Source organism: Pseudomonas sp. PS02290, assembly GCF_029960075.1.
In the GTDB taxonomy this organism is placed as follows: domain Bacteria; phylum Pseudomonadota; class Gammaproteobacteria; order Pseudomonadales; family Pseudomonadaceae; genus Aquipseudomonas.
In genome coordinates this window covers 1-49,051 of the sequence record NZ_JASCOY010000036.1, presented here as the reverse complement: position 1 = coordinate 49,051, position 49,051 = coordinate 1, and the positions used below count along the sequence as shown (strand labels likewise).

Annotated in this window: 44 protein-coding genes and 1 pseudogene; 28 read left to right on the top strand and 17 right to left on the bottom strand. The window is 59.0% G+C overall.

Annotated features, from left to right (window positions below; genetic code table 11):
- The first annotated feature begins 236 nt into the window (after positions 1-236).
- Positions 237-623, top strand: coding sequence for an MAPEG family protein (locus QMX88_RS16625; RefSeq protein ID WP_192173204.1), 387 nt, complete (start codon positions 237-239; stop codon positions 621-623).
- A gap of 186 nt (positions 624-809) precedes the next feature.
- Here the strand turns inward: QMX88_RS16625 and QMX88_RS16620 are convergent, their stop codons facing one another.
- Positions 810-1,229 (bottom strand): DUF1090 domain-containing protein, encoded by a 420-nt coding sequence (locus QMX88_RS16620; RefSeq protein WP_282371228.1) that lies wholly within the window; start codon positions 1,227-1,229, stop codon positions 810-812.
- A 59-nt stretch (positions 1,230-1,288) separates the two neighbouring features.
- On the bottom strand, positions 1,289-2,974 hold the full coding sequence (gene ligB / locus QMX88_RS16615) for an NAD-dependent DNA ligase LigB (protein ID WP_282371226.1): 1,686 nt from the start codon (positions 2,972-2,974) through the stop codon (positions 1,289-1,291).
- A gap of 189 nt (positions 2,975-3,163) precedes the next feature.
- On the opposite strand from ligB, the gene QMX88_RS16610 reads away from it, so the two are divergent.
- A complete protein-coding gene (locus QMX88_RS16610; RefSeq protein WP_282371224.1) occupies positions 3,164-3,784 on the top strand; it encodes a LysE family translocator in 621 nt (206 codons plus the stop codon).
- 99 nt (positions 3,785-3,883) lie between these two features.
- Here the strand turns inward: QMX88_RS16610 and metK are convergent, their stop codons facing one another.
- Both metK and QMX88_RS16600 read right to left on the bottom strand, forming a co-directional pair.
- Entirely contained in the window at positions 3,884-5,074 is a 1,191-nt protein-coding gene (metK, locus tag QMX88_RS16605) for a methionine adenosyltransferase (protein WP_065991235.1), read from the bottom strand.
- A gap of 17 nt (positions 5,075-5,091) precedes the next feature.
- Complete coding sequence (locus QMX88_RS16600; protein WP_282371219.1) at positions 5,092-6,090, bottom strand: ArsR/SmtB family transcription factor; 999 nt, start codon at positions 6,088-6,090, stop codon at positions 5,092-5,094.
- A 258-nt stretch (positions 6,091-6,348) separates the two neighbouring features.
- Between QMX88_RS16600 and tkt the strand changes: the two genes are divergently transcribed.
- The 6 genes from tkt to fba all read left to right on the top strand — a co-directional run bounded on the left by tkt (position 6,349) and on the right by fba (position 12,572).
- Positions 6,349-8,346, top strand: a complete 1,998-nt coding sequence (gene tkt, locus QMX88_RS16595; protein WP_282371217.1) for a transketolase — start codon at positions 6,349-6,351, stop codon at positions 8,344-8,346.
- 124 nt (positions 8,347-8,470) lie between these two features.
- Positions 8,471-9,517, top strand: coding sequence for an erythrose-4-phosphate dehydrogenase (gene epd, locus QMX88_RS16590; RefSeq protein ID WP_192173198.1), 1,047 nt, complete (start codon positions 8,471-8,473; stop codon positions 9,515-9,517).
- A gap of 19 nt (positions 9,518-9,536) precedes the next feature.
- Positions 9,537-10,700 (top strand): phosphoglycerate kinase, encoded by a 1,164-nt coding sequence (locus tag QMX88_RS16585; protein WP_282371215.1) that lies wholly within the window; start codon positions 9,537-9,539, stop codon positions 10,698-10,700.
- A 24-nt stretch (positions 10,701-10,724) separates the two neighbouring features.
- Positions 10,725-10,952 (top strand): hypothetical protein, encoded by a 228-nt coding sequence (locus QMX88_RS16580; RefSeq protein ID WP_192173196.1) that lies wholly within the window; start codon positions 10,725-10,727, stop codon positions 10,950-10,952.
- 110 nt (positions 10,953-11,062) lie between these two features.
- The gene (locus QMX88_RS16575; protein WP_065991241.1) at positions 11,063-11,386 is read left to right on the top strand and encodes an MliC family protein; all 324 of its coding nucleotides are present in this window, start codon (positions 11,063-11,065) and stop codon (positions 11,384-11,386) included.
- Positions 11,387-11,507: 121 nt separating this feature from the next.
- A complete protein-coding gene (gene fba / locus QMX88_RS16570) occupies positions 11,508-12,572 on the top strand; it encodes a class II fructose-bisphosphate aldolase (RefSeq protein WP_037018967.1) in 1,065 nt (354 codons plus the stop codon).
- Positions 12,573-12,648: 76 nt separating this feature from the next.
- On the opposite strand, the gene QMX88_RS16565 is transcribed toward fba, so the two are convergent.
- The 3 genes from QMX88_RS16565 to QMX88_RS16555 all read right to left on the bottom strand — a co-directional run bounded on the left by QMX88_RS16565 (position 12,649) and on the right by QMX88_RS16555 (position 15,338).
- Positions 12,649-13,122, bottom strand: a complete 474-nt coding sequence (locus tag QMX88_RS16565; RefSeq protein ID WP_282371207.1) for a thioesterase family protein — start codon at positions 13,120-13,122, stop codon at positions 12,649-12,651.
- Positions 13,123-13,346: 224 nt separating this feature from the next.
- On the bottom strand, positions 13,347-14,312 hold the full coding sequence (locus tag QMX88_RS16560; protein WP_282371206.1) for an L-carnitine dehydrogenase: 966 nt from the start codon (positions 14,310-14,312) through the stop codon (positions 13,347-13,349).
- 138 nt (positions 14,313-14,450) lie between these two features.
- Complete coding sequence (locus QMX88_RS16555) at positions 14,451-15,338, bottom strand: 3-keto-5-aminohexanoate cleavage protein (RefSeq protein ID WP_282371204.1); 888 nt, start codon at positions 15,336-15,338, stop codon at positions 14,451-14,453.
- Between the two features lie 214 nt (positions 15,339-15,552).
- Here QMX88_RS16555 and QMX88_RS16550 point away from each other — a divergent pair, with 214 nt between their 5' ends.
- Positions 15,553-16,509 carry a GlxA family transcriptional regulator gene (locus QMX88_RS16550; RefSeq protein ID WP_282371202.1) on the top strand — a complete coding sequence of 319 codons (957 nt, stop codon included), beginning with the start codon at positions 15,553-15,555 and terminating at the stop codon, positions 16,507-16,509.
- Positions 16,510-16,750: 241 nt separating this feature from the next.
- On the opposite strand, the gene QMX88_RS16545 is transcribed toward QMX88_RS16550, so the two are convergent.
- Complete coding sequence (locus QMX88_RS16545) at positions 16,751-17,170, bottom strand: DUF3010 family protein (RefSeq protein WP_282371200.1); 420 nt, start codon at positions 17,168-17,170, stop codon at positions 16,751-16,753.
- 47 nt (positions 17,171-17,217) lie between these two features.
- Positions 17,218-17,622 carry a lysozyme inhibitor LprI family protein gene (locus QMX88_RS16540; protein ID WP_192173190.1) on the bottom strand — a complete coding sequence of 135 codons (405 nt, stop codon included), beginning with the start codon at positions 17,620-17,622 and terminating at the stop codon, positions 17,218-17,220.
- A 329-nt stretch (positions 17,623-17,951) separates the two neighbouring features.
- Here QMX88_RS16540 and QMX88_RS16535 point away from each other — a divergent pair, with 329 nt between their 5' ends.
- From QMX88_RS16535 to etfB, 10 genes are all read left to right on the top strand, one after another.
- Positions 17,952-18,440, top strand: a complete 489-nt coding sequence (locus QMX88_RS16535; RefSeq protein ID WP_192173189.1) for an Hcp family type VI secretion system effector — start codon at positions 17,952-17,954, stop codon at positions 18,438-18,440.
- A 9-nt stretch (positions 18,441-18,449) separates the two neighbouring features.
- The gene (locus tag QMX88_RS16530) at positions 18,450-19,409 is read left to right on the top strand and encodes a hypothetical protein (RefSeq protein WP_282371197.1); all 960 of its coding nucleotides are present in this window, start codon (positions 18,450-18,452) and stop codon (positions 19,407-19,409) included.
- Complete coding sequence (locus tag QMX88_RS16525) at positions 19,406-19,783, top strand: hypothetical protein (protein WP_108121072.1); 378 nt, start codon at positions 19,406-19,408, stop codon at positions 19,781-19,783. The genes QMX88_RS16530 and QMX88_RS16525 overlap by 4 nt, the downstream gene beginning before the upstream one ends.
- Before the next feature lie 129 nt (positions 19,784-19,912).
- Positions 19,913-20,380, top strand: a complete 468-nt coding sequence (locus QMX88_RS16520) for a hypothetical protein (protein ID WP_282371193.1) — start codon at positions 19,913-19,915, stop codon at positions 20,378-20,380.
- A 208-nt stretch (positions 20,381-20,588) separates the two neighbouring features.
- On the top strand, positions 20,589-21,566 hold the full coding sequence (locus tag QMX88_RS16515) for a dipeptidase (protein WP_074886739.1): 978 nt from the start codon (positions 20,589-20,591) through the stop codon (positions 21,564-21,566).
- An 88-nt stretch (positions 21,567-21,654) separates the two neighbouring features.
- Positions 21,655-22,185 (top strand): 4-vinyl reductase, encoded by a 531-nt coding sequence (locus QMX88_RS16510; protein WP_192173186.1) that lies wholly within the window; start codon positions 21,655-21,657, stop codon positions 22,183-22,185.
- A gap of 15 nt (positions 22,186-22,200) precedes the next feature.
- A complete protein-coding gene (dgcA, locus tag QMX88_RS16505) occupies positions 22,201-24,261 on the top strand; it encodes a dimethylglycine demethylation protein DgcA (RefSeq protein ID WP_192173185.1) in 2,061 nt (686 codons plus the stop codon).
- Positions 24,262-24,421: 160 nt separating this feature from the next.
- Positions 24,422-26,383, top strand: coding sequence for a dimethylglycine demethylation protein DgcB (gene dgcB, locus QMX88_RS16500; protein ID WP_282371188.1), 1,962 nt, complete (start codon positions 24,422-24,424; stop codon positions 26,381-26,383).
- A complete protein-coding gene (gene etfA / locus QMX88_RS16495; protein WP_282371186.1) occupies positions 26,383-27,603 on the top strand; it encodes an electron transfer flavoprotein subunit alpha in 1,221 nt (406 codons plus the stop codon). The genes dgcB and etfA overlap by 1 nt, the downstream gene beginning before the upstream one ends.
- Positions 27,593-28,396: an electron transfer flavoprotein subunit beta gene (etfB, locus tag QMX88_RS16490; RefSeq protein WP_282371184.1), complete on the top strand. Its 804-nt coding sequence runs from the start codon at positions 27,593-27,595 to the stop codon at positions 28,394-28,396. The genes etfA and etfB overlap by 11 nt, the downstream gene beginning before the upstream one ends.
- 27 nt (positions 28,397-28,423) lie before the next feature.
- On the opposite strand, the gene QMX88_RS16485 is transcribed toward etfB, so the two are convergent.
- The 4 genes from QMX88_RS16485 to gbcA all read right to left on the bottom strand — a co-directional run bounded on the left by QMX88_RS16485 (position 28,424) and on the right by gbcA (position 34,603).
- Positions 28,424-28,975, bottom strand: coding sequence for a hypothetical protein (locus QMX88_RS16485; protein ID WP_282371183.1), 552 nt, complete (start codon positions 28,973-28,975; stop codon positions 28,424-28,426).
- Positions 28,976-29,835: 860 nt separating this feature from the next.
- Positions 29,836-31,494: an ATP-binding cassette domain-containing protein gene (locus QMX88_RS16480; protein ID WP_282371181.1), complete on the bottom strand. Its 1,659-nt coding sequence runs from the start codon at positions 31,492-31,494 to the stop codon at positions 29,836-29,838.
- Between the two features lie 13 nt (positions 31,495-31,507).
- A complete protein-coding gene (locus tag QMX88_RS16475) occupies positions 31,508-32,692 on the bottom strand; it encodes a YcaO-like family protein (protein WP_282371179.1) in 1,185 nt (394 codons plus the stop codon).
- Between the two features lie 612 nt (positions 32,693-33,304).
- Positions 33,305-34,603, bottom strand: a complete 1,299-nt coding sequence (gene gbcA / locus QMX88_RS16470; protein ID WP_192173178.1) for a glycine-betaine demethylase subunit GbcA — start codon at positions 34,601-34,603, stop codon at positions 33,305-33,307.
- 329 nt (positions 34,604-34,932) lie between these two features.
- Here gbcA and gbcB point away from each other — a divergent pair, with 329 nt between their 5' ends.
- A complete protein-coding gene (gbcB, locus tag QMX88_RS16465; RefSeq protein ID WP_192173177.1) occupies positions 34,933-36,033 on the top strand; it encodes a glycine-betaine demethylase subunit GbcB in 1,101 nt (366 codons plus the stop codon).
- A gap of 75 nt (positions 36,034-36,108) precedes the next feature.
- On the opposite strand, the gene QMX88_RS29745 is transcribed toward gbcB, so the two are convergent.
- Both QMX88_RS29745 and QMX88_RS29740 read right to left on the bottom strand, forming a co-directional pair.
- Positions 36,109-36,972, bottom strand: a complete 864-nt coding sequence (locus QMX88_RS29745) for a methyl-accepting chemotaxis protein (protein WP_442969466.1) — start codon at positions 36,970-36,972, stop codon at positions 36,109-36,111.
- Positions 36,964-37,734 (bottom strand): annotated as a pseudogene (locus QMX88_RS29740) (MCP four helix bundle domain-containing protein); the annotation flags it as partial. The pseudogene QMX88_RS29740 and the gene QMX88_RS29745, both read right to left, overlap by 9 nt.
- A 316-nt stretch (positions 37,735-38,050) precedes the next feature.
- Between QMX88_RS29740 and QMX88_RS16455 the strand changes: the two are divergent.
- Together QMX88_RS16455 and QMX88_RS16450 are read left to right on the top strand one after the other, a co-directional pair.
- Complete coding sequence (locus QMX88_RS16455; RefSeq protein WP_192173175.1) at positions 38,051-38,284, top strand: hypothetical protein; 234 nt, start codon at positions 38,051-38,053, stop codon at positions 38,282-38,284.
- Positions 38,281-38,583, top strand: a complete 303-nt coding sequence (locus tag QMX88_RS16450) for a cell division protein ZapA (RefSeq protein WP_065991262.1) — start codon at positions 38,281-38,283, stop codon at positions 38,581-38,583. Before QMX88_RS16455 ends, QMX88_RS16450 begins: the two co-directional genes overlap by 4 nt.
- Positions 38,584-38,649: 66 nt before the next feature.
- Here the strand turns inward: QMX88_RS16450 and QMX88_RS16445 are convergent, their stop codons facing one another.
- Positions 38,650-39,690, bottom strand: coding sequence for a threonine aldolase family protein (locus tag QMX88_RS16445; RefSeq protein WP_192173174.1), 1,041 nt, complete (start codon positions 39,688-39,690; stop codon positions 38,650-38,652).
- 99 nt (positions 39,691-39,789) lie between these two features.
- Here QMX88_RS16445 and QMX88_RS16440 point away from each other — a divergent pair, with 99 nt between their 5' ends.
- Together QMX88_RS16440 and alaC are read left to right on the top strand one after the other, a co-directional pair.
- Positions 39,790-40,533, top strand: coding sequence for a TraX family protein (locus QMX88_RS16440; protein ID WP_282371167.1), 744 nt, complete (start codon positions 39,790-39,792; stop codon positions 40,531-40,533).
- A gap of 270 nt (positions 40,534-40,803) precedes the next feature.
- Positions 40,804-42,018, top strand: coding sequence for an alanine transaminase (gene alaC / locus QMX88_RS16435; RefSeq protein ID WP_192173172.1), 1,215 nt, complete (start codon positions 40,804-40,806; stop codon positions 42,016-42,018).
- A 10-nt stretch (positions 42,019-42,028) separates the two neighbouring features.
- Here the strand turns inward: alaC and QMX88_RS16430 are convergent, their stop codons facing one another.
- Positions 42,029-42,766 (bottom strand): hypothetical protein, encoded by a 738-nt coding sequence (locus tag QMX88_RS16430; protein ID WP_282371164.1) that lies wholly within the window; start codon positions 42,764-42,766, stop codon positions 42,029-42,031.
- A 334-nt stretch (positions 42,767-43,100) separates the two neighbouring features.
- On the opposite strand from QMX88_RS16430, the gene glyA reads away from it, so the two are divergent.
- The 4 genes from glyA to QMX88_RS16410 are packed head-to-tail and all read left to right on the top strand — an operon-like array spanning position 43,101 to position 48,967.
- Positions 43,101-44,354, top strand: coding sequence for a serine hydroxymethyltransferase (gene glyA / locus QMX88_RS16425; protein WP_282371162.1), 1,254 nt, complete (start codon positions 43,101-43,103; stop codon positions 44,352-44,354).
- A gap of 15 nt (positions 44,355-44,369) precedes the next feature.
- Positions 44,370-45,620, top strand: a complete 1,251-nt coding sequence (locus QMX88_RS16420) for a sarcosine oxidase subunit beta family protein (RefSeq protein ID WP_282371161.1) — start codon at positions 44,370-44,372, stop codon at positions 45,618-45,620.
- Positions 45,621-45,635: 15 nt separating this feature from the next.
- Positions 45,636-45,950 carry a sarcosine oxidase subunit delta gene (locus QMX88_RS16415; RefSeq protein WP_074886785.1) on the top strand — a complete coding sequence of 105 codons (315 nt, stop codon included), beginning with the start codon at positions 45,636-45,638 and terminating at the stop codon, positions 45,948-45,950.
- Complete coding sequence (locus QMX88_RS16410) at positions 45,947-48,967, top strand: sarcosine oxidase subunit alpha (RefSeq protein ID WP_282371160.1); 3,021 nt, start codon at positions 45,947-45,949, stop codon at positions 48,965-48,967. Before QMX88_RS16415 ends, QMX88_RS16410 begins: the two co-directional genes overlap by 4 nt.
- Positions 48,968-49,051 lie beyond the last annotated feature (84 nt).

Here is a 49,051-nt window from a genome sequence, read left to right as displayed (position 1 = left end):
GGCTTTAGCCGGGAAGGGGGCCGGTGTGTGCGCATCAAATTTGCGGTGTGGCGGGTGACGCCTTCCCGGCTAAAGCCGGTCCCACTATGGGGGCACGATGGCCCACTGGAGGCGTGTGATTCCTGTAACGCTTTCAGGCATGCAGGACCTGAAAGAACCTTTCGCCAGGCTGCAGTTCTTAGGCTGTAGAGGGGCATCGTTCTAATGAAGCTCAAATTCTAAAAAAGGATGTGGTTATGACCGTTGCTTTTTGGTGCGTGTTGATCGTGATTCTCTTGCCGATAGGGTGCGCTGGCATTGCCAAGTTCAGCAGCGGCAAATTCGGTGCACGGCACAATCATGATCCCCGGGACTTTCTCGACCGCCTCGAAGGTCTCCCGCGGCGCGCCCACAACGCGCAGCTCAATAGTTTTGAAGCGATTCCAGGGTTTGCCGCTGGCGTGATCATTGCCCACGTTGCCGGCGTGGCGCAGTTGGTGACGATCGACGTGCTCGCCGTGCTGTTCGTGACAAGTCGCCTGCTCTACATCATTTTCTATCTGGCGGATCTCGCGACGTTGCGCTCGCTGGCCTGGATCGTCGGGTTGGGGTTGGTGATCGCGCTGTTTGGCGTTTCAGTTTGATGGCTCAACCGTAGCTCTGACACCCTGAGATCTTGCCGCGAAAGAGACCGTGTGGGAGTGAGCTTGCTCACGAAGAGGCCAGTACATCCGCCAAATCTTCATCGGCGGAAATGCCGTCTTCGCGAGCAAGGTGGAGCGCCACCCCGGTCACTCCTACACATTAAGGACTGATGCCCGCAGACGACCTTACTCGTCATCCTCGTCGGGCTGCACCTTCTCCAGCTTTTCCTGCTCGTCCTGCAGTTCTTTGCGCGATTCGGCCAGCTTGTCTTTACGCTTGTCGATTTTCTCCGGATCGCCCTTGCTCATGGCTTTGTTCAGGTCCGCCTGGCGACGACTGACTTCGCGTTTGGCATCCAGCACCTTTTGCTCCTGCTGCTTGACCAGGTCGACGTCATTGCAGTTGACGTTCAGCTCGCTCAGGGCTTTTTGCAACCCGGCCTGTTGATTGGTATTGCCTGCGGCCTTGGCGTTTTCTATCTGAGTGCTGATGTCCTGACGCTTCGCGGCGCATCCGGATGGCTCCGGCGCTTGTTCGGCCGCAAACACGGGCGCGGCCAGAAACCCGCACGCGGTGAATGCAAAAAGGGATGACAGGAATTTCATGAATACTCCTTGAACACAAATAGCCGCACGCTCGACGCAATCATGCGGCCCTAAAAATACTAAAAACCATCGATGCCTTCGTCCCGCAGTTGGCGACTTAACGCCTGCACCTGCGGGTCCTGAAAAAATGCATGTAGCTGCTTCGCACGGCCCGAGCCAATGCCGGGCTCGGCCTGCCAGTCCTTAACGTTGCGCGAGGCCAGCGCCGCCCAGGAATCACCCAGATCAACGCCCGTGGCCGGAGGCAAACCGATGGCTTTAAGCCAGACAACAAACGGCTTCTCACGCGCGGCCTGGAAACTTGCCAGCAGTTTAGCGCTGCTGCGCTCGCCCAGGCCGGGAATGTTAGCAAGCTGTGCACCGTCGAGGGTCATCCAGTCCAGCAAACCGTTCAATTGCCCGGCCTGAATCAACTTGTCCCACGTGCCCGGTCCTACGCCGCTGAGCGCCACGCCCTTCTTCCCGCTCAGCCATTTAAGTCGTTCACGGAACTGGCTTTCGCAGCCCTCGATGGGCTGCCAGCAACTCAGTGGATGGAAATCCTCCGCTCTCGGAATATTCAGCGGAGCGCGCTCAACGCTGCGCGACACCACCTCATCCAGACGCGGGATCGTCAGCCCGGCGAGGCTGATCCCGACCTGATCGCCGGGCCGAATGTCCATTTCCTGCCAGCGCTTCAGCGAACCGACGCTGATGCGGGCGATCATTCGGTCATCCAGGCGCACTGGTTCTATGTCCAGCACGGGCGTGATCTTGCCGCTGCGCCCGATATTGAAATGAACCTTGCGCACCTCGGCCAGCGCCTGTGCGAACGGGTACTTCCATGCCGCGATCCAGTAAGGCGCTTTCGCTTGCCAGCGCTCGGCCGATGGGCGCTCGCCCTGCCGGATGACCACGCCATCGGTGGCAAACGGCAGCGGCGAGCGGTACCAGTGCTCTCGCCAGTTCTTTGCCTGAGTGAAACCCTTCAGCGGCTCACTGAAGCGTGCGCTGTCCTCGAAACCCATGGCTCTCAAGCCGGCCAGTCGCTCGTTCATCCCCGTCGGACCTTCCGGCCAGTCCCAGACGAACAAGCCGATCTGCGCGCCTTCCTCCTCGCTGATCGCGTGACGCGCCAACAAACCGGCCACTTTGCTGCGAGCGTTCAGACTGCCGGCGTCCGCCTGAACGTGATCTGTCAGCTTCCAATACAGCTCGCCCTGAAGGATCACGGTCTTTTCCCACGCGAGATGGCGAGGAATCGCCTCGATCTGGTGGGCATGCCCCGTCCAGTCCTGGCCGAAAACGCCGTCGCCCCGGCTGATGGCACTCACCAGTTTGCCGTCGACGTAAACCAGCGTGACGGCCACGCCATCCACTTTTGGCTGAATCCACAGATCTCTTCGGTCTTCAAGCCACGCTTGAACGGCGGCCTCGCCCTGCAATTTTGTCAGGCCGGTGTGCGGGATGGGATGTGCGACAGGACCGCGAGAGGTTTTCAGCGGATTGGAGGGCGCCGCCGAAGTAGCGGCGAAACAACCGCGCAGATCGGCGAGGCGCTGAACGGATTGGTCATACAGCTCGTCGGCCACCAGAGAAACGCCTTGGCGGTGATAACTGTCGTCCCACTGGGTGATCTGGCTTTGCAGCGCCAGGATCTCGCTTCGGGCTTTGGCCGGTGGCCAGTCGGGGCAGGAGGCGGCATTGGCAGCGATGGAAACGAGGGCGATTAAAGCGCAGGTTATAGCGCGGAGGAGGGGGAGCATCGGAGCGTCCTTGCCGGGGGAGGGACTGCAAGGCTAGGTTTTCCCGATGGGCGTTTCATCGCGCCGTGGTTACCGCGTTTGTCTCGCACCGATACAGCCAGCCCCTGATTCCCGGCCCAGCTGTGCCTTGAGCTGCGCGTCCACGAGTGCAAAATGATGTTTCACCCGGCTACTGGAAGAGACACTGCCATGGACCTGTCGACCCTCGCTGTATTCATCCCCGCGTGTTTCGCCCTGAACATGGCGCCGGGGCCGAACAACCTGCTCTCCATCAGCAACGCCTCACGTTATGGATTTGGCCGCGCCTGCACTGGCGGGCTAGGTCGGTTGCTGGCATTCGCGATCATGATTGCACTCGCGGCGGCGAGCCTCACGGCCGTGCTGCACACGTCCGAGTGGTTGTTTCATGCGATCAAAATTGTGGGGGCGGCGTATCTGTTCTATCTGGCGTTACAACTGTGGCGAGCGCCGTCGGAGGCCCACGATATTGAAGCGGGCGCGCGCGTTGGAGTGACGAAGCTAGCGCGCCAAGAATTTCTGGTCGCCATCGGCAATCCCAAAGCCATTCTCTTGTTCACGGCGTTTCTGCCGCAATTCGTGGACCGTACCGGCGTTGTCACCACTCAATTCGCACAACTGGGCGCGATGTTTCTGGCGTTGGAATGTATCGCTATCGGGCTGTACTGCTGGATGGGCGTGCATGCGCGTCGGCTGTTTGCGAAGCCCAGTGGCAAGCGGGTGTTTAACCGGGTGTGTGCGGGGTTGTTGGCGGGGGCGGCTTCGTTTTTGCTGGTGGCGCGTAGGGTATGATTTTTTCCGCAGCCCGAATGCAAAAAGCCCCTGGCGACTCACATCGCCAGGGGCTTTTCTCTTACCAGGTGCCGCTAGGCGCAATGCACCCGGCGGGTATTACAAACCGGCAGCAGCGCGCAAGGCGTCGGCGCGGTCGGTTTTTTCCCAGGTGAACGTGGTGAAGGTATCGTCGCCCACGGTCTTGGTTTGCGGCGTGCGGCCGAAGTGGCCGTAGGCTGCGGTTTCCTGATACATCGGGTGCAGCAGGTCGAGCATGGTGGTGATCGCGTACGGACGCAGGTCGAAGTGCTCGCGGACCAGCTGGACGATCTTGTCGTCGCTGATCTTGCCGGTGCCGAAGGTGTTCAGCGAGATCGATGTAGGCTGTGCAACGCCAATCGCGTAGGAAACCTGAATCTCGCAGCGCTCGGCCAGGCCGGCGGCGACGATGTTCTTGGCAACGTAACGGCCCGCGTAGGCTGCCGAGCGATCGACCTTCGATGGATCTTTACCGGAGAACGCGCCGCCGCCGTGACGGGCCATGCCGCCGTAGCTGTCGACGATGATCTTGCGACCGGTCAGACCGCAGTCACCCACCGGGCCGCCGATGATGAACTGGCCAGTCGGATTGATGTGGAACTGAGTGTCCTTGTGCAGCAGTTCAGCCGGCAGCACGTGCTTGACGATCAGCTCCATCACGCCTTCGCGCAGATCTTTGTAGGACACTTCCGGGTTGTGCTGGGTCGACAGCACAACGGCGTCGATGCCCACCACGATGCCGTTTTCATAGCGGCACGTGACCTGGGATTTCGCGTCCGGGCGCAACCACGGCAGCAGGCCGGATTTACGGGCTTCGGCCTGGCGGTGTACCAGCTGGTGCGAGAACGCGATCGGCGCAGGCATCAGCTCGGCGGTTTCGTTGCTGGCGTAGCCGAACATCAGGCCCTGGTCGCCAGCGCCCTGATCTTCAGGTTTTGCGCGGTCGACACCCTGGTTGATGTCAGGGGACTGCTTGCCGATGATGTTCATCACGCTGCAGGTCGCACCATCGAAACCGACGTTGGAGCTGGTGTAGCCGATCTCGCAGATCACGTCACGAACGATCTGCTCCAGGTCGACCCACGCGGTGGTGGTGACTTCGCCGGCAACAATGGCCACACCGGTCTTGACCAGGGTTTCCACGGCGACGCGCGCCTGCTTGTCCTGGGCAATGATGGCGTCCAGCACCGCATCGGAGATCTGGTCGGCGATTTTGTCCGGATGTCCTTCAGACACGGACTCGGAGGTGAAAAGGGAGTATTCGCTCATCTCGACGGTTTTCCTGATTAGTACCGATGGTGAGTGTTGCCAGCCGGTCGCTGAAAATGGCGGACCTGGATCTGGAAACCATTACGTAAGCCTATGTACAGGCTTTCCCCGGGGACCAGCCCCGCAGCGATGGCCCAACGGGCCAGATCTTCCTGTTCGAAGCCTAACCAGAGATCGCCACAGGCCTCCTTGGCCCAGCTCTGGTCATGACTGCACAACTCTGTCACCAGCAGGCTACCGCCCGGTTGCAACAGGTTGGCCAAATGTTTGAGCGCTTCGGCGGGCGCGGCGAAATGGTGCAGCACCATATTCAAGACCACGCAGTTGCCGGAGATATTAGCGTTGGTCAGTGCATCGGCCAGTTTCAGCTCGACGTTAACCAGCGACTTCTGCGTGCAGATCTTGCGCGCCAGATCGAGCATTTCCGGGCTGTTGTCCAAGCCCGTCACCTGTCGGAAACGCCGCGCCAGATCCGGCAGAAAACCGCCATCGCCGGGCCCCACTTCTATCGCCGTGGCATCAGCGGGAAAGCTCAGCTTGTCCAGCAACGACAGCAGGCTGTCGCGGTACTGCGGCAGTCCTGCGATCAGGTCCTGCTGGGCCCGAAATTTCTCGGCAGTGCGTGCGAAGAAATCCTGACTGGCATTGGCCCGCTGGCGATGCACCAGCCCGATCCGGGTCTGTACGTCATCGGGCAGGCGCAGGTTATCGGCTTCTTCAAGCATCGCCGCGTGCAGCTTGCCGCCGGTGTGTTCGGTGTGGGGCAGGGCGCGTCGATAGAAGATCGCGTTGCCTTCACGCCGCGTCGCCACCAGGTCTGCCTGGGCCAGGACCTTGAGGTGGTGGCTCATGCCGGACTGACCGATCGCAAAAATCTGCGCCAGCTCCAGCACGCCGAAAGAATCGTTCGACAGCGCGCGCAAGACATTCAGTCGCAGCGGATCGCCGCCGGCCTTGCACAGGGCAGCCAGCTCGTCGCATTCATCATGGCTAATGGCAGGCACGCGAAGATTCATAAGGCAGGCAGTCTAGTTATCGACCGGGGCTGTCGCAAGGGCAATATCAAAAAGTTTTGATATTGGTCGATCAGTGGCGGCACCCCGGCGCCGTGATTCTGCCGTTTGCCGTTGGGGATTGGGTGTGGTGTACGAAAACACCTCAGCGTTAGAGGAAAACACCGATGGTGTGTGATCTGTCATTGCCCCCGGAGGGTGCCTGAGGGAAAATGGCCGCCTTTTTCCGGTCCCACTTTTATCTGCCCCAGGAGATCAGCGATGCCAAGCCGTCGTGAGCGAGCCAATGCCATTCGTGCCCTCAGCATGGATGCCGTGCAAAAGGCCAATAGCGGCCACCCGGGTGCCCCGATGGGCATGGCGGATATCGCTGAAGTGCTTTGGCGCGATTATCTGAAGCACAACCCAGCCAATCCCATGTTTGCTGACCGCGACCGGTTCATCCTGTCCAACGGTCACGGCTCGATGCTGATCTACTCGCTGCTGCACCTGACCGGCTACGACCTGTCCATCGAAGACCTGAAAAACTTCCGTCAGCTGCACAGCCGCACGCCGGGCCACCCGGAGTACGGCTACACCCCGGGCGTTGAAACCACCACCGGCCCACTGGGTCAGGGTTTCGCCAACGCCGTCGGTTTTGCGGTCGCCGAGAAAACGCTGGCTGCCCAGTTCAACCGTCCAGGCCACAACATCGTCAACCACCACACCTACGTGTTCATGGGTGATGGCTGCATGATGGAAGGCATCTCCCACGAAGTCGCTTCCCTGGCCGGTACGCTGCGCCTGAACAAGCTAGTCGCGTTCTACGACGACAACGGGATTTCCATCGACGGCGAAGTCGAAGGCTGGTTCACCGACGACACCCCGAAGCGCTTTGAGTCCTACGGCTGGCTGGTCATCCGTAACGTCGACGGCCATGACGCCGACGAAATCAAAACCGCCATCGACACCGCTCACAAGAGCGACAAGCCGACACTGATCTGCTGCAAGACCACCATCGGTTTCGGTTCGCCGAACAAGCAGGGCAAGGAAGACTGCCACGGCGCTCCGCTGGGCACCGAAGAAATCGCCCTGACCCGCGCTGCGCTGAAGTGGACCCATGGCCCGTTCGAAATTCCGGCCGACATCTACAGCGAGTGGAACGCCAAGGAAAAAGGCCTGGCCGCCGAGGCCGAATGGGATCAGCGTTTTGCTGCCTATTCCGCTGCCTTCCCGACCGAAGCCAACGAGCTGATCCGCCGCATGAGCGGTGAATTGCCTGCTGACTTCGCCGAGAAATCCGCCGCGTACATCGCTGAAGTTAACGCCAAGGGCGAAACCATCGCCAGCCGTAAGGCCAGCCAGAACGCGTTGAGCGCCTTCGGTCCGCTGCTGCCTGAGTTCCTCGGCGGCTCGGCTGACCTGGCAGGTTCCAACCTGACCATCTGGAAAGGTTGCCGCAGCATCACCGGCGAAGACGCCACCGGCAACTACCTGCACTATGGTGTTCGTGAGTTCGGCATGGGCGCCATCATGAACGGTATCGCCCTGCACGGCGGCTTCGTGCCGTACGGCGCGACCTTCCTGATCTTCATGGAATACGCCCGCAACGCCGTGCGCATGTCTTCGTTGATGAAGAAACGCATCATCTATGTGTTCACCCACGACTCCATCGGTCTGGGCGAAGACGGCCCGACTCACCAGCCGATCGAGCAGCTGACCAGCTTGCGCACCACGCCGAACCTGGACTGCTGGCGCCCGGCTGATGCCGTGGAATCCGCCATCGCCTGGAAACACGCCATCGAACGTGATGACGGCCCGTCTGCGCTGATCTTCTCCCGTCAGAACCTGCAACATCAGGCGCGTGATGCCGAGCAGCTGGAAAACATTAACCGCGGTGGCTACGTGCTGCGCGACTGCAGTGGCGAGCCTGAGCTGATCCTGATCGCCACCGGTTCCGAAGTCGGCCTGGCTGTTCAGGCATACGACAAGCTCACCGCAGACGGCAAGAACGTGCGTGTGGTTTCCATGCCATGCACCAGCGTTTTCGAAGCTCAGAGCGCCGAGTACAAGCAGTCGGTTCTGCCGCTGGAAGTCAGCGCGCGTATCGCCATCGAAGCTGCTCACGCCGACTACTGGTACAAATACGTGGGCCTGGAAGGTCGCGTCATCGGCATGACCACGTTCGGCGAATCGGCACCTGCCAACCTCCTGTTCGAAGAGTTCGGCTTCACGCTGGAGAACGTTCTGTCCACGGCTGAAGAGCTGCTGGAAGACTAAGCGCCATCGTGTTGCCCTTGTAGGCGCGTGACTTGTCCTGCGATCTGCTGCCTGTAACTGGCAGGTCGCGGGAAGAGCCGCGCGCTTGCAGGTTCTCTGTACCACTCAAGATGTTGAGAACCCCATGCCTCAGCCACGCCCTTATAAAGTCGCCCTCAATGGTTACGGTCGTATCGGCCGCTGCGTGCTGCGCGCGCTGTGCGAGCGAGGTGCGAAAGCGGGCTTTGAAGTGGTGGCAATCAATGACCTGGCCGACATGGCCAGTCTCGAATACCTCACGCGCTTTGACTCCACACACGGCCGGTTTCCCGGCGAAGTGCGGGTCGAAGGCGATTTTCTGCACATCAACGATCACGTCATCAAAGTGTTCCGCAGCGCGACGCCGGAAGGCATCGACTGGGGCTCCCTCGACGTGGATCTGGTGCTCGAATGCTCCGGCGTCTACAACACGCGGGCTGACGGCGAGCGCTTTCTTTCAGCGCGTGCGCCACGGGTGTTGTTCTCCCAGCCCATGGCCAGTGAAGCCGACGTTGACGCCACCATCGTCTACGGCATCAATCAGGAAGCCCTGACGGGGGATGAGCGGCTGGTGTCTGCCGCGTCGTGCACCACCAATTGCAGCGTGCCATTGCTCGACCTGCTGAACCGCGAGTTGGGTCTCGAATACGTAACCATCACCACGATTCACTCGGCGATGAACGATCAGCCGGTGATCGACGCCTATCATCATGAAGATCTGCGCCGCACCCGTTCGGCTTTTCAGTCGATCATCCCGGTGTCCACTGGTCTGGCGCGCGGCATCGAGCGGCTGCTTCCGGAACTTGCCGGCCGAATTCAGGCCAAAGCAGTTCGTGTGCCGACGGTGAACGTCTCGTGCCTGGACATCACGCTGCAGGTCGCCCGTGATACCGATGCCGTCGAGATCAACCGCATCCTGCGCGAGGCCGCCACCCGCGGCCCGCTGAAGGGACTGCTGGCGTATACCGAATTGCCGCATGCCAGTTGCGATTTCAACCACGACCCGCACTCGGCCATCATTGATGCCAGCCAGACGCGGGTCTCGGGCCCCAGGCTGGTGAACATCCTGGCCTGGTTCGACAACGAGTGGGGTTTTGCCAATCGCATGCTGGATGTCGCCGATCACTACCTGCACACCATTCATAAACAATAGTAAAAACAGGGAATGCCTTATGACCGTGTTGAAGATGACCGACCTCGATCTGCAAGGTAAGCGTGTACTGATCCGCGAAGACCTCAACGTTCCGGTCAAAGACGGCGTGGTGACCAGCGATGCCCGCATTCTCGCGTCGCTGCCCACCATCAAGCTGGCGCTGGAGAAAGGCGCAGCCGTCATGGTCTGCTCGCACCTGGGTCGCCCCACCGAGGGTGAGTTTTCCGCCGAGAACAGCCTCAAGCCGGTTGCTGACTACCTGAGCAAGGCGCTCGGCCGGGAAGTGCCGCTGGTCACGGAATACCTGGACGGTGTCGACGTCAAGGCGGGCGATATCGTGCTGTTCGAGAACGTGCGCTTCAACAAGGGCGAAAAGAAGAACGCTGACGAGCTGGCGCAGAAGTACGCCGCTTTGTGTGATGTGTTCGTGATGGACGCCTTCGGCACCGCCCACCGTGCGGAAGGCTCGACCCACGGCGTGGCCAAGTTCGCCAAAATCGCTGCGGCCGGTCCTTTGCTGGCAGCCGAACTGGACGCGCTGGGCAAGGCCCTTGGCAATCCGGCCCAACCAATGGCGGCCATCGTGGCCGGCTCCAAGGTCTCCACCAAACTGGACGTGCTCAACAGCCTGAGCCAGAAGTGCAATCAGCTGATCGTCGGCGGGGGCATCGCCAATACTTTCCTGGCAGCGGCAGGTCATCCGGTTGGCAAATCCTTGTACGAGCCTGACCTGCTTGAGACCGCTAAAGCCATCGCCGCCAAGGTCAGCGTGCCGTTGCCGGTCGATGTGGTGGTTGCCAAGCAATTCGCCGCCGATGCGGAAGCCACCGTCAAGCTGATCGCCGATGTGGCCGAGGACGACATGATCCTCGACATCGGTCCTCAAACAGCTGCGCACTTCGCCGAACTGCTGAAATCTTCCAAGACTATTCTCTGGAACGGCCCGGTCGGCGTATTCGAGTTCGATCAGTTCGGCGAAGGCACCAAGACACTGGCTCACGCAATCGCTGAGAGTTCTGCTTTCTCGATCGCAGGCGGCGGCGATACGTTGGCCGCCATCGACAAATACGGTGTAGGCGACAAAATCTCCTATATCTCTACAGGCGGCGGTGCGTTCCTCGAGTTCGTCGAGGGCAAGGTTCTGCCTGCTGTGGAAGTTCTGGAACAACGCGCCAAGGCCTGACCGGCCAAGGTGAAGGGGAGTGAAATGGTCAAGCCATTACCGCTGTTGATCATGGCGGGTTTGCTGGTCGGCTGCGCAAGCAAGCCTGAAGCGGAGACGGCGTCCAGCGCGGCACCGGGACTGCTCCAGGTCAGCTGCTATCAGGCGGGCTGGCAGGCGGAAACCGTACCGATCGTTTACAAGCGTGGCGGGCCTGAGGTCTGGGAAAAATACGAATTCATGCCTGCCATGGGACCAGTCCCCTGTCACTGATTTTTAGTTAACCACTGATTCTCAGCTGACGGTGCGCCGGAATACAGGAACAGCATTGCCCCTGCCATGATCGACATCCGTCGCGCGATGCAGGCGATTCAGGAGTAGTAATGAAAGGCTTGTTAGCCCTTGCGACACTGATGCTGCTGAGCGGTTGCGCCAGCATGAAGGCTTCGGAACCGGCAGCCCCCTGGACCCATTGGGTCTGCGACAGCAAAGCCGAGATTTTCTGGAAGTACGCCGATGCCGCTAAGAAAGAGGTCGATGTACGCCTCAATCAGAGCGAGCAGGTATTCCGTCTGCAAGCGTCGCCCGGAGCTTCCGGCGCGCTCTACAGTAACGGCGTGCTGGCGTTCGACAACAAAGGCAGCGAAGGCCTGGTCTACTGGGACGCTACCAACGATTTGATCGGTCGTGGCTGCAAAGCGCCGTAAAGGGCCGAGCAGTTCGAGCGAGGCTGCACCGGGGCGATGTCTGAGCAATCGACCCCTATAATTTGAATAGCCGCCAATACGGCACGCACGATTAACGACCCCACCGGGAGAGAGACAGACAATGGCACTTATCAGCATGCGCCAGATGTTGGACCACGCAGCCGAATTCGGTTACGGCGTCCCTGCATTCAACGTGAATAACCTGGAACAAATGCGCGCCATTATGGAAGCGGCCGACAAGACCGATTCTCCGGTGATCGTTCAGGCTTCGGCCGGTGCGCGCAAATACGCTGGCGCCCCGTTCCTGCGCCACCTGATCCTGGCGGCAATCGAAGAATTCCCGCACATCCCGGTGGTCATGCATCAGGACCACGGCACCAGTCCGGCCATCTGCCAACGTTCCATCCAGCTGGGCTTCAGCTCGGTCATGATGGACGGTTCGCTGCGCGAAGACGGCAAAAGCCCTGCGGACTACGAGTACAACGTTCGCGTGACGCAGGAAACCGTCGCCATGGCTCACGCCTGCGGCGTTTCGGTTGAGGGTGAGCTGGGCGTTCTGGGTTCGCTGGAAACCGGTATGGCCGGTGAAGAAGATGGCGTCGGCGCAGAAGGCATGCTGGATCACAGCCAGATGTTGACCGACCCGGAAGAAGCAGCGGACTTCGTCAAGAAAACCCAGGTCGATGCCTTGGCCATTGCCATTGGCACCAGCCACGGCGCTTACAAGTTTACCAAGCCGCCTACCGGCGACATTCTGGCGATCGAGCGCATCAAAGAAATCCACAAGCGCATTCCGAACACCCACCTGGTGATGCACGGTTCTTCTTCCGTTCCTCAGGAATGGTTGAAAATCATCAACGAGTTCGGCGGCGACATCAAAGAAACCTACGGCGTGCCGGTCGAAGAAATCGTTGAAGGCATCAAGCACGGCGTGCGCAAGGTCAACATCGACACCGACCTGCGTCTGGCGTCCACCGGTGCCATCCGCGAGTTCATGGCGAAAAACCCGAGCGAGTTCGACCCACGCAAGTACCTGGCGAAAACTGTATCGGCCATGCGTGACGTGTGTATCGCCCGTTACGAAGCATTCGGCACCGCCGGCAACGCCTCCAAGATCAAGCCGATCTCTCTGGAGAAGATGTTCGAGCGTTATGCCAAGGGCGAGCTGAACGCCAAAGTGAACTGATCGTTTTCTGATCGATTTTCAGCAATGAAGAAGCCCGCAGCGATGCGGGCTTTTTTGTGGCTGTGATTCGCGAAGGTTATTTCGGCAGCCCGATGACTCGGCCGACATACGTTGGGTCAGGCTGGTCACGCTGTGCTTCAGTAAACAATTGCAACGCCTGCAGTGACGTTTCGCTGAACGGCGCCGACTTCGGCCCGGCGGCCAGATCCACATGCAGCAGCATCTGCTCGCTCGCTGCCAACTCGACATCCCCTTCTGCTCTGTAAAGCCCGTGATAAAGCTGCACCCGCTTGCGGTCGTGTCCGATGATTTGCGTACGCACTTCCACCGCTTCCCCGAGCTTCACTTCGTGCAGGAAGTTGATGTGCGCTTCGAGCGTAAACAGCGAGTGGCCGCTCGCATCCCGATCGTCACTGGCGAGGCCGATTCGGTCCATGAAGGCGTCTGTGGCGAAGCTGAAAATCAGCAAATAAAAGGCATCGCGGAGGTGACCGTTGTAGTCGACCCAATCGGCGAGGACCGGGGTTTTGTAAGTGATGAGCGCTGGCATAGGATTCCCATGGCTGAAATCTTGGTGAGCTGAACGGGCCTGTTCGTGAGCAAGGTCACTCCCACAGGTCTTGCGTGAACCAATGCAGGACCGGCTTTAGCCGGGAAGACGGCAAGCGCCACACCGCGAAATTTCGGGTGCACATCAGAACAGTATTTCCCGATCTCCTGTAGAAGCGAGCTTGCTCGCGAAGGCCCCAGTTCAGACGATAGGGCACTGGCGTATCAGTCCTCAAACGCCATCCCATGCTTGGCCTTGGTGGTTTTCACCGCTTCAATCACCGCCAGCAGGCAGTCATCGCGATACCGCTCCAGCGCCGCAATGCTGTGGCTACCGAGCTGATCCGAGGTGCCATCAACCACGTCATCGATCAACTTGTCAGTCAGCTCGGGCGCCGGGAGATAGGTCCACGGCAACTGCAGCGCCGGGCCGAATTGCGCCATGAAGTGGCGCATGCCCGCATCGCCGCCGGCCAGGGTGTACGTCAGAAAGGTGCCCATGAACGACCAGCGCAGGCCGGCGCCGAAACGGATGGCGTCGTCGATTTCGCCTGTGGTCGCCACGCCATCGTTGACCAGATGCAGCGCCTCACGCCACAGCGCTTCCAGCAAGCGATCCGCAATAAAACCAGGGACTTCCTTGCGCACATGCAGAGGGCGCATGCCGAGTGATTCATAGAACTGGATCGCTGCCTGCACCGCTTCTGGCGCAGTTTTTTTGCCGCCGACCACTTCCACCAGTGGCAGCAGATAAACCGGGTTGAACGGATGACCCACCACGCAGCGTTCCGGGTGGGTGGCGCTCTCGTAAAACTCCGATGGCAGCAGGCCGGAAGTGCTGGAACCAATGATCGCGTCAGGCTTGGCCGCCGCGCTGATCTTGCTGTGCAGATCCAGTTTGAGGTCAAGGCGCTCCGGAGCGCTTTCCTGAATGAAGTCGGCGTCGCGAACGCACTCTTCGATGGTGTCGACGAAGCGCAGACGTTCCTGGGAGGCGCCCGAAGCTAGGCCTTTTTGTTCAAGGGCCGGCCACGCGTTGGCGACGCGTTTGCGCAGCGCGGCTTCCGCTCCCGGCGCCGGGTCCCAAGCCATGACATCCAGGCCGTGAGCCAGCGCGCGCGCCACCCAGCCGCTGCCAATGACACCGCTGCCCAAGGCCGCGAAGGTTTTGATGGTGGTGATGAAGGTCATGTCGGTTACTCGAAAAAGTGTCGAAGCCCTTGTGGGAGTGAGCTTGCTCGCGATAGCTATTCATCTGTGCGGCATGTGTGACTGACCCACCGTCATCGCGAGCAAGCTCACTTCTGCACGGTAGGATTTATGTGGAGATCAAAACCGCTTTTTCAGCCCCATCTTCACGCGGCCCTCGGCCGGGGTCAGAACCCGGGCGCCCAGGCGGCTCAGAATCTCGCTGGCCCGCTCGACCAGTGCGCCGTTGCTGGCGAGCACACCTTTATCGAGCCAGATGTTGTCCTCCAGACCGACCCGCACGTTGCCGCCGAGCAATACCGCCTGCGCAGCCATCGGCATTTGCATGCGGCCGATACCAAAGGCGGCCCACACCGCATCGGCGGGCAAGTTGTCGACCATGGCTTTCATCGTGGTGGTGTTCGCCGGCGCGCCCCACGGAATACCCAGGCATAGCTGAAACAGCGGGTTGTCGAGCAAGCCTTCTTTCATCATCTGCTTGGCAAACCACAGGTGGCCGGTGTCAAAAATCTCCAGCTCCGCTTTTACCCCCAGCTCTTGAATACGCTTGGCCCCGGCCCGCAGTTGCGCGGGCGTGGACACGTAAATGGTGTCGCCATCGCCAAAGTTGAGGGTGCCGCAATCCAGCGTGCAGATTTCCGGCAGCAGCGCTTCAACGTGCGCCAGCCGGGTCAGCGGACCGACCAGATCGGTGCCGGGGCCGAAATCGGTCGGACGTTCGCCCGGGCCGATTTCCAGATCGCCGCCCATGCCCGCAGTCAGGTTGACGATGATGTCGATGTCGGCTTCACGGATGCGGTCCATGGTTTCGCGGTACAGCTCGACGTCACGGCTGAACTTGCCAGTCTGAGGATCGCGCACATGACAGTGCACGACTGTCGCACCAGCCTTGGCGGCCTCGACTGCGGCGGCGGCAATCTGCTTGGGCGTGATCGGGACCAGGTGGCTTTTTCCGGTCGTGTCGCCAGCACCGGTCAGTGCGCAGGTGATGATGACGTCGTGATTCATGGGTGAGGTTCCTTGCAGGCCAGGCAGTGACGCGGACATTTGCATTCCGCTTTTGAGGTGCAAAGCTACGCAGCGGCGAACCCCTCAAAACGCACAGCGGCGACACGGTCTTGCACAGCAGCGACCTGTGCTGTTGCTGCCCATCGGCAAGAGGTGTATTTGATGATCGGGCTCAGGACGCCCTATCCCGCAAATCCCAAGGAACGCGCCAACGATGTCCCAGGATTTCTACTTTCTGCTCATGCCCGGCTTTTCGATGATGGGCTTCGTCTCGGCGCTGGAGCCGTTGCGCGTCGCCAATCGCTTCGGTGGCGAGCTGTTTCGCTGGCACATCCTGAGCGTCGACGGCGGTCCCGTGATTGCCAGCAACGGCATGTCGGTGAACGCCGACGCGGCGCTTGAGCCACTGAAAAAGGGTGCGACCCTGTGGGTGATGGGCAGCGTCGATCCGCTGAAGTTTTACACCGGCACGCTCGAACACTGGCTGCGTCGGCTGGACTTGGAAGGCGTGGTTCTAGGGGCGATCGACACCGGCAGTTTCGTGCTCGCCCAAGCCGGTTTGTTGGAGGGCTATCGCCTGACCCTGCACTGGGAGGCTCTGGACGCCTTCAAGGAAACCTATCCCCGGCTGCAAGCAACACAGGAATTGTTCGAGATCGACCGGCGCCGCATTACGTCGGCCGGCGGCACGGCCTCCATCGACATGATGCTCGACCTGATCGGGCAGGCGCATGGCCCGGACATGGCGATCAAGGTTTCCGAGCAGTTCGTTCTCGGGCGCATACGCCAGCGCAAAGACCACCAGCGCATGCAGATCGCCACGCGCTACGGCATCAACAACAAGAAACTGGTTCAGGTGATCGGCGTCATGGAGCAGCACACCGAACCGCCGCTGAGCACGCTGGAACTGGCCGAGGGGATTCAGGTGACGCGGCGTCAGTTGGAACGGCTCTTTCGCCTGCACCTGAACGACACGCCGAGCAACTTCTACCTCGGCCTGCGGCTGGAAAAAGCCAGGCAACTGCTGCGCCAGAGCGATATGAGCGTGTTGGAAGTCAGCATCGCCTGCGGGTTTGAATCGCCGTCGTATTTCACCCGTAGTTACAGGGCAAAATTTGTGCTGTGCCCGAGGGAGGATCGAGGGCGCACGCGCGAGGTGAAGGCTGTTTGATGCTCAATTATAGTGAATTATAGTCGCGACTATAATTCGGTATAAATGACCCGGCGGGCGGCTTTCGTCTTCTTCTTCAGGCTCCGGCTCGTCCAGTAGGACCGGCTTCAGCCGGGAATAGGCCCGGTTAAGCACCCTCAGTTTAAGGTGGTGGCGCCTGACGCCTTCCCGGCTAAAGCCGGTCCTACAGTCGGATTTAACCCCGGCCCACCACCGAGCAAGCGATCGGGTGCAGACCTTTCTACTTGGTCTTCATCAACGCCGAGCACGCCGCTTTGTACGCCTCGTGCTGATACTTGTTCAGCGCGGCGGGCAGTTCAAAGCCGTGCTTCTTCATCTGAGCATTAATGGTTTGGGGCGACAGCAGGATGACGTCGCATTCTTCCAGCAGCTGAAAGATAGTCTCGATCTTGAAGGTCGTCGGGCCGCCGGCGAATTCGCCTTTCTTGCTGCGCTTTTTGATCGCGATATGACCAATGCCGTTATCACGCACGAACGCCTCGATCTGGCGGGCGAACGCTTTCACGTTGACGGCTTCATCGTCGTCTTCGAGTGCGATCTTTTTGGTCGGCAGTGGGATGTGTTCGAGCGCGCCAGATGCGCGAGTGGCGACAGCGAAGATGGCCTCGCTGCCTTTGATTTCTACGCCGCAGATGTTCATGTGCCTACCTTGAGCTCGGGAAGGGCGTCAGGGTAGCGCATTCGGGATCACTCAGACTGCGCGACGGTGTCCAGATACTCCGATCGTTCGTCGCTGGCGCGGGTCAGGCAGTCGTTCTGATCGATATTGAATTCTTTGGTACCCGGTTTGGCGGGGAACACTTCCACTGCGCAGTCCGCGTCACGCAGTTTTTTCCAGGCTTCCTGAGCGGCCTTGAGTTTGGTGGCGAATTCCTCGGCCTGGGCCTTATTCGCCCCGAACTGCGTCTGCACACGCTCAAGCACGTTCTGCACATTCTCGGTCAGCAACTTCTCCGCCGTATCGCGGGTGTATACCGAGCACTCAAGCGTCTGCTGATCTTCTTCAAGGCCCTCACAGGGGTCGGCGGCCGGAGTGGCTGCTGCGTGTGCGCCTGTCGCGAATAGAGCCAGAGCCAGAAACATGGTTTTCATTAGGGCTTTCCGAGTCAGAGATGGATTGGATTCTCGCCCAAGCGCGAGGCAATGAACAGGTATCAAATGCGGGGAGCCTTTGTACGCCGTCAGCGGTTGCAGCTTGCTGACGGTTTTGACCATTTTGCGGTCGTATTTGCTCGCGACGCTTGGACTTCTGATGCGTCAGATAGGGAGTTTTCTCGAACATTCGCGAAGTAAAAGAACCGTCCTACGGAAAAGTCTGAAATTTCCCATCAGGGTTTTTGTAGCGAGTTTCTTTGGGCAGGATCCAATCCGCGCCGTTAACCGGCACTCGCAAATAACCAAGCAACTCAGGGAGAGAACTCATGGCGCTTGACGCATTTATCCAATTCGACGGCATCCCGGGTGAGAGCCTCGACGACCAGCACAAGAACTGGATCGAAATCCTCGGCTATAACTTCGGTACCCATCAGAGCGCATCGGCGACCGCAACCTCGGCGGGTGGCGCCTCGTCGGGCCGGACCACTGTCACCACATTCAACTTTTCCAAGTTCCTTGATTCGGCAAGCGCCAAACTGATGCAAGCGAGCTGCGCAGGCCAGCATTTCAAAAAAGTAACCATCGCGGTGCACCGCGCTGGCGGCGAAAAGCTCAAGTACTTTGAGATCGTGCTAGAGGAAGTGATCATTTCTGACTACAGCCACAGTGCCACCGACGGCGTGCCCCGCGAAGTGGTGCAGCTCGATTACGGACGTATCAAAACCAACTACGTTCAGCAGCGTCGTAGCGATGGTGGTGGAGGCGGCAACGTGACGGGCGGTTGGGACCGCATCAAAAACACGATTTGCGCGTGAGGGTCGTCTATGTCGCGGCCTTACAGCTTCATCAATGATCAGATGCAGACCTATTTTTCTATCAAGGCAAAACTGCCCTTGGGGAGCCGCGCGGCCGATAAATTCGATGTGCTTAATGCCCACATCCGCAATTCCACCGTAGCGGCGGGAGAAATCGTCATCGTCCCCGATGATTCAACCTCCGCGTGCACGTCTGAAGAAGCCGAACTCATGAGGCTTGCTACGATGACCCATCAGGGCCTCATCGATAACGACGCAGGAGGCGACGACTTCATCGTGGCCAACCACGAACTCATCACGCGGCTACTTGGCAATACCTCAATCGGTATCGGAATGGCTGCTGACGCTTGGGAAAAGCATCTGGAGCAGATCAAGACCACGCTCGACAGCATCGATGCCCTGCATAAGCAACACATGGCCTCGGGAACCCTGATCGAACGAAATCTGTTCTATACCAAACGCCGCCAGCTTTTCGACAAACTCGAAAAGCTGCTGAAAGGCTTTCTTAGTCTGGGAGCAGGACTGCGGAACACAGGCTCAATCCGGCGAATGCTGGGGATCTCAACTAAAAGCTACCTGCACACTGGCGAGATCAGACACTACGCCGAAAAAACGAGCGGCATTGCCAAAGCGGCGAAGCTAATAAAAAGAGGAGCTTATGTGGGGATAGTTCTCGATACAGCTTCGACGGCGGTTGATATCAAGACGGCTTGCTCGACGGGCCGGGAGGATGAGTGTACGAAGGCGAAGTATGTTGAGGGGAGTAAGCTGGTTGGTAATTTGGGGGGCGCTGCGGCCGGCGCGGGAGTGGCTACTGTGATTTGCGTTACCGGGTTGGGGCTTACAACAGGTCCGGGTGCACTCGCCTGCGGTGTCATCACTGCTGGAATATTGGGTTGGTTGGGGGGCGAGATAGGAGGTAAGGGAGGCGAGATGACGGGCGAGTTACTCTATGAGGTCTCTCAATGAAAGATATCGTACCTGGCCTAGTTGCAACTTCGATAATGATCCCTGGAATCCTGAACTTATTGGTGCTGCTATTCATCACCTGGTGGGTAAGGGACGAGGTGGACAGCCGTCTTTCTCGATGTTCCATAATTGTAGATATCAAGGCCACTTTTGGTGGCTTGGGATTTATCGGAGATGTCTATAGGGTAGGCACTGTGGCGTGTATCTTAATTTTCCCTAAGCTGTTCCTCAAGCGAGGAGTCATTGATGTTCGGCAGGTAGTGGACTTTCCAAAAAAATGGAAACTATTGATCGTGGTGCCGTTTTTTCTAAATATCATTTTTTTTACGGCCATGTTGGTGTTTCGTGCCTGGCTCTACTTTTATGATTTCTAACGACTTCATATGCTTTGAAGAATATCTCCATTGGCACCGAAATAGCAGTCGACGCTGGTGAGAGCTATTTTCAAAGGGTGGCATCATTAATGTAAGCATATAAGTATTTTGGTTGTATTTGCAGGGTGCGTGAAACTATTAGTAGCTGGCAGCTTTTTTGCGATCGGCCCGGAGGTCATTATGATAATTAGAAGCGGACACTATCGTCATGGTGGCGCCATTCATTCTGCGGATCATGACTTTATCGTTTTGACGATGTGTATCCTTTTCGTAGTCACTCTGTTGTATACGGTGTTGATAACGTTGTATCTGCGAAACAAGACCAATAAATCACTGGATAACTGTTTAGCGGTCACGGACTCTAGTTTGTTCCAGATCGGGACCGGGTTTCTAGGAGATATCAGAAAATTAGCCATCGTAAGCGCGATGTTCCTTCGGCCCCAAATGTTCCTGAAACTGGGCGCCATCGACTTGGAGCAGGTCGATACATTCCCAAAAAAATTCAAATACATGATGTTGGCTCAGGTGGCTCTAGTCACATTGACGACGTTAGTCACCCTCGTTTTTTTTGTTTGGGCGTATCTTCCCGACTTCTGAATTCCGCCCCAGAGCGCCCCCCTACCTGAATGGCTGCATCATCGTGAGGACCTGCTGCGTCGTCATGCCTATGCCCTTTGTCGTTTCTTGACGCTTTCGGCAATTCCCCTGTCGTTTTTGCACCCGGCTCCTCCGACCCTCAGGCATATGCTGACCCCAAAGCGCCGGCAGACCTTCCGGCCATTAAAGAACCCCAGGGGACCGCCTGATGAGCCCAGCCGAATTACACGCCGACAGCATCGTCATTGACGGGTTGATCATTGCCAAATGGAACCGTGAGCTGTTCGAAGACATGCGCAAAGGCGGCCTGACCATGGCCAACTGCACAGTTTCGGTGTGGGAAGGTTTTCAGCAGACCGTCAATAGCATCGCGTCCAGCCAGAAACTGATTCGTGAAAACAGCGACCTGGTGATTCAGGTCCGCAACACGGCCGACATCCGCAAAGCCAAGGAGCTGGGCAAGACCGGCATCCTGTTCGGCTTCCAGAATGCCCATGCTTACGAGGACCAGATCGGCTACGTTGAGATCTTCAAACAGCTGGGCGTGGGCATCGTGCAGATGTGCTACAACACCCAGAATCTGGTGGGCACCGGCTGCTATGAGCGCGACGGCGGCCTGTCAGGTTTCGGTCGTGAAATCGTCGCGGAGATGAACCGCGTCGGCGTCATGTGCGACCTCTCCCATGTGGGATCGAAGACTTCTGAGGAAGTCATCCTCGAATCGAAGAAGCCAGTGACCTACTCCCACTGCCTGCCTTCGGGCCTCAAAGAACACCCCCGCAATAAGTCCGACGCCGAGCTGAAGTTCATCGCCGATCACGGCGGCTTTGTTGGCGTGACCATGTTTGCGCCGTTTCTGGCCAAGGGTATCGATTCGACCATCGACGATTACGCCGAAGCCATCGAGTACGTGATGAACATCGTCGGCGAAGACGCCATCGGCATCGGCACTGACTTCACCCAGGGCCACGGCCAGGAATTTTTCGAATACCTGACCCATGACAAAGGCTACGCCCGGCGCCTGACCAACTTCGGCAAGATCATCAACCCGCTGGGCATCCGCACCGTCGGCGAATTCCCGAACCTCACCGAAACCCTGCTTAAACGCGGCCACTCCGAGCGCGTGGTGCGCAAGATCATGGGCGAAAACTGGGTACGCATCCTGGGCGATGTCTGGGGCGAATAAGCCTCCGGATTCACTCGCCGATCACAGAATTTTTCCCTCTCCCATCGCGGAGAGGGCTTCCACACGAATTTTCCGGAGTTAAGTTTCCATGGCCAAGATCGCCCCGCAATTGCCAATCGAAGTCGACAGCGAGACCGGTGTCTGGACCTCCGACGCCCTGCCGATGCTGTACGTGCCGCGCCATTTCTTCGTCAACAACCACATGGGCATCGAAGAAGTGCTGGGCGCCGAGGCGTACGCCGAAATCCTCTACAAGGCCGGTTACAAGTCCGCCTGGCACTGGTGCGAGAAAGAAGCCGAATGCCATGGCATCGAAGGCGTTGCGGTGTTCGAGCACTACATGAATCGTCTGTCCCAGCGCGGTTGGGGGCTGTTCAAGATTCAGGACATCGATCTGGAAAAAGGCACCGCCAGCGTCAAGCTCGAGCACTCGGCGTTCGTTTACGTCTACGGCAAAGTGGGGCGCAAGGTCGATTACATGTTCACCGGTTGGTTTGCCGGCGCCATGGACCAAGTCCTTGAAGCCAGCGGCAGCAACATCCGCACCGTGGCCGAGCAGGTCTACGGCGGGTCGGAAGAAGGCCACGACGACGGCCTGTTTGTCGTCAAGCCGTTGTAAGTCGAGGTTTCCGTCATGGCTTTCGAAGCGATGTTTCAACCGATTCAGATCGGTAAATTGACCATACGCAACCGCGTATTGAGTACCGCGCACGCCGAGGTCTACGCCACTGACGGCGGCATGACCACCGACCGCTACGTGAAGTACTACGAGGAGAAAGCCAAGGGCGGCATCGGTCTGGCCATTTGCGGCGGCTCGTCCAGCGTGGCCATCGACAGCCCGCAGGGCTGGTGGAAATCGGTCAACCTGGCGACCGACAAGATCATTCCGCACTTCCAGAACCTTGCTGACGCCATGCACAAGCACGGCGCCAAGATCATGATCCAGATTACCCACATGGGCCGGCGCTCCCGCTGGGACGGCGATCATTGGCCAACGCTGCTGTCGCCTTCGGGCATCCGCGAGCCGGTACACCGCGCGACCTGCAAGACCATCGAGCCGGAAGAAATCTGGCGCGTGATCGGCAACTACGCCAGCGCGGCTGCACGGGCCAAGGCCGGTGGTCTGGACGGCGTCGAGCTGTCGGCCGTGCACCAGCACATGATTGACCAGTTCTGGAGCCCGCGGGTCAACAAGCGCACCGATGAGTGGGGCGGCAGCTTCGAGAACCGCATGCGTTTCGGCCTGGAAGTGATCAAGGCAGTGCGCAAGGAAGTGGGGCCTGATTTCTGCGTGGGCCTGCGTATCTGCGGCGACGAATTTCACCCGGATGGCTTGAGCCACGAGGACATGAAAGAGATCGCCAAGTATTACGACCAGACCGGCATGATCGACTTCATCGGGGTCGTGGGTTCGGGGTGCGATACCCACAACACCCTCGCCAACGTCATCCCGAACATGAGTTATCCACCGGAGCCATTCCTGCATTTGGCGGCAGGGATCAAGGAAGTGGTCAAGGCGCCAGTGCTGCACGCGCAGAACATCAAGGACCCGAATCAGGCGACCCGCATTCTCGAAGGCGGCTACGTCGACATGGTCGGCATGACCCGCGCGCACATCGCCGACCCGCACCTGATTACCAAGATCAAAATGGGCCAGGTCGATCAGATCCGTCAGTGCGTGGGTGCCAACTACTGCATCGACCGCCAGTATCAGGGCCTGGACGTGCTTTGCATCCAGAATGCTGCAACGTCCCGCGAATACATGGGCGTGCCGCACATCATCGAAAAGACCAGCGGCGTGAAGCGCAAGGTGGTGATCGTCGGCGCAGGGCCCGCGGGGATGGAAGCGGCGCGCGTCTCGGCCGAGCGGGGCCATGACGTGACCTTGTTCGAGAAGAAAGACGCCATCGGCGGACAGATCACCACGGCGTCGAAAGCACCGCAGCGCGATCAGATCGCTGGCATCACTCGCTGGTTTCAGCTGGAGCTGGCGCGTTTGAAAGTCGATCTGCGTTTGGGCACGGCGGCAGATATCGCGACCATCATGGATCTGCGGCCTGATGTGGTGGTGCTGGCGGTGGGCGGTCATCCGTTCATTGAGCAGAACGAGCATTGGGGCGCGGCCGAAGGGTTGGTCGTCAGCAGTTGGGACATCCTCGACGGCAAAGTTGCGCCGGGCAAGAACGTGCTGGTCTACGACACCATTTGCGAGTTCACCGGCATGTCCACGGCCGACTTCCTGGCGGACAAAGGCTGCCAGGTCGAGATCGTTACTGACGATATCAAGCCTGGCGTTGCCATCGGTGGTACGTCGTTCCCGACCTACTACCGCAGCATGTACCCCAAAGAAGTGATCATGACCGGCGACATGATGCTGGAAAAGGTCTACCGCGAGGGCGACAAGCTGGTCGCGGTGCTGGAGAACGAATACACCGGCGCCAAAGAGGAGCGGGTAGTCGATCAAGTGGTGGTCGAGAACGGCGTGCGTCCTGACGAAGCGCTCTACTACGGGATGAAGGAAGGTTCGCGCAACAAAGGCCAGATCGACATCGACGCCCTGTTCGCGATTCAGCCGCAGCCGTCGTTGAGTCAGCCGGGTGACGGGTATCTGCTGTTCCGCATTGGCGATTGCGTGGCTCAACGCAATACCCATGCGGCGATCTATGACGCACTCAGGCTGTGCAAGGATTTCTAGCGGCCGGCACACAACCCTGTAGGAGTGAGCTTGCTCGCGAAAGCGGCGGGTCTGTCGGCATCCATGTTGAATGTCAGCAGGGCTTCGCCAGCAAGCTCGCCCCACGGGAAACGAGTCAGGCATCCCGACCTGCAAGACCCTGAGTCTTTGGGAGCTCCACATGTTAAACACCCTTCTTCCCATCCTGCTTTTCGCTGCCCTGGGCCTCGCGGTCCTTGGCGCGTTGCGGCGGGTGAGCCTGTGGCGCAACGGGCGTGCCGCCAAGGTCGACCTGCTCGGCGGATTGCTGGCGATGCCCAAGCGCTACATGGTCGATCTGCACCACGTCGTTGCGCGGGACAAATACATCGCCAACACCCACGTGGCCACGGCGGGCGGCGCGGTTGCGTCCATCATCCTTGCGATTCTGGTGCACGGCTTCGGCTTGCATAACCGCATCCTCGGCTACGCGCTGTTGCTGATGTCGGCGGTGATGTTTGTGGGCGCAATCTTCATGTACCTGCGTCGTCTTCACCCGCCAAGCCGGTTGTCGAAAGGCCCGTGGATGCGCCTGCCGAAAAGCCTGCTGGCGTTCTCGGGTTCGTTCTTTATCGTCACGTTGCCCGTTGCGGGCGTGCTGCCGGCGAACTTCGGCGGTTGGTTGCTGGCGATCATTCTGGGCATCGGTGTGTTGTGGGGGGTGTGCGAATTGTTCCTCGGGATGACCTGGGGTGGCCCGATGAAACACGCCTTTGCTGGCGCGTTGCACCTGGCGTGGCACCGCCGCCCAGAGCGCTTCGGCGGCGGCCGCTCTACGGGGCTGAAACCCCTCGATCTCACCGACAAAACCGCGCCGCTGGGCGTAGAAAAACCCAAGGACTTCGCCTGGAATCAGCTGCTCGGTTTCGATGCGTGCGTGCAGTGCGGCAAGTGTGAAGCTGCCTGCCCGGCCTTCGCTGCCGGCCAGCCGCTGAATCCGAAAAAGCTGATTCAAGACATGGTCGTCGGGCTGGCGGGTGGCACCGATGCCGATTTCGCCGGCAGCCCTTACCCGTCGCTCGACGGCCAGGGCAAGCCTATCGGCGAGCATGGCGGCAATCCCCATCAACCCATCGTCAACGGGCTGGTCGACGCCGACACCCTATGGTCGTGCACGACCTGCCGGGCCTGCGTGGAAGAATGCCCAATGATGATCGAGCACGTGGACGCCATCGTCGACATGCGCCGTCATCTGACCCTTGAAAAAGGCGCCACCCCCAACAAGGGCGCCGAGGTACTGGAAAACCTCATTGCGACGGACAACCCGGGCGGCTTCGCTCCGGGCGGACGCATGAACTGGGCGGCCGACCTGAACCTTGACGTCATGAGCCACAAGAAAACCGTGGACGTGCTGTTCTGGGTTGGCGATGGCGCCTTCGACATGCGCAATCAGCGCACCTTGCGCGCCTTCGTCAAAGTGCTGAAAGCCGCCAAGGTCGACTTTGCCGTGCTGGGTCTGGAAGAGCGCGACAGCGGCGATGTGGCCCGTCGTCTGGGCGATGAAGCTACCTTTCAGATGCTCGCCAGACGCAATATTCAGACGCTGGCCCAGTACGACTTCAAGCGCATCGTCACCTGCGACCCGCACAGCTTTCATGTTCTGAAAAACGAATACGGTGCGTTCGACGGTCACTACGTCGTACAGCATCACAGCACATATCTTGCCGAGCTGATCGGCGACGGCGCATTGAATCTGGGTCAGCACAAAGGCGCCAGCGTCACCTATCACGATCCTTGCTACCTCGGGCGTTACAACGGCGAGTACCAGGCGCCGCGTGATGTGCTGCGTGCGCTGGGCGTCGAGGTCAAGGAAATGGTGCGGTCCGGGTTCCGCTCACGTTGCTGCGGCGGCGGTGGCGGCGCGCCGATCACCGACATTCCGGGCAAGCAGCGGATCCCTGACATGCGCATGGATGACATCCGCGAGACCGGCGCCGAGCTGGTGGCCGTGGGTTGTCCACAGTGCACCGCGATGCTTGAAGGCGTGGTCGAGCCGCGACCGATGATCAAGGACATCGCCGAACTCGTTGCTGATGCACTGCTTGAGGAAACCGCACCTGTAAAACCGGCAGCGGCCCGACGTGAACCTGCGGAGGCGCATTGATGAGCGACATTATCCGCCGTGACCCACGCGCTGAATGGATTGCACGAAACCGGCTGCATCCCCTGCACGCCGCCATGCAGCCGGCTCAAACCAGTTGGATGGGCCCCAACGGTGTGCTTCGTAAAAACGTGCATGGCGTCGGTTTTATCGGTCCCAACGGCGTCAAACGCATCGACCGAAGCGGGGCGCAGCAAGGCGGCGCGGTCAAACGCTCGGCATCGGTGGACGTGCAATTGCCGCTGCATCGGATTGCGACGCCAGCCTTCTACATCGCTGTGGTGCCCGACATGGTCGGTGGCCGTTTGAGCAGCCACGACCGAGACCTGCTGGGCTTGGCCCATGGGCTGGCGGGCAACGAGGGCGCTGTCCTGGCGGTGATTTTTGGCGAGCACAAAGAGACGGCGTTCGACACCGCTGGCGTCGATCGTCTGTTGATATTGGAAGGCAATGCGTTCACTGGCTATTCCCCCGAGCAACGTGTGCAAGGTTTGCGGGCTGTGGATAACCAGTTCGACCCCCATCACTGGTTGCTGCCTGACAGCCGAAACGGCGGGGGAGAATTGGGTCGCCGTTTTGCGGCCAGTCTGGGTGAGCGACCGTCGACACGCGTCTGGCAAGTGGCTGGCGAACAGTGCATCGGTCGTGCAGGCGCTGGTGCGCAAGACCTGTTGCGTCCCGTGTCACGCTTGATCCTCGCCCAGGCGGAATGCGCCGAACCGGTCAGTGAGACCCGGCACGAAGTACTGCCCGTCGAGTTATCCACAGCTGTCGCGCGCAGCTTGCCGCGCATCGAAGACCTTGGCGCTGTGGCGGTCGATCCGGCACTTATCCCCATGTCCGAAGCTGAATTCATATTTTCGGGTGGTAACGGAGTCAAGGATTGGTCGCTGTTTCACCGCACCGCCGTCGCGTTGGGCGCAACTGAAGGCGCTTCCCGTGTGGCCGTCGACGATGGCTTCATGACCCGGGATCGCCAAGTCGGTGCGTCGGGCACTTGGATCACTGCCCGGGTGTACGTGGCGGTAGGGATTTCCGGCGCGATCCAGCATTTGCAGGGCATTGGTGCCTGCGACAAGGTCGTGGCGATCAACCTCGATCCGACCTGCGACATGATCAAGCGGGCCGATCTATCGGTGATTGGCGAAAGCTCTGCCATTCTCGAAGCGCTGATTGAAGCGGTCGACAGTTACCGGAATGGGGCAAAGCGCGATGCAGCCTGAAATGGAGGTCTCTGTGGATAAAGGTGCGCTGCACGTAATCAGCCTGGTCTCTGTCGGTGCGCACCCGACGTCGGGACGGCCGCGTCGTGCCGAGCAGGATGCCCGTGCCGTTGAGCTGGGTTTGCAACTGGCTGGGGATAACTTGCACGTGTTGCATGCGGGTGATGCCGAAGAACCCGCATTACGTGGCTATCTGGGCATGGGCGTGGATGAGCTTCATGTGCTGGCTCAGCCGCCGGGTGCGGACGCGTTGCCTGGGCTGACGGATTACATCCGCGAGTCGGGGGTGCAGCTGGTACTGACCGGCAGTCAGGCCGAGACGGGCGAAGGTTCCGGCATGCTCCCGTATTTGCTGGCTGAAACGCTCGGCTGGCCGCTGGTGGTGGGCCTGGCCGAGGTCGAGTCCATGAGCAACGGCAGCGCCCAAGTGCTGCAGGCGCTCCCTCGAGGTCAGCGCCGTCGACTCAAGGTCCGATTGCCGTTCCTGGCAACAGTGGATAACGCCGCCCCGAAACCGCGGCAAAGCGCTTACGGCCCGGCGCAACGGGGTCTGCTGGATGTGGAAGAGATCGAGGTGGTCATCGACGAAGTGTTCACCGGCGCAGAGCTGACGCCCGCGAAACCTCGGCCAAAACGCTTGAAGGTCATCAAAGCGAAAAGCGGCGCTGATCGTATGAAAGCCGCCACGGCAAAAGCGAGCGGAGGCGGTGGGCAGGTGCTCAAAGGGGTGACTGCTCAGGAGGGGGCTGCGGCGATTTTGAAATTGTTGGTGGAGGAGGGGGTGGTTCGCTGAGTGTGTTTCAGCATTGAGGAAGGCGTCCTAAGTGGCGCCTTTTTCATTTGGAGGTGATTCCTCGGGCAACCGGCTTTCAACGGCTTGCTCCGCTAATGGGACATCAATAATCGCCACATCGAAAACGTGTTCAATGACCTGCCGAGGTCCTTGTTTGAGGCTCCAGGTAAAGAACACCAAGCACCCAACCAGCAGGACGAAACAGCCTGAGCCAACGACGCTTTGAGCCACACCCGACCAGAATCCGGGTCTGAATGATCGGATCTCGTTATTCGCCTTGGCTGAGTACAGCTCCTCAAGCTCTTTTGCTTCATTCGCGAATGATGTTTCCAGAAAACTCACTGCCAACTGGGCCGCCTGGTTTCTGTAAACATCCAGCTGCGAAGCGTTGTTGCTGATGTCATGGAAAGCCGTTAGTTCGGAGTCTTTCGGCTCCTCTCCGTGCTTCGCGATGAAAGCTTGGATGTACTCGATTTTCTGCCGCTTGTAGCTCGAATAAGCGAGTTTGCCCAGAATGTCGCTCTCGTCAGCGACCAGTTCCTTGTAGATGTAGTCGTAGCCTCCTCTCGCCATGGTCATCAGGTTCGTTGCATTTTTGCGTAGGCGGAGGCGAATGCGCTTTTAATCTCCTGAAGCGTTCGGGGTCTGTAGGTCACGATACCCAGCAGCTCCCGCGGAAGACGGGTAGGCCGTCCGCGTTGTTCTATGAGCTGAGCGTTTGCCCGTACGACAACCTGCTCAGAAAACCGGACTCTTGATGTCATTCTTGGCCACTCCAAATCGATGATGGGCGGCAGTCTAACGCTCAGAAAAAGATATGAATGTCAGACGCGTCTGATTCGGTTTGTAAGTTTCGGTATTACCCACAATCGCTGTTGATCCGCCTGTGGATAAACTGTTCGGCCATTGCTATAGACCATGTTTACCGTGGCTTTCAAGCAGGTGGTCAATTTTTGATCGCTCTACCCGCGGATTCTTATAGGTTTTTTCCACAAGCCAGGCCTCGCGGTCCGTGTTCTTACCCACATTCTCTGTGTGCGGGCGTGTGGATAAGATGTTTGTGATCCGCTATAGCCCCCGTATTCCGTGGCCTGTGGAGTGGTGGTCAAGTTTTAACCAATAACAGCTCTAGCGCCTCCGTTTGCGTCTCTGACCGTCATTATCACGCCCATTGCACGCTTTTCCACAGCGATGGGCAGACTTACGCACACAGGCTGTTGGTGCTTCTGTGGATAACATGTTCGCGGTCAGGGTTGGGCCCCTGAATCCGGCGCGTTGAGCGATATGCTCAAAAAATGATCAACGATTCGCGCTGAACAATGACGAAGCGGCATTGAATCGCGCTAATGCCTCCAAATCTTCAAACCTGATGGCGGTGTAAATCTCTTCAATCGGCACGGAGGTGAGGAGCCTCGGCGTTTGGTTCAACAGCCTCGTATCTACGCCAGCGCCTGCGCAACGACCCCGTCGTTTTGCAATTCGCTCCAGGGGCCGTCGGCAATGACTTCGCCGTTTTTCAACACAATCACACGATCGAAACGGGACAGCGCAGTCATGTCGTGGGTAGCGCACACCAGCCCCCTTTTATGGAAGTGCTCGAACAGAGTGCTCCACACACCTAAGGCAGTTTCCTGATCCAGAGCCGATGTTGGCTCGTCGAACAAGTTGAAATCTCCAGGGCGATTGATTAGCCGGAGCAGTGAAAGTCGCTTTGCTTCGCCTCCGGAAATGTTGACTGCGCCTTCAGCTATTGATCGGTAGGCGGCCAGGTGTGCCACGCTAAGATCGTCAAGGATTCGGGGGAGGTGTTCTGACATGGGTTGATCAAAGAGCACAGAGTGTTTGAATGTGCCTTCAAGAAACACTGGGTCTTGAGGACAGTAGCGAACCCGATCCAGATACGTCTGAATGTCGCACCCTCGTAATGTCCTGCCATTCATGGAAAGGGCGTGCCGGAGTGTTTTCAGCGTTCCGGCCATCGTGTCTAAAAGCGTGCTTTTGCCGGCACCACTGGGCCCGATGATCGCAACGGATTGGTCAGGCGTGAAATGCAGCTTACAGTTCGTTACCTGAGCAACTGCGACCAACTCCAGTCTTGATAAAGGTTCAGGTAAAGGTTCTTGCGGTACCTCTACAAGATCCTCCAGTGACAAGATTTGCAGAAGCCTCTGTCTGTCTACCGAAAACTGATCCAGTGCCCGATAGGCCTCTGCCAAAGCGCTGCAATTACTGAGAAACATGCCCGCCAGCGAAAATACCGCGACCAGCTCCCCAACAGACAAACGTGGGGATAGGGAAGCCTGATCACTGACGCCCCAGGCAAGCAGCCCGGCCGTGGACAGCCCGATGTACAACACTTTGATCGAGCTGAGAACAGCACCGGTACTTGCCACTCGTGTTGCCGCATGTGCGTACTCCGTGTAGCTCTGACGAAGCGGCTTCATGGCGAGGCCGCAAGCCTGTTCGAGCTTCAGGATTTTGCCGGCTTGCAGGGTTTCGAATAGCTTGGACGACACCCTGTCTTCTTCATCATTGACGGCAACCAGATAAGGACGCCGCCAGCAGATCAGCTGGTGGTATAGCAGTATGTAGCCAACAGAAATACCCAGCAGGGTGGTGAACATCAGTGCGCCGCCCAAGTAGGCAAAGATGATCGCGATCAAAGCCAGTTCAATCAGCAGCGGGAACCCTGATGTGATGAAAAAAATCAGAAACTTCTCGTGGGCAGTTATTCCTCGCTCCACGGATTTGATGAGGCCGCCAATCCGTAGGGAAGAAAATTGCTCAAACTCTTTGCCCAGTATTTTTTCAGACCATTCGGTGGAGAGGTCTGCCAGGGTTGTCTGCACGAGCTTCACCAGTTGATAAGTCTGAAGCGGGTGCAACACGGACTGCAGCAGCACAGCGCCACAAAGAACAATCAGTAAATCGCTAAGGGTGAGTGAAGCGACATCTTCTGCGACAGAGAGGTTATCAATAATCTTCCCCAGCAACAGGGCTGGCGCTAGGGTGGACAGCTTCAATAGAACGGTAAGTGCTGTGGCGCTTATGAACAGTCTTTTCCTGGAGCTTAGTGTTTCACTGATAAAATCTATCATCCGAAGGTTTACCTCATGGATAGCACTTATTCGCGTGGAGAAGATGTTGGGGTACCACTGGAATACCTGCCCTTATTAGGTTGAATCGCTCCAGTCCAGGTACATAAACCTGCGCCACGGCACACCCGTTTTCGAAATCCAGCAGCGTTCTTTTGAACGCATGTAAACCAGTTGCTGCAAACCTCTCAAGGATGAACTCTACTTGCTCCTGCACAGATAAACGCTTCGGTGGGTCTAAACGTCTGCAGCTGAGCTCGGTGTTCCGGAGTACCTCAAGATTTATCAACGGGCGTAAGGTGGATGAGAAGCTAGCTAACGCGATGGCACTATGGTCAGTAGCTTTCTCAACTTCATCATATAGCGCCATGGTCTGATGAAGTTCAGTAGCGGCGCGTTCAATGGCGATTCGCGGGTCTACAGAGCATCCGCTGCCAAGCGGGCAGATTATGTATCTGCCGTCAGGTCGCTTGGGAATAGCCATAGCGAAATATACGCCCTGAATTGTCTCGGTAATGAGTATCTTCATGCGAGCGGCGAGGGTGCGAAATCTCGAGCCATCGGGAAATACTTCTCTCATTGGGGCCGCGTCAACTGACCGCAGCAGAATGGGGTCGTATTGGCCGCAGAGGGACATGAGAATTTTAGACAGCATGTGCCGCTCAAGCACTTCGTTGAGTCCATGAAGGATTGCTTCACTTTCCGAGCAGCCGAAGGCAATCCCCGAGTTTGTCGAGTAGCGGCTTAGGTACGCGATTTCGGTTAACGAGGTATTGTGTTCCACCAGAGCTTCGTCTGGAAGTTGCATGATAGCGGGGACAGTGATGAGACGGCTATTCAAGATATCTTTGAATTCGACGCAGTCTATCGGTGCCTCGCTATCGGGCAAGTTAGCGAGGACGCCATCAAGCTTAATGGATGCCTGGTGACGTACTTCGTTGATACGGCGTGTAACCAGGCCCTTGGATGAACAGTGTTCCAACGCGTAGTGCTCAATACTTTCTGCCAACGCACCTAATTGGCAATGCTGACCCTTGCCTGCGCCTTCGGCCACTGCCGCGCCGCTGTCATCAATGAGTGTGCAGGTTGCAACCGATTTTGATGAGTCTATGTATTTCACTGACGGTATAAGAGATAAAGAAAATATCGCCTCACGGATCTTCTGCTCTGAGGTCGATACGGGGAATTCACGTTCAATCATTGGCGATGCTCCTTGAACAGGCTTGGGGTATTAACCCCAAACCTGCTTTACGGTTTTTTAATCAACCCTGTGAGTAAAACTGCGCCTCAACTGGCAAAAGAGCTCCCATTGCATTTTCACTTTGATTAAAAGGCATCATCGAAATTTCTGAGCGTTTACGTCCCATGTCTATTACTCCATAAGTTTACATAAGGGGTTTTGCAGTGCTCACGTCATTTGCCGTGAGTGATGTATTAATAACATTCGTTCAAAAACGTTCAAGTTCGTACGCGGCTTTAAATCTCTGATCGTTTCGTAGGAAGATTCAGCAGTGTCGTAGGTCAATATTGATAAGGTCCTGAATTAAGGCAGGTTTTTTCGTAGGAAATGAAGTTTTTAGGATCGCGCCTCCACATGGCAGATATACAAGTGGAATCTCTGCTGGACGCCAGAAAAGAGCCGTTTCTGCCCCAGCGGTTAATCACAGGAGATGCGGATGCCCTGCTGAGCCTTCCTAAAACTCCTGATCGATCACCCAAAACGCAGCGCGGGCAAGCGCGCTCCTACAGCTCGAATGTCTGTAGAAACGCGGTTGCCCGCGAAGGTGTCAGTCCAAATCCGACAGGTAAAACCCTACTCGTGGTTAACCGCCACGCCCTTCAAATACGAAGCCGGTTCCGCGCCCATGTTTTCCAGCAATTTGGCGCTGTACCAGTCGATGAAATTCACCACGCCGAACTCGTAGGTCTTCGAATACGGCCCCGGCTGGTAAGCAACGGAGTTGATGCCGCGCTGATTTTCTTCAGCCAGACGGCGGTCCTGGTCGTTGGTGGCGTCCCAGACTTCACGCAGGCGCGCGACGTCGTAGTCCACGCCTTCGACGGCGTCCTTGTGCACCAGCCATTTGGTGGTGACCATGGTCTCCTGTGCGCTGACCGGCCACACGGTGAACACGATTACGTGGTCGCCCATGCAGTGGTTCCAGGAGTGAGGCAGGTGCAGGATGCGCATCGAGCCCAGGTCCGGGTTCTGGATGCGCCCCATCAGTTTTTTGCTGCCCTGCTTGCCGTCCATCGTCATCGAGACGGTGCCTTTGAGCAGCGGCATGCGCACTATGCGGTTGCGCAGGCCAAAGCTGGCGTGGGCGAAGGGAATCTTTTCCGCTTCCCAGGCGGCGGCGGATGCAGCAACGTGGTCCTTGAAGGCCTGGTCGGCGCGCGGGTCAGTGACGTCGTCCCACTCCAGCAAGGTGTTCAGCAGTTCGGGGTGCGACGCATTGCAGTGGTAGCACTCGCGGTTGTTTTCCAGCACCAGCTTCCAGTTGGCTTTTTCAATCAAGGTGGTTTGCACCGCCACCTTGGTGTTTTCCATGTCGTACGGTTCCATGTAGTGGTTCAGCGTCTGCAGGAACGCGTCGATGGCAGGCGGATTGCTCGCCATGCTGATGAAGATGTACCCGCCCGCGACCTTGCAGTGCACCGGCTTGAGGCCGAACTGCTTCATGTCGAAGTCTGCACCCATCTCGGTCCCGGCGTACAGCAGACGCCCGTCGAGTTCGTACGTCCACTGGTGATAAGGGCAAACCAGTTTGGCGACCTTGCCTTTTTCCTTGGTGCACAGGCGAGAGCCGCGGTGGCGGCAGACGTTATGGAATGCGTTGATCGATCCGTCCGGCGCACGCACGACCAGGATCGGGTTCTTGCCAATTTGAAGGGTGAGGAAGTTGCCCTTCGCCGGCACTTCGCAGGTCATGCCCGCGATCAGCCACTCTTTCTGAAAGATTTCCTGCATGTCGATTTCAAACAGCCGCTCATCGCTGTAGAAAGGCTGCGGCAGCGAGTAAGTCCGCTCGCGGGTATGCAGCATCTCGGCAGTCGCCTTGCGCGCAGGTTCCAGCGGATCGCCCAAGCTCAGAGTTGCGGTGACGTCCATCTTTCAAGTCCTCAGGCCGCGCTTTGCGCAGTCTACGAATGTGGCTGATACGGTGGGTGTGTAGCGAAGCACGCGAGGCGGCAGTGATTTCTGACGCTCAGGCCGATGGATAAAGAATCTGTAATGAATTGATGGCGAGTGTGGAGCCGGGCGCGACCTGAACCTTATCCATGGGCGACATGGCCGAATCCGTTTCCGACGGCCCGACCCCTATAGACCGGGGCTGGTCGCCATAAGTATGTGAATGTCGCTGATAGGTAAATAGGCGGCTCGCGCGTTACGCAGAATCGCCACCATAAGAGGCCGACCGTCGGCCGTGGAGAGTGAGTATGTCCCAGAGTTTCCTCAGCCCGGTCAATACCCAGACGTGGGCCAACGGCCGCCATTTGGTGCGGGTCGTCAAAGTGATCCAGGAAACCTGGGACGTGCGTACGTTCTGCTTCATGGCCGATCAGCCGATTCTGTTCTTCTTCAAACCCGGCCAGTTCGTCACCCTGGAGCTGGAAATCGACGGCGCGCCGATCATGCGCTCGTACACCATCTCCAGTTCACCCTCGGTGCCGTACAGCTTCTCCATTACCATCAAGCGCGTGCCCGGCGGCAAGGTTTCAAACTGGCTGCATGACACGTTGCACGAAGGTCAGGAGCTGGCGGTGCACGGCCCGGTGGGTCTGTTCAACGCCATCGACTTCCCCAATCCGAAAATCCTCTACCTCAGCGGCGGCGTCGGCATCACGCCGGTCATGTCCATGGCGCGCTGGTACTACGACACCAACGCCAACGTCGACATGGTCTTCGTGCACAGTTCGCGCTCGCCCAAGGACATCATCTACCACCGCGAGCTGGAACAGATGGCGTCGCGAATCAATAACTTCGCCCTGCACATCGTTTGTGAAAAGCACGGGCTGGGTGAGCCGTGGGCGGGTTATCGCGGTTATCTGAATCAGAAGATGCTCGAACTGATGGCACCGGATTTCATGGAGCGGGAAGTGTTCTGCTGCGGACCGACGCCGTACATGAGCGCGGTCAAGCGGTTGCTTGAAGCTAATGGTTTCAACATGGCGCAGTACCACGAAGAATCCTTCGGAGCGACGCCACCGGAAGCCCGCGCCGACGCCGTGGAGCACGCCGAACAGGCCGCCGATGCGCCGGATCTGGATGTTGCTGAATTGAATCAGGTTGAATTCACTGACACCGGCAAGAGCATCCGCGTAGCACCTGGGGAAACCGTCCATGCAGCGGCTGCCAAGCTCGGCCTGATGATTCCCAAAGCGTGCGGCATGGGCATCTGCGGGACGTGCAAGGTGATGAAACTGAGCGGGGAGGTCGAGATGGAGCACAACGGCGGCATCACCGATGACGACGTGGACGAAGGCTACATCCTGGCGTGCTGCAGCGTGCCGAAGGGGGATGTGCGGATTGAGTATTGAGGTCTGACGCGGGCGTCGAACTCTCCCCGCGTCTTGATGAGCCGACCCGGTTTCGAGTCGGCTCTGTAACGTCTTTTAAACTTTGAAGCGCGCAACCATCCCGTTCAAATCCACAGCCAGACGCGACAGCTCGTTGCTCGCTGCGCTGGTCTGATTGGCGCCGGTGGCGGACTGAGTCGACAGGTCGCGGATGTTGACCAGGTTGCGGTCCACTTCCCGTGCGACTTGGGCCTGCTCTTCCGCCGCGCTGGCGATGACCAGGTTGCGTTCGTTGATTTCCACAACGGCGCTGTTAATGGTGTCCAGCGCAAGGCCGGCGCCTTTGGCGATGTTCAGGGTGGATTCCGCACGCTCGGTGCTGCTGCGCATGGAGTTCACGGCCTGTTCGGTGCCGCCCTGAATGCTGCCGATCATACGCTCGATTTCGCTGGTCGATTGCTGGGTGCGGTGGGCGAGGGCGCGAACTTCGTCGGCGACCACCGCAAATCCGCGACCGGCTTCACCCGCGCGGGCAGCTTCGATGGCGGCGTTGAGGGCCAGCAGGTTGGTCTGATCCGCCAGGCCGCGAATCACATCCAGCACCTTGCCGATGTCACGGGACTCGTCCGCCAGATTGCCGATCAGCGTGGATGTGCTTTGCACGTCAGTGCTCATGCGTTCGATGGCGGTGACGGTTTCCTGCACCAGATCACGGCCATCGCTGGCGGACGTCGTAGCGTTCTTCGACGCTTCCGAGGTGCTCACAGCGTTGCGTGCGACTTCTTCCACGGCGCTGGTCATTTGGTTAACCGCAGTGGCGGCCTGTTCGATTTCGTCGTTTTGCTTGGAGAGGCCGCGCGCGCTTTCGTCGGTGACAGCGTTCAGCTCTTCGGCGGCCGAAGCAAGCTGGGTCGCCGAACCGGAAATGCGCTGCAGGGTGTCACGCAGCCTGGACTGCATCTTCAACATTGCGGCCAGCAAGCGGCCCGCTTCGTCAGTACCGTCCACCGTGATGGTGCGCGTCAGGTCGCCTTCGGCAATGTCCTCGGCAGCGTTCAATGCCGATGCGATAGGGCGGGTGATGCTGTTGGTCAGCAGCCAGGCGAACAGCAAGGTCAGCACGGTGGCAATGATCAGCAGCGTGACGACCATCGTGAAAGCCGTCGAGTACTGTTGAGTGGCCGTCGCACTGGCTTCATTGACCTGTTGGGTGTTCATCTCAATCAGCTTGGCCAGCACCACGTTCATCTGGTCCGAGTTGGTCTGCAGATCGGCGCTGAGCAGGCGGGTCAGCTCGGTCATGTCGTTGGCCTGACTCAGCGACTTCATGCGGCTTTCCAGTTGGCGATAGTCATTGAGCAACTGGACGTACTGGTCGTAGGCCGACTGCTCCGCTGGCTCGGAAATCAGCTTGACGTAGATGGCCCGGGCATCGTCGATCTGCTTGTTGCGCATGGCAAACAATTCAGTGGTTTTCTGCAGTGTGTCGGGATCGCGGTTGAGCATCAGGCGATAGGACAGAACACGCAGGCGAATGCTGCCTTCGGTCAATTTATCCAGCGCCTTGATGCTCGGCATGCTTTTGCTGGCCATGGCAACGTTGGCGGTATTGATCTTGTTCATCTGCGACAGGGCAAAGACGCCCAGAATCAGCATCAGCAGGCCAATGACGGAGAAGCCGAGAAAGGCGCGGGGCGCGATATTCAAATTACGTAGGGACATTACGGTTCCAGGGCGGCCGCGATCCATGCGAGGCGAGAGATAGAAGTGTCAGAGATGCATGGGTTATCGGTCGGCCCTGTGGGGACTTGATGCCACTGGTCTACGCTGTGCGGTTATGTCGCAGCCGGGTGATCTGACGAACAGCAGGAACAAGACCGTAAAAACGTAGTCAATCAGGGCCGTTATGCGTTTGCGGAATAGAGTGGTAGAGATGCTTGTTGGTCGGTGTAGCGGCTTGGATGCCCTGATTTCACTGGTAGCTAAAGTGACTTTTCTTTATCGTACGCGCCCTTTGAAATTTGCCTGAGATATCAAAATGTTGGAAGCATCCCTAAGCCAGTTGGAAAAGCTCGTCAGTGACCTGGTACAGCACAATCAGGAGCTGCAGAACACGAACGCGCGACTCGCCGAAGAGTTGAAGCAAGCCAGGGATGACAACGACAGTCTGCAGTTGAGTCTGATGGAGCAAGAAGAGAAACAGGGTGCGACGGCTGCGCGCATTCAGGCGCTGGTTGACCGCGCCACCAGTGCCAGCGCGGTTGACGCATGATCACGGATCAGGACGGCGCCAAGGTTATTTCCATCCTTGGCAACGACTACACGATCAAGGCACCTGCCGGCCAAGAGCAGACCCTGATGGATGCCGTGTCGATGCTGAAATCGGCATTGTTCGAAACCAAGCGCAGTTACCCGACGCTGATCGGCGATCGTCTGCTGGTGCTGGCGGCGCTGAATCTGTGCTCGAAGCAGATCGAACTCAAGCAGCAACACGCCGAAGCGCTTAGCCGTTATGAAGACAAGGTCAGCGCTACGGTCGAGGTGATCGAGAAGGTTATTGCTCAGGGGTGAGGCACCGGTTCAGTCCATCTGCAGGCTGCGGATGGGCTGCACCTACCAGTGAAGAGTAAGCCGCTTTCAGCTCCCCATCACCAACCGAATGTCCGCTGCCAGTTCCCGCACTCGGGCCTCTTCGGTGTCCCACGAGCACATGAAGCGCGCGCCGCCATTGCCGATGAAGGTGTAGAAGCGCCAGCCCCTCGCGGTCAACGCAGCAATGGCCGCTTCCGACAGTTGCAGGAACACGCCGTTGGCCTGCACCGGAAACATTAATTCAACGCCCGGAATATCTTTCACCAGATCCGCCAGCAACTGTGCGCAGCTGTTGGCGTGGCGTGCGTGCTTGAGCCAGGCGTCGTTTTCCAGCAAACCCACCCAAGGCGCTGACAAGAAGCGCATCTTCGAGGCCAGTTGACCGGCCTGCTTGCAGCGGTAGTCGAAGTCTTCAGCGAGCTTGTGGTTGAAGAACAGAATCGCCTCGCCCACTGCCATGCCGTTTTTGGTGCCGCCGAAGCACAGTACGTCAACGCCAGCCTTCCAGGTCAGCTCGGCAGGCGAGCAACCGAGAAACGCACAGGCATTGGCAAAGCGGGCGCCGTCCATGTGCAGGTTCAGGCCCAGCTCCTTGCAGGTCTCGCTGATGGCTTTGAGCTCTTCCGGCTGATACACACTGCCCACTTCCGTGGCCTGGGTCAGCGTGACGACGCGGGGTTTTGGATAGTGGATATCGGCGCGTTTGAGCGCGACTTCCCGGATGGAATCAGGCGTCAGCTTGCCGTTCTCGCTGCGTGCGGTCAGCAGTTTGGAGCCGTTGGAGAAGAATTCCGGTGCGCCGCATTCGTCCGTTTCGACGTGGGCGGTTTCCGAGCAGATGACGCTGTGGTAACTCTGGCAGAGCGATGACAGCGCCAGGGAGTTGGCCGCCGTGCCGTTGAAGGCGAAAAACACCTCGCAGTCTGTTTCGAACAACTGACGGAATTGATCGGCCGCGCGCGCTGTCCACTGGTCGTCGCCATAGGCACGCTGGTGTCCGTGGTTGGCTTGCTCCATGGCCGCCCACGCTTCCGGGCAGATTCCCGAATAGTTGTCGCTGGCAAACTGCTGGCTTTGGTCTGACATGGCCGGTTCCCTGTAATCGAAGGCTGCGACTGTAACCAAAGTTGATCGGTTTGGTCATGCATTCTTGCGTCAGAAAATTCAGCCAGACAGCGAAGCAATATGAGCGAACCGAAATCAATGACCACACCCGGGCGGAATCGCGCGCTGGACCTGCTCAAGTGGCTGGCGATGCTAAGCATGGTGATGGATCACCTGCGCTACGTCGGCTGGCACGCCAATTGGCTGTACGTGCCGGGGCGTCTGGCGTTCCCGTGGTTTTGCCTGGCGATCGCGGTCAACGTCGTACGTACTGGCCAGCACGATGTGGAGGCTTCGATCAAGTGGAAATACCTGACGTGGCTGGCGGTGTTTTCCGCGGTCGCGGAGCTGCCATATCGGATTTACATGGCCGGTGAGGTCACCACGCTCAATGTGCTGCCTACGCTGGCGTTGGGTTTGCTGGTCGCGCAGGGTGGATTGAGTCGCTCATGGCCGGCGAGGGGCTTGGGTATCGCTGCTTTGGCTGTTGGGGTTCTGTTTGGTCCGCAGTTGATGTTCGGCATGTATGGGGTGTTGCTGCCTCTGGCGTTTGTGCTCGTGCTGCGCACTTCCATATGGCTGGCGATTGCGCCGGGGATCGTCTGTTTATTGAGCAACGAGTGGCCGAAGATTATCGATGGCATGCTATGGGGCGACCCGATTTCCATCGGTGCGCTGGTGGCCTGTTTGCTGGCGCCACTGTTAGGGTTAGCGATTCTGCGCGGGCGCCCGGCATTCGGAGTGTGGCCGATGCGGCGGTGGGCGTACCTGATTTATCCGGTGCATTTTTTGCTGTTGTTTGGACTGCGGCAGATCATCGAATGACGGTGATGTGGCAGGCAGGTACTCAGCGTGTATGCCCTTGGTTTTGCGTTCCGACCTCCGACGCCTGCCCGGCTAAAGCCGGTCCTACTGACCGCGCGCATATCTTCAGTGGGACCGGCTTCAGCCGGGAAGAGGCCCGTGTGAGCGCCGTCGATTTCGCGGTTTCGCTGTAGACAAACCGCCGTCCCCGCCCGTATCTTCCACCTCAGGCCACCGCAGTGGCCAGCGTCGCTCGGACGGTTCCGGGCGCTTACGTCTTCAGAGGTTTCCATGGCAGACCAAGGTTCGCCGCGCCGTTTTGCGCGCATCGATCGACTCCCTCCTTACGTGTTCAACATCACCGCCGAGCTGAAAATGGCTGCGCGTCGTCGTGGTGAGGACATCATCGACCTGAGCATGGGCAACCCCGATGGGGCAACGCCGCCGCACATTGTCGAGAAACTGGTCACCGTCGCCCAACGTGAAGACACTCACGGCTACTCGACTTCGCGTGGCATCCCGCGTCTGCGTCGGGCGATTTCCAGCTGGTACAAAAAACGCTACGACGTGGACATCGATCCCGAAGACGAAGCTATCGTCACCATCGGCTCTAAAGAGGGCCTGGCGCATTTGATGCTCGCTACGCTGGATCAGGGCGACACGGTTCTGGTGCCGAACCCCAGTTACCCGATTCACATCTATGGTGCCGTTATCGCCGGCGCTCAGGTGCGCTCCGTGCCACTGGTGCCAGGCGTGGACTTTTTCGCTGAACTGGAAAAAGCCATTCGCGGCTCGATCCCCAAGCCGAAGATGATGATCCTGGGTTTCCCGTCCAACCCGACCGCCCAATGTGTCGAGCTGGATTTCTTTGAGCGCGTCGTTGCCCTCGCCAAACAGTACGACGTGCTGGTGGTTCACGACCTGGCCTACGCCGACATCGTCTACGACGGCTGGAAAGCTCCGTCGATCATGCAGGTGCCGGGCGCCAAGGACATCGCCGTCGAATTCTTCACCCTGTCCAAGAGTTACAACATGGCGGGCTGGCGCATCGGCTTCATGGTCGGCAACCCGGAACTGGTCAACGCCCTGGCGCGGATCAAGAGCTACCACGACTACGGCACGTTCACGCCGCTGCAAGTGGCCGCCATCGCCGCGCTGGAAGGTGATCAGCAATGCGTGCTCGACATCGCCGAGCAGTACCGCCAGCGCCGTAACGTGCTGGTTAAAGGCCTGCACGAACTGGGCTGGATGGTCGAAAACCCGAAAGCGTCGATGTACGTCTGGGCCAAGATACCCGAGGCTTACGCGCACCTGGGGTCGCTGGAATTCGCCAAGAAGCTGCTCGCCGAAGCCAAAGTCTGCGTTTCGCCTGGTGTCGGTTTTGGTGAATATGGCGATGACCACGTTCGCTTTGCGCTTATCGAGAATCAGGACCGCATCCGTCAGGCCGTGCGGGGTATTCGCAGCATGTTCCGGGCTGACGGATTGGTTACGCAAAAAGCCTGACGGTCGTCACTCATTTGCCGAGGTCATGACCTGACCTCGGCACATCCGGCAGCGGCACACGCTTGAGGATCGGCAATGACGCTGATTCGGGACGAGTGGTGATGCCATAGACGATCGACAGCTCGTTGGATCCGCTTTCTACATAGTAATCACCGGGCGCGGCACATCGGATTGCTTCGGCTTCCGTGACGGTTGTTGAGTAGCTGCGCCCTTCAACGGTGCGAATGTTGACCGAGACTTGGCGGTCTTCAGACACTCTGAAAGTCCTGTCCATCACAATGTCTTCTTCAGAGGGGCTTGCGTGAAAAGTCGAGCCTTTGGGAAGGTACAGCGCAAGATCCGATTCGACAGACTGCGGTGCCGCGATGGGTGGTATTTCCCATAGATAGATGTCGGCGACCAGCTCAGCGTTCGGATAGGAAATGATCTTGAGAATGACCGAATAGTAACCGCCGTCCTGGTGAACGATGTCTTGGGGGGTGGCATAAAGCCTGGCGTCACTCACTGAAACAGTGGACGAAAGAACTACATCCGAATCTTCGACGTAGACGGCAAGCAGCGCCTCAGACTCGCTCAGTTCCCGAATAATCCTCAGTTTGACCGAGCCTTCTATATCCACCGTATGAAACACGCCTTGAGTCAGAAAGAGCAGCAGCTCCGTAGCGGGTCCCTGCCGACAGACGTTTTTCCCCCTTAGCTTTTTCCATAACTGCGGAGTTAGCGTATGCGACCTTGCGATTGTGCCCATGATCATTCCCTTGAGTGAGTGGCTGTCAGCCGTTCCGTTGGCTCAAAAGTAAGCCCGTCATTGCTATTTGAATACTGTCAGTTTTGACAGTCCCCGTGCCCATTGGCCTGAGGTGTTGCGGCGTGCCGAGGATTCGCGGCGGGCTCAGGACCGACAGTCTGCGGCGCGCAGAGCCGCGCAAATCCCGCTCCCCGTTAACCCATGTCGTAAACGCGCCTTTGTGTGGCGCGCGCAGGCATCTGGGCTGTCGGCGTCAGCCATACCATCGTGGCCAAAGGGCAGTTCAAGGCCCTGTCGATCATTCAGGCGCCGCGCCGCCGCTGGGAGAACCGCGATGTTCAGCAAGCAAGACCAGATCCAGGGTTATGACGATGCACTGTTGGCGGCAATCAGTGCCGAGGAGCAGCGTCAGGAAGACCACATCGAGCTGATCGCCTCGGAGAACTACACCAGCAAGCGCGTGATGCAGGCCCAGGGCAGCGGCTTGACCAACAAATACGCCGAGGGTTATCCCGGCAAGCGTTACTACGGCGGTTGCGAGCACGTCGACAAGGTCGAGCAACTGGCGATCGATCGCGCCAAGCTGCTGTTTGGTGCCGACTACGCCAACGTCCAGCCGCACTCCGGTTCGTCGGCCAACAGCGCGGTTTACCTGGCGCTGCTGCAAGCGGGCGACACATTGCTGGGGATGAGCCTGGCCCATGGCGGTCACCTGACCCACGGCGCCAAAGTGTCGTCCTCGGGCAAGCTGTACAACGCCGTTCAATACGGCATCGACGTTGCCACCGGCCTGATCGATTACGACGAAGTCGAGCGACTGGCGGTCGAGCACAAGCCGAAGATGATCGTGGCCGGTTTCTCGGCCTACTCCAAAACCCTGGATTTCCCGCGCTTTCGTGAGATCGCCGACAAAGTGGGCGCGCTGCTGTTTGTGGACATGGCTCACGTGGCCGGTCTGGTCGCTGCCGGTTTGTACCCGAACCCGCTGCCGTACGCCGATGTGGTCACCACCACCACTCACAAAACCCTGCGCGGCCCCCGTGGCGGGTTGATCCTGGCCAAGGCGAACGAAGAGATCGAGAAGAAGCTCAATTCCGCCGTGTTCCCGGGTGCCCAGGGCGGCCCGCTGATGCATGTGATTGCCGGCAAGGCCGTGTGCTTCAAGGAAGCCATGGAGCCCGGTTTCAAAGCCTATCAACAGCAAGTGATTGATAACGCACAGGCCATGGCGCAGGTGTTCATTGATCGCGGTTACGACGTCGTGTCGGGCGGGACCGACAATCACCTGTTCCTCGTCAGCCTGATTCGTCAGGGCCTGACCGGGAAAGACGCCGACGCGGCGCTGGGTCGAGCGCACATCACCGTCAACAAGAACGCCGTGCCGAACGATCCGCAATCGCCGTTCGTGACGTCGGGCCTGCGTATCGGCACCCCTGCGGTGACCACGCGCGGATTCAAAGTTACCCAGTGCATCACGCTGGCCGGCTGGATCTGCGACATTCTCGACAATCTCGGCGACGCCGATGTCGAGGCCAATGTTGCCGAGCAGGTCGCCGCGCTGTGCGCCGATTTCCCGGTTTACCGCTGAGTCAGGAGTCGCACCATGCAGCATTACTCGGGCTTCGGCCTCTTCAAACACTCCCTCAGCCACCACGAAAACTGGCAGCGCATGTGGCGCACGCCGACCCCGAAAAAGGTCTACGACGTGGTCATCGTCGGCGGCGGCGGACACGGTCTGGCGACAGCCTATTACCTGGCGAAAGAGCACGGCATCACCAACGTGGCCGTGGTCGAAAAAGGTTGGCTGGGCGGCGGTAATACCGCACGCAACACCACCATCGTGCGCTCCAACTACCTGTGGGACGAATCCGCGCACTTGTACGAACACGCGATGAAACTGTGGGAAGGCCTGTCCCAGGACATCAACTACAACGTCATGTTTTCCCAGCGCGGCGTATACAACCTGTGCCACACCCTGCAGGACATGCGTGATTCCGAGCGCCGCGTCAGCGCCAATCGCCTCAACGGTGTCGACGGCGAGTTGCTCAACGGCAAGCAAGTGTCTGAAGAAATTCCGTACCTCGACTGCTCGAAAAACACCCGTTACCCGATCATCGGCGCAACGGTGCAGCGTCGCGGCGGTGTCGCGCGTCATGACGCCGTGGCCTGGGGCTACGCCCGTGCCGCTGATGCGTTGGGCGTGGACTTGATTCAGCAGACCGAAGTGACCGGCTTCCGCAAGGAAAACGGCGTGTGCATCGGCGTCGAAACCAACAAGGGCTTCATTGGCGCCAAACGCGTCGGTGTGGTGACGGCAGGCAACTCCGGCCACATGGCCAAGCTCGCTGGCTTCCGTCTGCCGGTGGAATCCCATCCGTTGCAGGCGCTGGTGTCGGAGCCGATCAAGCCCATCATCGACAGCGTGATCATGTCCAACGCCGTACACGGTTACATCAGCCAGTCCGACAAGGGCGACCTGGTGATCGGTGCCGGCATCGACAGCTGGGTCGGCTACGGCCAGCGCGGCTCTTACCCGGTGATCGAACACACCATTCAGGCCATCGTCGAGATGTTCCCGGTGCTCTCGCGGGTGCGCATGAACCGCCAGTGGGGCGGCATCGTCGACACCACGCCGGACGCCTGCCCGATCATTTCCAAAACGCCTGTCCCGAACATGTTCTTCAACTGCGGTTGGGGCACCGGTGGCTTCAAGGCCACCCCGGGCTCGGGCAACGTGTTTGCCGCCAGCCTGGCCAAGGGCGAAATGCACCCGCTGGCCAAACCCTTCTCAATCGACCGGTTCCACAACGGCGCGTTGATCGACGAACACGGCGCTGCAGCCGTAGCCCACTAACAGAGGACTTTTCCCATGTTGCATATCTTCTGTCCTCACTGTGGCGAACTGCGCTCCGAAGAGGAATTCCACGTCTCCGGTCAGGCCCACATCCCGCGTCCGCTGGACCCGGCCGCCTGCACCGACGAAGAGTGGGGCGACTACATGTTCTTTCGCGACAACCCGCGCGGTCTGCACCACGAACTGTGGATTCACGCAGCGGGCTGCCGTCAGTACTTCAACACCACGCGTGACACCGTGACCTACGAAATTCTCGAAACCTATCCGATCGGCACGCAGCCGCAGTTCGTCAATCCGGCGCCCGCGATCAGAAAGGGGGATCAGGTATGAGCCAGTCCAATCGCCTGCCCAACGGCGGCCGCATCGATCGCAGCAAGGTCCTGAATTTCAACTTCAACGGCCAGACGTACCAAGGCTTCGAAGGCGACACCCTGGCCGCCGCCTTGCTTGCCAACGGCGTCGACATCATTGGTCGCAGCTTCAAGTATTCCCGTCCTCGCGGCATCTTCGCGGCGGGTTCCGAAGAGCCGAATGCCGTGCTGCAGATCGGCGCCACCGAAGCCACGCAGATCCCCAACGTGCGCGCCACGCAACAGGCGCTTTACTCGGGCCTCGTCGCGACCAGCACCAACGGCTGGCCGAGCGTGAACACCGACATGATGGGCATTCTCGGCAAGGTCGGCGGCAAGCTGATGCCGCCGGGCTTCTACTACAAAACCTTCATGTACCCGCAGTCGTTCTGGATGACTTACGAGAAGTACATCCGCAAGGCAGCGGGCCTGGGGCGTTCGCCGACCGAGCTGGATCCGGACACCTACGACAACATGAACCAGCACTGCGATGTGCTGGTGGTCGGCGCCGGCCCAGCAGGTCTGGCCGCCGCACTGGCCGCTGCGCGCAGCGGTGCTCGGGTCATCCTGGCGGACGAGCAGGAAGAATTCGGCGGCAGCCTGCTGGACAGCCGCGAAAGTCTGGACGGTAAACCGGCAGCGGAATGGGTAGCGACGGTGGTGGCCGAACTCAAAGGCCTGCCCAACGTGACCCTGTTGCCGCGCGCCACGGTGAACGGCTATCACGACCACAATTTCCTGACCATTCACGAGCGGCTGACCGATCATTTGGGCGATCGCGCGCCGATTGGCCAGGTGCGTCAGCGCATGCACCGGGTTCGCGCCAAGCGCGTGGTGCTGGCGACCGGCACCCACGAGCGTCCGCTGGTTTACGGCAACAATGATGTGCCGGGCAACATGCTGGCCGGCGCGGTCTCCACGTACGTGCGTCGTTATGGCGTGGCGGCGGGCAAGAAACTGATCCTGTCGACCAACAATGATTACGCGTACCGCGTGGCGCTGGACTGGCTTGATGCCGGCCTGCATGTGGTGGCCGTCGCCGATGCGCGTCACAACCCGCGCGGTGCGTTGGTGGAAGAAGCCCGCGCCAAAGGCATTCGGATCCTGACCGGCAGCGCCGTGGTGGAAGCCCGTGGCAGCAAGCGTGTCAGTGCCGCCCGCGTGGCCGCCATCGACGTCAAAGGCCACAAGGTCGCCAGCCCGGGCGAGTGGCTCGACTGCGATCTGGTCGCCAGCTCCGGTGGCTACAGCCCGATCGTTCACTTGGCTTCGCACCTCGGCGGAAAACCGGTCTGGCGCGAGGACATCCTCGGTTTTGTGCCGGGCGAAGCGCCGCAGAAACGCGTCTGCGTTGGCGGTGTCAATGGCGTCTACGCCTTGGGCGACTCGCTGGCCGACGGTTTTGAAGGCGGTGTTCGTGCCGCCAGTGAAGCCGGTTTCAAACCGGTCGAAGGCGTACTGCCCAAAGCCCTGAGCCGTGTGGAAGAACCGACCTTGGCGCTGTTCCAGGTACCGCACGAAAAAGGTACTGCGCGGGCGCCGAAGCAATTCGTCGACCTGCAGAACGACGTCACCGCGGCGGCCATCGAACTGGCGACCCGCGAGGGTTTCGAGTCCGTCGAGCACGTCAAACGCTACACCGCGCTGGGTTTCGGTACCGACCAGGGCAAGCTCGGCAACGTCAACGGCCTGGCCATTGCGGCTCGCTCGCTGAACGTGTCGATCCCGGAAATGGGCACCACCATGTTCCGCCCGAACTACACGCCGGTGACCTTCGGCGCCATTGCCGGGCGTCACTGCGGTCACGTCTTCGAGCCTGTGCGCTTCACCGCGCTGCACGCCTGGCACGTGAAGAACGGCGCTGAATTCGAAGATGTAGGGCAGTGGAAACGTCCGTGGTACTTCCCGAAAGCCGGTGAAGACATCCACGCCGCCGTACGCCGCGAATGCAAGGCCGTGCGCGACAGCGTCGGCCTGCTGGACGCATCGACGCTGGGCAAGATCGACATTCAAGGCCCGGATGCCCGTGAGTTTCTGAACCGCATCTACACCAACGCCTGGACCAAGCTCGATGTGGGCAAGGCGCGTTACGGCCTGATGTGCAAGGAAGACGGCATGGTCTTCGACGACGGCGTCACCGCCTGCATCGCCGACAACCACTTCATCATGACCACCACAACCGGCGGCGCCGCACGCGTGCTGCAGTGGCTGGAAATTTATCAACAGACCGAATGGCCGGACCTGAAGGTGTACTTCACCTCCGTCACCGACCACTACGCGACCCTGACGCTGTCGGGCCCGAACAGCCGCAAGCTGCTCAGCGAAGTGACCGACATCGACCTGGGCCGTGAAGCGTTTCCGTTCATGACCTGGAAAGAAGGGCTGGTGGGCGGAGTACCGGCGCGGGTGTTCCGGATTTCGTTTACCGGAGAGCTCTCCTACGAGGTGAACATCCAGGCCGACTACGCCATGGGCGTTCTGGAAAAAATCGCCGAAGCGGGCAAGCAGTACAACCTGACCCCGTACGGCACTGAAACCATGCACGTCCTGCGGGCCGAGAAGGGCTTCATCATCGTCGGCCAGGACACCGACGGCTCGATGACCCCGGACGATTTGAACATGGGCTGGTGTGTCGGCCGTACCAAGCCGTTCTCGTGGATCGGCCAGCGTGGCATGAACCGTGAGGATTGCGTGCGGGAAGATCGCAAGCAACTCGTAGGCCTCAAGCCAATTGATCCGAACAAGTGGCTGCCGGAAGGCGCGCAACTGGTGTTCGATCCGAAGCAGTCGATCCCGATGAAGATGGTCGGCCACGTGACGTCGAGTTACGCGGCGAACTCGCTGGGTTATTCGTTTGCCATGGGTGTGGTGAAGGGCGGGCTGAAGCGCATGGGCGAGCGGGTGTTTGCGCCGCTGGCGGATGGATCGGTGATCGAGGCGGAGATTGTGTCCTCGGTATTCTTCGATCCGAAGGGTGATCAGCAGAACGTGGAGTAAGTCTTGGCTTGCTTACATCCCTGTGGGAGTGAGCTTGCTCGCGATGGCGTGAGATCAGGCTCACATCTGGTGACTGATACACCG

What these genes read in the sequence shown, in the direction of transcription:
- QMX88_RS16625 (WP_192173204.1), top strand. Translation starts at nt 237, where the DNA reads ATGACCGTTGCTTTTTGGTGCGTGTTGATCGTGATTCTCTTGCCGATA.
- QMX88_RS16620 (WP_282371228.1), bottom strand. Translation starts at nt 1,229, where the DNA reads ATGAAATTCCTGTCATCCCTTTTTGCATTCACCGCGTGCGGGTTTCTG.
- ligB (WP_282371226.1), bottom strand. Translation starts at nt 2,974, where the DNA reads ATGCTCCCCCTCCTCCGCGCTATAACCTGCGCTTTAATCGCCCTCGTT.
- QMX88_RS16610 (WP_282371224.1), top strand. Translation starts at nt 3,164, where the DNA reads ATGGACCTGTCGACCCTCGCTGTATTCATCCCCGCGTGTTTCGCCCTG.
- metK (WP_065991235.1), bottom strand. Translation starts at nt 5,074, where the DNA reads ATGAGCGAATACTCCCTTTTCACCTCCGAGTCCGTGTCTGAAGGACAT.
- QMX88_RS16600 (WP_282371219.1), bottom strand. Translation starts at nt 6,090, where the DNA reads ATGAATCTTCGCGTGCCTGCCATTAGCCATGATGAATGCGACGAGCTG.
- tkt (WP_282371217.1), top strand. Translation starts at nt 6,349, where the DNA reads ATGCCAAGCCGTCGTGAGCGAGCCAATGCCATTCGTGCCCTCAGCATG.
- epd (WP_192173198.1), top strand. Translation starts at nt 8,471, where the DNA reads ATGCCTCAGCCACGCCCTTATAAAGTCGCCCTCAATGGTTACGGTCGT.
- QMX88_RS16585 (WP_282371215.1), top strand. Translation starts at nt 9,537, where the DNA reads ATGACCGTGTTGAAGATGACCGACCTCGATCTGCAAGGTAAGCGTGTA.
- QMX88_RS16580 (WP_192173196.1), top strand. Translation starts at nt 10,725, where the DNA reads ATGGTCAAGCCATTACCGCTGTTGATCATGGCGGGTTTGCTGGTCGGC.
- QMX88_RS16575 (WP_065991241.1), top strand. Translation starts at nt 11,063, where the DNA reads ATGAAAGGCTTGTTAGCCCTTGCGACACTGATGCTGCTGAGCGGTTGC.
- fba (WP_037018967.1), top strand. Translation starts at nt 11,508, where the DNA reads ATGGCACTTATCAGCATGCGCCAGATGTTGGACCACGCAGCCGAATTC.
- QMX88_RS16565 (WP_282371207.1), bottom strand. Translation starts at nt 13,122, where the DNA reads ATGCCAGCGCTCATCACTTACAAAACCCCGGTCCTCGCCGATTGGGTC.
- QMX88_RS16560 (WP_282371206.1), bottom strand. Translation starts at nt 14,312, where the DNA reads ATGACCTTCATCACCACCATCAAAACCTTCGCGGCCTTGGGCAGCGGT.
- QMX88_RS16555 (WP_282371204.1), bottom strand. Translation starts at nt 15,338, where the DNA reads ATGAATCACGACGTCATCATCACCTGCGCACTGACCGGTGCTGGCGAC.
- QMX88_RS16550 (WP_282371202.1), top strand. Translation starts at nt 15,553, where the DNA reads ATGTCCCAGGATTTCTACTTTCTGCTCATGCCCGGCTTTTCGATGATG.
- QMX88_RS16545 (WP_282371200.1), bottom strand. Translation starts at nt 17,170, where the DNA reads ATGAACATCTGCGGCGTAGAAATCAAAGGCAGCGAGGCCATCTTCGCT.
- QMX88_RS16540 (WP_192173190.1), bottom strand. Translation starts at nt 17,622, where the DNA reads ATGAAAACCATGTTTCTGGCTCTGGCTCTATTCGCGACAGGCGCACAC.
- QMX88_RS16535 (WP_192173189.1), top strand. Translation starts at nt 17,952, where the DNA reads ATGGCGCTTGACGCATTTATCCAATTCGACGGCATCCCGGGTGAGAGC.
- QMX88_RS16530 (WP_282371197.1), top strand. Translation starts at nt 18,450, where the DNA reads ATGTCGCGGCCTTACAGCTTCATCAATGATCAGATGCAGACCTATTTT.
- QMX88_RS16525 (WP_108121072.1), top strand. Translation starts at nt 19,406, where the DNA reads ATGAAAGATATCGTACCTGGCCTAGTTGCAACTTCGATAATGATCCCT.
- QMX88_RS16515 (WP_074886739.1), top strand. Translation starts at nt 20,589, where the DNA reads ATGAGCCCAGCCGAATTACACGCCGACAGCATCGTCATTGACGGGTTG.
- QMX88_RS16510 (WP_192173186.1), top strand. Translation starts at nt 21,655, where the DNA reads ATGGCCAAGATCGCCCCGCAATTGCCAATCGAAGTCGACAGCGAGACC.
- dgcA (WP_192173185.1), top strand. Translation starts at nt 22,201, where the DNA reads ATGGCTTTCGAAGCGATGTTTCAACCGATTCAGATCGGTAAATTGACC.
- dgcB (WP_282371188.1), top strand. Translation starts at nt 24,422, where the DNA reads ATGTTAAACACCCTTCTTCCCATCCTGCTTTTCGCTGCCCTGGGCCTC.
- etfA (WP_282371186.1), top strand. Translation starts at nt 26,383, where the DNA reads ATGAGCGACATTATCCGCCGTGACCCACGCGCTGAATGGATTGCACGA.
- etfB (WP_282371184.1), top strand. Translation starts at nt 27,593, where the DNA reads ATGCAGCCTGAAATGGAGGTCTCTGTGGATAAAGGTGCGCTGCACGTA.
- QMX88_RS16485 (WP_282371183.1), bottom strand. Translation starts at nt 28,975, where the DNA reads ATGACCATGGCGAGAGGAGGCTACGACTACATCTACAAGGAACTGGTC.
- QMX88_RS16480 (WP_282371181.1), bottom strand. Translation starts at nt 31,494, where the DNA reads ATGATAGATTTTATCAGTGAAACACTAAGCTCCAGGAAAAGACTGTTC.
- QMX88_RS16475 (WP_282371179.1), bottom strand. Translation starts at nt 32,692, where the DNA reads ATGATTGAACGTGAATTCCCCGTATCGACCTCAGAGCAGAAGATCCGT.
- gbcA (WP_192173178.1), bottom strand. Translation starts at nt 34,603, where the DNA reads ATGGACGTCACCGCAACTCTGAGCTTGGGCGATCCGCTGGAACCTGCG.
- gbcB (WP_192173177.1), top strand. Translation starts at nt 34,933, where the DNA reads ATGTCCCAGAGTTTCCTCAGCCCGGTCAATACCCAGACGTGGGCCAAC.
- QMX88_RS29745 (WP_442969466.1), bottom strand. Translation starts at nt 36,972, where the DNA reads ATGCAGTCCAGGCTGCGTGACACCCTGCAGCGCATTTCCGGTTCGGCG.
- QMX88_RS16455 (WP_192173175.1), top strand. Translation starts at nt 38,051, where the DNA reads ATGTTGGAAGCATCCCTAAGCCAGTTGGAAAAGCTCGTCAGTGACCTG.
- QMX88_RS16450 (WP_065991262.1), top strand. Translation starts at nt 38,281, where the DNA reads ATGATCACGGATCAGGACGGCGCCAAGGTTATTTCCATCCTTGGCAAC.
- QMX88_RS16445 (WP_192173174.1), bottom strand. Translation starts at nt 39,690, where the DNA reads ATGTCAGACCAAAGCCAGCAGTTTGCCAGCGACAACTATTCGGGAATC.
- QMX88_RS16440 (WP_282371167.1), top strand. Translation starts at nt 39,790, where the DNA reads ATGAGCGAACCGAAATCAATGACCACACCCGGGCGGAATCGCGCGCTG.
- alaC (WP_192173172.1), top strand. Translation starts at nt 40,804, where the DNA reads ATGGCAGACCAAGGTTCGCCGCGCCGTTTTGCGCGCATCGATCGACTC.
- QMX88_RS16430 (WP_282371164.1), bottom strand. Translation starts at nt 42,766, where the DNA reads ATGGGCACAATCGCAAGGTCGCATACGCTAACTCCGCAGTTATGGAAA.
- glyA (WP_282371162.1), top strand. Translation starts at nt 43,101, where the DNA reads ATGTTCAGCAAGCAAGACCAGATCCAGGGTTATGACGATGCACTGTTG.
- QMX88_RS16420 (WP_282371161.1), top strand. Translation starts at nt 44,370, where the DNA reads ATGCAGCATTACTCGGGCTTCGGCCTCTTCAAACACTCCCTCAGCCAC.
- QMX88_RS16415 (WP_074886785.1), top strand. Translation starts at nt 45,636, where the DNA reads ATGTTGCATATCTTCTGTCCTCACTGTGGCGAACTGCGCTCCGAAGAG.
- QMX88_RS16410 (WP_282371160.1), top strand. Translation starts at nt 45,947, where the DNA reads ATGAGCCAGTCCAATCGCCTGCCCAACGGCGGCCGCATCGATCGCAGC.